At 64.0% G+C, this 57,671-nt stretch carries 50 protein-coding genes and 1 pseudogene (1 of these 51 running past the window's edge); 29 read left to right on the plus strand and 22 right to left on the minus strand.

Translation table 11 applies throughout. The features are described 5' to 3' along the window. The first annotated feature begins 464 nt into the window (after positions 1 to 464). Positions 465 to 1,352 (plus strand): threonine/homoserine exporter RhtA, encoded by an 888-nt coding sequence (gene rhtA / locus P5705_RS15755; RefSeq protein WP_277461779.1) that lies wholly within the window; start codon positions 465 to 467, stop codon positions 1,350 to 1,352. Positions 1,353 to 1,537: 185 nt separating this feature from the next. Beyond that, positions 1,538 to 1,819 carry a hypothetical protein gene (locus P5705_RS15760; protein WP_277461780.1) on the plus strand — a complete coding sequence of 94 codons (282 nt, stop codon included), beginning with the start codon at positions 1,538 to 1,540 and terminating at the stop codon, positions 1,817 to 1,819. A gap of 48 nt (positions 1,820 to 1,867) precedes the next feature. Here P5705_RS15760 and P5705_RS15765 read toward each other — a convergent pair whose 3' ends face one another. Next, on the minus strand, positions 1,868 to 3,670 hold the full coding sequence (locus tag P5705_RS15765) for an aminopeptidase P family protein (RefSeq protein WP_277461781.1): 1,803 nt from the start codon (positions 3,668 to 3,670) through the stop codon (positions 1,868 to 1,870). 195 nt (positions 3,671 to 3,865) lie between these two features. On the opposite strand from P5705_RS15765, the gene P5705_RS15770 reads away from it, so the two are divergent. After that, positions 3,866 to 4,978: a DUF3182 family protein gene (locus P5705_RS15770; protein WP_277461782.1), complete on the plus strand. Its 1,113-nt coding sequence runs from the start codon at positions 3,866 to 3,868 to the stop codon at positions 4,976 to 4,978. Beyond that, positions 4,962 to 5,732, plus strand: coding sequence for an alpha/beta hydrolase family protein (locus P5705_RS15775; RefSeq protein ID WP_277461783.1), 771 nt, complete (start codon positions 4,962 to 4,964; stop codon positions 5,730 to 5,732). Before P5705_RS15770 ends, P5705_RS15775 begins: the two co-directional genes overlap by 17 nt. On the opposite strand, the gene P5705_RS15780 is transcribed toward P5705_RS15775, so the two are convergent. Then, complete coding sequence (locus tag P5705_RS15780) at positions 5,711 to 6,091, minus strand: antibiotic biosynthesis monooxygenase (RefSeq protein WP_277461784.1); 381 nt, start codon at positions 6,089 to 6,091, stop codon at positions 5,711 to 5,713. The two genes, P5705_RS15775 and P5705_RS15780, sit on opposite strands and share 22 nt — an antisense overlap. A gap of 87 nt (positions 6,092 to 6,178) precedes the next feature. On the opposite strand from P5705_RS15780, the gene soxR reads away from it, so the two are divergent. Then, on the plus strand, positions 6,179 to 6,667 hold the full coding sequence (gene soxR / locus P5705_RS15785; protein WP_277461785.1) for a redox-sensitive transcriptional activator SoxR: 489 nt from the start codon (positions 6,179 to 6,181) through the stop codon (positions 6,665 to 6,667). Positions 6,668 to 6,744: 77 nt separating this feature from the next. Here the strand turns inward: soxR and P5705_RS15790 are convergent, their stop codons facing one another. Next, a complete protein-coding gene (locus P5705_RS15790) occupies positions 6,745 to 7,308 on the minus strand; it encodes a helix-turn-helix domain-containing protein (protein ID WP_277461786.1) in 564 nt (187 codons plus the stop codon). An 84-nt stretch (positions 7,309 to 7,392) separates the two neighbouring features. On the opposite strand from P5705_RS15790, the gene P5705_RS15795 reads away from it, so the two are divergent. The 7 genes from P5705_RS15795 to P5705_RS15825 all read left to right on the plus strand — a co-directional run bounded on the left by P5705_RS15795 (position 7,393) and on the right by P5705_RS15825 (position 14,616). Next, entirely contained in the window at positions 7,393 to 8,337 is a 945-nt protein-coding gene (locus tag P5705_RS15795) for a DMT family transporter (protein WP_277461787.1), read from the plus strand. Positions 8,338 to 8,567: 230 nt separating this feature from the next. Further along, on the plus strand, positions 8,568 to 11,474 hold the full coding sequence (locus tag P5705_RS15800) for a monovalent cation/H+ antiporter subunit A (RefSeq protein ID WP_277461788.1): 2,907 nt from the start codon (positions 8,568 to 8,570) through the stop codon (positions 11,472 to 11,474). Continuing rightward, positions 11,474 to 11,818: a Na+/H+ antiporter subunit C gene (locus tag P5705_RS15805; RefSeq protein WP_028690551.1), complete on the plus strand. Its 345-nt coding sequence runs from the start codon at positions 11,474 to 11,476 to the stop codon at positions 11,816 to 11,818. The genes P5705_RS15800 and P5705_RS15805 overlap by 1 nt, the downstream gene beginning before the upstream one ends. Continuing rightward, positions 11,815 to 13,494 carry a monovalent cation/H+ antiporter subunit D gene (locus tag P5705_RS15810; protein ID WP_277461789.1) on the plus strand — a complete coding sequence of 560 codons (1,680 nt, stop codon included), beginning with the start codon at positions 11,815 to 11,817 and terminating at the stop codon, positions 13,492 to 13,494. Before P5705_RS15805 ends, P5705_RS15810 begins: the two co-directional genes overlap by 4 nt. Next, positions 13,491 to 13,979, plus strand: coding sequence for a Na+/H+ antiporter subunit E (locus tag P5705_RS15815; protein ID WP_277461790.1), 489 nt, complete (start codon positions 13,491 to 13,493; stop codon positions 13,977 to 13,979). The genes P5705_RS15810 and P5705_RS15815 overlap by 4 nt, the downstream gene beginning before the upstream one ends. Then, a complete protein-coding gene (locus P5705_RS15820; protein ID WP_011534656.1) occupies positions 13,976 to 14,254 on the plus strand; it encodes a K+/H+ antiporter subunit F in 279 nt (92 codons plus the stop codon). Before P5705_RS15815 ends, P5705_RS15820 begins: the two co-directional genes overlap by 4 nt. Beyond that, the gene (locus tag P5705_RS15825) at positions 14,251 to 14,616 is read left to right on the plus strand and encodes a Na+/H+ antiporter subunit G (protein WP_277461792.1); all 366 of its coding nucleotides are present in this window, start codon (positions 14,251 to 14,253) and stop codon (positions 14,614 to 14,616) included. Before P5705_RS15820 ends, P5705_RS15825 begins: the two co-directional genes overlap by 4 nt. A gap of 76 nt (positions 14,617 to 14,692) precedes the next feature. On the opposite strand, the gene P5705_RS15830 is transcribed toward P5705_RS15825, so the two are convergent. From P5705_RS15830 to P5705_RS15850, 5 genes are all read right to left on the minus strand, one after another. Next, positions 14,693 to 14,902: a hypothetical protein gene (locus P5705_RS15830; protein ID WP_277461794.1), complete on the minus strand. Its 210-nt coding sequence runs from the start codon at positions 14,900 to 14,902 to the stop codon at positions 14,693 to 14,695. Beyond that, entirely contained in the window at positions 14,899 to 15,369 is a 471-nt protein-coding gene (locus P5705_RS15835; protein WP_277461795.1) for a hypothetical protein, read from the minus strand. Before P5705_RS15835 ends, P5705_RS15830 begins: the two co-directional genes overlap by 4 nt. Before the next feature lie 506 nt (positions 15,370 to 15,875). Further along, a complete protein-coding gene (locus P5705_RS15840) occupies positions 15,876 to 16,070 on the minus strand; it encodes a hypothetical protein (RefSeq protein WP_277461796.1) in 195 nt (64 codons plus the stop codon). Between the two features lie 116 nt (positions 16,071 to 16,186). After that, on the minus strand, positions 16,187 to 17,785 hold the full coding sequence (locus tag P5705_RS15845; protein ID WP_431196953.1) for a methyl-accepting chemotaxis protein: 1,599 nt from the start codon (positions 17,783 to 17,785) through the stop codon (positions 16,187 to 16,189). 161 nt (positions 17,786 to 17,946) lie between these two features. After that, on the minus strand, positions 17,947 to 18,351 hold the full coding sequence (locus P5705_RS15850) for a TraR/DksA family transcriptional regulator (RefSeq protein WP_277461798.1): 405 nt from the start codon (positions 18,349 to 18,351) through the stop codon (positions 17,947 to 17,949). Between the two features lie 364 nt (positions 18,352 to 18,715). Between P5705_RS15850 and P5705_RS15855 the strand changes: the two genes are divergently transcribed. Beyond that, positions 18,716 to 23,254 (plus strand): hypothetical protein, encoded by a 4,539-nt coding sequence (locus tag P5705_RS15855; protein ID WP_277461800.1) that lies wholly within the window; start codon positions 18,716 to 18,718, stop codon positions 23,252 to 23,254. 38 nt (positions 23,255 to 23,292) lie between these two features. Here P5705_RS15855 and P5705_RS15860 read toward each other — a convergent pair whose 3' ends face one another. From P5705_RS15860 to P5705_RS15895, 8 genes are all read right to left on the minus strand, one after another. Next, entirely contained in the window at positions 23,293 to 24,066 is a 774-nt protein-coding gene (locus tag P5705_RS15860) for an enoyl-CoA hydratase (RefSeq protein ID WP_277461801.1), read from the minus strand. A gap of 13 nt (positions 24,067 to 24,079) precedes the next feature. Further along, positions 24,080 to 25,207: an acyl-CoA dehydrogenase gene (locus tag P5705_RS15865; RefSeq protein ID WP_277461803.1), complete on the minus strand. Its 1,128-nt coding sequence runs from the start codon at positions 25,205 to 25,207 to the stop codon at positions 24,080 to 24,082. An 8-nt stretch (positions 25,208 to 25,215) separates the two neighbouring features. Then, on the minus strand, positions 25,216 to 26,409 hold the full coding sequence (locus P5705_RS15870) for an acetyl-CoA C-acyltransferase (protein ID WP_277461804.1): 1,194 nt from the start codon (positions 26,407 to 26,409) through the stop codon (positions 25,216 to 25,218). A gap of 12 nt (positions 26,410 to 26,421) precedes the next feature. Next, positions 26,422 to 27,189 carry an SDR family NAD(P)-dependent oxidoreductase gene (locus P5705_RS15875; protein WP_277461805.1) on the minus strand — a complete coding sequence of 256 codons (768 nt, stop codon included), beginning with the start codon at positions 27,187 to 27,189 and terminating at the stop codon, positions 26,422 to 26,424. A gap of 12 nt (positions 27,190 to 27,201) precedes the next feature. Next, positions 27,202 to 28,845 carry an AMP-binding protein gene (locus P5705_RS15880; RefSeq protein WP_277461806.1) on the minus strand — a complete coding sequence of 548 codons (1,644 nt, stop codon included), beginning with the start codon at positions 28,843 to 28,845 and terminating at the stop codon, positions 27,202 to 27,204. Positions 28,846 to 28,934: 89 nt separating this feature from the next. Beyond that, on the minus strand, positions 28,935 to 33,485 hold the full coding sequence (locus P5705_RS15885) for an NEL-type E3 ubiquitin ligase domain-containing protein (RefSeq protein ID WP_277461807.1): 4,551 nt from the start codon (positions 33,483 to 33,485) through the stop codon (positions 28,935 to 28,937). 77 nt (positions 33,486 to 33,562) lie between these two features. Next, the gene (locus P5705_RS15890; RefSeq protein ID WP_277461808.1) at positions 33,563 to 34,585 is read right to left on the minus strand and encodes an AraC family transcriptional regulator; all 1,023 of its coding nucleotides are present in this window, start codon (positions 34,583 to 34,585) and stop codon (positions 33,563 to 33,565) included. A gap of 64 nt (positions 34,586 to 34,649) precedes the next feature. Beyond that, positions 34,650 to 35,513, minus strand: a complete 864-nt coding sequence (locus P5705_RS15895) for a LysR substrate-binding domain-containing protein (RefSeq protein ID WP_277461809.1) — start codon at positions 35,511 to 35,513, stop codon at positions 34,650 to 34,652. Positions 35,514 to 35,626: 113 nt separating this feature from the next. Here P5705_RS15895 and P5705_RS15900 point away from each other — a divergent pair, with 113 nt between their 5' ends. After that, entirely contained in the window at positions 35,627 to 36,733 is a 1,107-nt protein-coding gene (locus P5705_RS15900; RefSeq protein ID WP_277461810.1) for a 2-aminoethylphosphonate--pyruvate transaminase, read from the plus strand. 34 nt (positions 36,734 to 36,767) lie between these two features. After that, positions 36,768 to 37,595, plus strand: a complete 828-nt coding sequence (phnX, locus tag P5705_RS15905) for a phosphonoacetaldehyde hydrolase (RefSeq protein WP_277461812.1) — start codon at positions 36,768 to 36,770, stop codon at positions 37,593 to 37,595. An 82-nt stretch (positions 37,596 to 37,677) separates the two neighbouring features. On the opposite strand, the gene P5705_RS15910 is transcribed toward phnX, so the two are convergent. Next, entirely contained in the window at positions 37,678 to 38,235 is a 558-nt protein-coding gene (locus P5705_RS15910; protein ID WP_277461813.1) for an NADPH-dependent FMN reductase, read from the minus strand. A 158-nt stretch (positions 38,236 to 38,393) separates the two neighbouring features. Here P5705_RS15910 and P5705_RS15915 point away from each other — a divergent pair, with 158 nt between their 5' ends. After that, positions 38,394 to 38,612, plus strand: coding sequence for a hypothetical protein (locus tag P5705_RS15915; RefSeq protein WP_277461815.1), 219 nt, complete (start codon positions 38,394 to 38,396; stop codon positions 38,610 to 38,612). On the opposite strand, the gene P5705_RS15920 is transcribed toward P5705_RS15915, so the two are convergent. The 4 genes from P5705_RS15920 to P5705_RS15935 form a co-directional block, all read right to left on the minus strand. Next, positions 38,596 to 40,845 (minus strand): Orn/Lys/Arg decarboxylase N-terminal domain-containing protein, encoded by a 2,250-nt coding sequence (locus P5705_RS15920; RefSeq protein ID WP_277461816.1) that lies wholly within the window; start codon positions 40,843 to 40,845, stop codon positions 38,596 to 38,598. The two genes, P5705_RS15915 and P5705_RS15920, sit on opposite strands and share 17 nt — an antisense overlap. A gap of 155 nt (positions 40,846 to 41,000) precedes the next feature. Further along, the gene (dnaQ, locus tag P5705_RS15925) at positions 41,001 to 41,756 is read right to left on the minus strand and encodes a DNA polymerase III subunit epsilon (protein ID WP_277461817.1); all 756 of its coding nucleotides are present in this window, start codon (positions 41,754 to 41,756) and stop codon (positions 41,001 to 41,003) included. A 160-nt stretch (positions 41,757 to 41,916) separates the two neighbouring features. Beyond that, complete coding sequence (gene rnhA, locus P5705_RS15930; protein ID WP_277461818.1) at positions 41,917 to 42,363, minus strand: ribonuclease HI; 447 nt, start codon at positions 42,361 to 42,363, stop codon at positions 41,917 to 41,919. A gap of 13 nt (positions 42,364 to 42,376) precedes the next feature. After that, positions 42,377 to 43,150: a class I SAM-dependent methyltransferase gene (locus tag P5705_RS15935; RefSeq protein WP_213657543.1), complete on the minus strand. Its 774-nt coding sequence runs from the start codon at positions 43,148 to 43,150 to the stop codon at positions 42,377 to 42,379. Between the two features lie 80 nt (positions 43,151 to 43,230). Between P5705_RS15935 and gloB the strand changes: the two genes are divergently transcribed. The 12 genes from gloB (at position 43,231) to P5705_RS15995 (ending at position 55,763) form a co-directional block, all read left to right on the plus strand. Next, a complete protein-coding gene (gene gloB, locus P5705_RS15940; RefSeq protein ID WP_277461820.1) occupies positions 43,231 to 44,010 on the plus strand; it encodes a hydroxyacylglutathione hydrolase in 780 nt (259 codons plus the stop codon). A 100-nt stretch (positions 44,011 to 44,110) separates the two neighbouring features. Further along, positions 44,111 to 45,541, plus strand: a complete 1,431-nt coding sequence (locus P5705_RS15945; protein WP_277461821.1) for a lytic transglycosylase domain-containing protein — start codon at positions 44,111 to 44,113, stop codon at positions 45,539 to 45,541. A 236-nt stretch (positions 45,542 to 45,777) separates the two neighbouring features. Then, entirely contained in the window at positions 45,778 to 47,610 is a 1,833-nt protein-coding gene (locus P5705_RS15950; protein ID WP_277461822.1) for an extracellular solute-binding protein, read from the plus strand. Continuing rightward, a complete protein-coding gene (locus P5705_RS15955) occupies positions 47,607 to 49,439 on the plus strand; it encodes an extracellular solute-binding protein (RefSeq protein ID WP_277461823.1) in 1,833 nt (610 codons plus the stop codon). The genes P5705_RS15950 and P5705_RS15955 overlap by 4 nt, the downstream gene beginning before the upstream one ends. 1 nt (position 49,440) lies before the next feature. After that, complete coding sequence (locus tag P5705_RS15960; RefSeq protein WP_011534684.1) at positions 49,441 to 50,514, plus strand: microcin C ABC transporter permease YejB; 1,074 nt, start codon at positions 49,441 to 49,443, stop codon at positions 50,512 to 50,514. 1 nt (position 50,515) lies between these two features. Beyond that, positions 50,516 to 51,535 (plus strand): ABC transporter permease, encoded by a 1,020-nt coding sequence (locus P5705_RS15965; RefSeq protein ID WP_277461827.1) that lies wholly within the window; start codon positions 50,516 to 50,518, stop codon positions 51,533 to 51,535. Between the two features lies 1 nt (position 51,536). Continuing rightward, positions 51,537 to 53,156, plus strand: coding sequence for an ABC transporter ATP-binding protein (locus P5705_RS15970; RefSeq protein ID WP_277461828.1), 1,620 nt, complete (start codon positions 51,537 to 51,539; stop codon positions 53,154 to 53,156). Then, positions 53,156 to 53,794, plus strand: a complete 639-nt coding sequence (locus P5705_RS15975; RefSeq protein WP_277461829.1) for a hypothetical protein — start codon at positions 53,156 to 53,158, stop codon at positions 53,792 to 53,794. Before P5705_RS15970 ends, P5705_RS15975 begins: the two co-directional genes overlap by 1 nt. 346 nt (positions 53,795 to 54,140) lie before the next feature. Next, positions 54,141 to 54,386, plus strand: a complete 246-nt coding sequence (locus tag P5705_RS15980) for a hypothetical protein (protein ID WP_102683700.1) — start codon at positions 54,141 to 54,143, stop codon at positions 54,384 to 54,386. A gap of 141 nt (positions 54,387 to 54,527) precedes the next feature. After that, the gene (locus tag P5705_RS15985; protein ID WP_277461830.1) at positions 54,528 to 54,797 is read left to right on the plus strand and encodes a DUF3077 domain-containing protein; all 270 of its coding nucleotides are present in this window, start codon (positions 54,528 to 54,530) and stop codon (positions 54,795 to 54,797) included. Between the two features lie 333 nt (positions 54,798 to 55,130). Next, entirely contained in the window at positions 55,131 to 55,352 is a 222-nt protein-coding gene (locus tag P5705_RS15990) for a hypothetical protein (protein WP_277461852.1), read from the plus strand. A gap of 141 nt (positions 55,353 to 55,493) precedes the next feature. Next, on the plus strand, positions 55,494 to 55,763 hold the full coding sequence (locus P5705_RS15995; RefSeq protein WP_277461831.1) for a DUF3077 domain-containing protein: 270 nt from the start codon (positions 55,494 to 55,496) through the stop codon (positions 55,761 to 55,763). 73 nt (positions 55,764 to 55,836) lie between these two features. On the opposite strand, the pseudogene P5705_RS16000 reads toward P5705_RS15995, so the two are convergent. Next, positions 55,837 to 56,436, minus strand: a pseudogene (locus tag P5705_RS16000) (transposase); the annotation flags it as partial. A 494-nt stretch (positions 56,437 to 56,930) separates the two neighbouring features. Here P5705_RS16000 and P5705_RS16005 point away from each other — a divergent pair. Then, on the plus strand, positions 56,931 to 57,671 hold the 5' portion of the coding sequence (locus tag P5705_RS16005) for a hypothetical protein (RefSeq protein ID WP_277461832.1). The gene runs 378 nt beyond the window's last position; 741 of the gene's 1,119 nt are visible here — the first part of the coding sequence; the start codon lies at positions 56,931 to 56,933; its stop codon lies beyond the right edge, outside the window.

Raw genomic sequence — 57,671 nt, forward strand, 5'->3', positions numbered from 1 at the left:
AAGTGGGGCGCATTATAAGGGGATCTGAAAGCGCGTCAACCTTTAATTTCAATAATTTCAAATAATTAGCGAGAAGACTGCATCACGGCCGCCAGGCGTGCGCTCAGCACCTGCACCGCCCTGCAGATCGAGCGCCGCCGTGCGGCGCATCGCGGATGAATCCGCTCCTACACAGGTTTGTTCCAAGCCATTGTGCCTGGACGGGCCGACCATGGCCTCACGGGTGCGGCACATTGCATATATAGATGCAGGAGCGGATTCATCCGCGATGCGCCGCGCGGGCGGCGCTAGATCTCATAGGCGCTGCAAGACCCATAGCGAACACCTCGCACACACAACACAATCCCAAGACAACCGCCTGGCAGCCCTCACACCATCTACAACCCCATCCCAACCTTGCCAACCCGCCCGCCACTGCGCACTATATTGCGCACCCTTGCGCGTACAATAAAACGGAAACCTCCATGAACACCCCAAACCGTAGCCTGGCCGCCACGCTGTTCCCCATCGGCCTGCTGCTGATCGCCATGGCCTCCATCCAGTCAGGGGCCTCGTTGGCCAAGAGCATGTTCCCCGTGGTCGGCGCCCAGGGCACCACCGCCCTGCGCCTCATCTTCGCCAGCGTCATCATGCTCCTGCTGCTGCGCCCCTGGCGCGCACGCCTGAACGCCAGCACCCTGCGCAGCGTGATTATCTACGGCATGGCCCTGGGCGGCATGAACTTCCTCTTCTATATGTCACTGCGCAGCGTGCCGCTGGGCATCGCCGTCGCCCTCGAGTTCACCGGGCCGCTGGCCGTGGCGCTATGGGCCTCGCGGCGGGCGCTGGACTTCCTGTGGATCGCCCTGGCGGTCGTCGGCCTGCTGCTGCTGATCCCCGTCGGCCAGACCGGCGGCGGCCTCGATCCGGTTGGTGCCGCCTATGCTCTGGGGGCCGGGGTGTGCTGGGCGCTGTACATCCTCTATGGGCAGAAAGCCGGGGCCGAGAACGGTATCCAGACCGCGGCCCTGGGCGTGGTGATCGCCGCCCTGTTCGTCGCCCCCATCGGCATCGCCCACGCAGGCAGCGCTCTGCTGACTCCCGCGCTGCTCCCCGTGGCCTTGGGCGTGGCCATCCTGTCGACGGCCCTCCCCTACAGCCTGGAAATGGTCGCCCTGACCCGCATGCCCGCCCGCACATTCGGCACGCTGATGAGCATCGAGCCGGCCTTTGGCGCGTTGTCGGGGTTACTTTTCCTAGGTGAGAAACTCACCCTTTGGCAATGGCTGGCGATCCTCGCCATCATCACCGCCTCGGTGGGCGCGACCCTTACCATGAAACGAGATGCGGCACCGCCCGTGGCCGCAGACTGATTTGAGAAATATTTGCATTTGGCTACCCGTAGCCTTGTACCGTCCGCCGTGGCTGATTAAGCTGTCACCCAAATACAATCTTGACGCTATCTACTGAGCGGTACATGGAAGCAGGGGACCATCAGGGAAGAGACAAGGCGCAAACCACAGGCCCGTAAATGCAGTCGGGCCGAATAAGGACAGGAATGAAACGTATTTTGCTCATCCTGGCCATCCTGGCCATCGCTGGATGCGCCGCGACAGCCAATACCGAGGTGAAGCGGGGGAAGAAGGGCCTGCACATCAACTGCTCCGGCCTCTCCTCGTCGTGGGACAAGTGCTACAGCAAGGCCGCCAGTTCCTGCAGCGCCAAGGGCTACAAAGTCATCGCTCGCTCCGGCGACTCCGATGAGGAGCCTGGCGACTATGTATTCGGCATCAACCCCGCCGGTTATACCAGTCGAAGCATGATCGTGATCTGCAAGTAGCCGATACACAAAGGGCAGCCAACGGCTGCCCTTTTCAGTTCCGCATTTTCAGAGCGCTGCGGTGCGCCGCTCCAGCCAGGCCAGCGTCTCGCCTTCCAACAGCGGTGCCAACCGCTCCCGCACCGTCTGGTGGTAGCGGTTCAACCAGGCAATATCCTCACTGCCCAGCGCCTCGACCAACAGGCAACGCGTGTCGATTGGGCACAGGGTCAATGTCTCGAACGCGAGGAACTCACCGAACTCGCTGGTACCGGCCTCGCGGTTGACCACCAGATTCTCGATCCGCACTCCCCACTGCCCCGGGCGATAGGTCCCAGGCTCGATGGAACTGATCATGCCGGGCTGCATTGCCGTCTGCGGTGTGGTCGCGGCCTGGTAGGCGATCACCTGAGGGCCTTCGTGCACATTCATGAAGTAACCGACACCATGACCGGTGCCATGGCCGTACTCGACCTGATCGGCCCAGATCGGGGCCCGGGCAATAGCATCGAGCAGCGGCGAGAGTATCCCGCGTGGGAAGCTGGCCCGCGACAGGGCAATCATGCCCTTGAGCACCCGGGAGCAATCGGCCTTCTGCTCATGGCTCGGCTCGCCGATCGGCACCATACGGGTGATATCGGTGGTCCCGCCCAGGTACTGGCCGCCCGAGTCGATCAACAGTAGGCCATTGCCTTCGATCACGGCGTGGGACTCTTCGGTGGCGCGGTAATGCGGCATCGCGCCGTTGGCGTTGTAGGCCGCGATGGTAGAAAAGCTCAGCGACACAAAGCCAGGGCGACGGGCACGGGCCGCGCTCAACTGGTCGTCGATGGTCAGCTCAGTGATCGGTTGCGCGCCGAGGGCCGCTTCGAACCAGGCAAAAAACTCACACAGCGCCGCGCCATCCTGCTCCATAGCCTTGCGGATATGGACGAGGTCTCCCTCACCCTTGCGCGACTTGCTCAGGGTAGTCGGGTTGATGCTCTCGACCAGCCGCACCTGCTCGCGCAGGTTGTCCAGCAGGCCACGGGTGACCCGCGCCGGGTCCACCAGCAGGCTCGCCGCGGTCGGAATCGCCGTCAGCGCGTCATTGACCTCGGCGTAGTCGCGCACTTCGATGCCATCGGCCGCCAGCACCTCACGCAGGTGGCCATCGACCTTGTCTCGGCCGACAAACAGGAACGCCTTGTCCTGGCTGACCAGCGCGAAGGAAACGAACACGGGGTTGTAGGAGACATCGCTGCCGCGCAGGTTGAACAGCCAGGCGATGTCGTCGAGGGTGGCGATGAAATGCCAGTCGGCGCCCTTTTCCCGCAGCGTGCTGCGCAATTCGTCGAGCTTCTGCGCACGGTTGACCGTGGCATGGGGTGGCAGGTGCTGGTACACCGGATTGCCCGGCAACGAGGGACGGTCAGCCCATACCCGATCCAGCAGGTCGAGATCGGTGCGCAATGTCGCGCCACGCGCCTGCAGGCGCTCATCCAGTTGGCGCGCCGAGGCCAGGGCCATGACCGCGCCGTCCACCGCGACGGTGCCGCTCACTTCCGCCCCCAGCCATTCCAGCGCCCCGGGCTGCCCCGGGCGCAGCTTCATCAGCTCAATGCCGCTGCCGGCCAGCTCTTTGTTCGCCTGCTCCCAGTAGCGGCTGTCGGCCCACAACCCGGCAAAGTCCGCCGTCACCACCAGCGTCCCCACCGAACCGAGGAACCCGGACAGCCACTGTCGCCCCTGCCAATAGCCCGGCAGGTACTCGGACAGGTGCGGGTCCGCCGAAGGCACCAGCAGGGCATCCACGCCCTCCCGGGCCATGACCTCGCGCACACGGGCAAGGCGCGCCGGGACGGATTCGTGAAGGGGAGACTGACTGTTCATGCGCACTCCTGCGGATAGGTGACGACGGGTCCAGGACGCTGATAATGGAACAGCCTGCAGGCGCCCGCAATCACCACGACCGTAACAAGGCATGCATTGCCCCAACTGCCCTGCCGACCGTCGATCCATCCTCCTGAACTAAACCGGCCACGGGCCTTCACAATCCTTGAATAGCGTACCTACGCGAGGTCGGCCATGCCCCACTCACGCGAACCGAAAAATGCTGTCGTGCTGCTCGACACCCGCGAGCACACGCCGGAGCACGAACAGACGACCCATCTCAAAATCGCCGAGCACCTGGCACGCCTGCAAGGCATCGAGCGGATCGAACCCGCTCCGCCGCCCTGCGCCGACACGCACTACTATTATGTGCCGACCGAGACCCTGGTCGATCCGACGCGTCAAGCGCTGTTGGGCATTCAGGGCGAGCAGGACCTGTTTGGCGGCATGGTCAGCCATCCGCACATGGCCACCAAGGCCATTTCCCACCCGCTACCGGCCGAGGCCAGCTTCCCAACCGGCTGGACCGACGCCTTCGCCCTGCATGCCAGCGATGCCCTGCTGCGTGGCTATACCGTATTCTCCAAGGCCGACGCCCGCCGCGCCGCCGAACTGCTACTGCGCGAAGGGCCGGTGCGCATCAAGCCGGTACAGGCCTGCGCCGGCCGAGGCCAGCAGGTGATCATCGATGGCCAGGCCCTGGAGCCGCTGCTGTCGGCGATGGATGAACAGCAATTGGGCCTGTGGGGCCTGGTGCTGGAAGAAGACCTCGACGCGGTCGAGACCTTCAGCGTCGGCCAGGTGCGCGTGGCCGGGCTGACCCTGAGCTATCACGGCACCCAGCACCTCACCCGCGATCATGCGGGCGCCGAGGTGTATGGCGGTTCCGACCTGGTGATCGTGCGCGGCGACTACCAGCAGTTGCTGCAGTTGCCGCTCGAGGACCACCTGCGCCTGGCCATCAACCAGGCCATGACCTATGAAGAGGCCGCCGAGCGTTACATCCCGGGCTTCATCGCCTCACGTCGCAACTACGACATCGCCCGTGGCCAGGACCACCATGGCCACCTGCGCAGCGGCGTGCTCGAGCAATCCTGGCGCCTGGGCGGCGCCAGCCCCGCCGAAGTCCTCGCGCTGGAGGCTTTCGCCGCCGATCCGCTCCTGGGCCGACTATGCGCGTCGACCCACGAGGTCTTCGGTGATGCACGGTTGCCCGCCGACGCCACCCTGTTCTACCAGGGCCACGACAGTGAACTCGGACAACTCAGCAAATATGCACGGATACGCGACCATGACCATCGAGAGTGAAACCGTGGAAGTGCGCGTCGAGGGCGACAGCATCGTCGGCACCCTGGTCAGCCCAGGCAGCCGCATGCCAGGGATCCTCTTCGTCCATGGCTGGGGCGGCAGCCAGCAGCGCGACCTGGCCCGTGCCCGGCAGATCACCGGGCTCGGCTGCGTGTGCATGACCTTCGACCTGCGCGGCCATGAAAAGACCGAGTGCCAGCGCCTGACCGTCACCCGCGAGCAGAATCTGGCCGACCTGCTGGCCGCCTACGACCGGCTGACCAGACACCCGTCGGTCGATCCCGGCGCCATCGCTGTGATCGGCAGCAGCTATGGCGGCTACCTGGCCACCCTGCTCACCCGCCACCGGCCAGTCAAATGGCTGGCGCTAAGGGTGCCGGCCCTCTACTGGGACGATGAATGGGATGCACCCAAGCAAGCCCTCGATCGCCAGCGGCTCACCGCCTACCGCCTGCGTGACCTGGGCCCAGCCGACAACCGTGCCCTGGCCGCCTGCGCCGAGTTCGCCGGCGACGTGCTGCTGGTGGAGTCCGAACAGGACGACTATGTGCCGCACAGCACGCTGATGAACTACCGCTCGGCCTTCGTTGGCGCCCACTCGATGACCCACCGCCTGGTTGACGGCGCCGACCATGCGCTGTCCAGCGAAGAGAGCCAGAAAGCCTACAGCGCCATACTCACGGCCTGGATAGGCGAGATGGTCATCGGCGCACGCCTGGACCGCTACCCGCACTACGCGCCCTGGTACGCCTGAGTACTGCCCAGCTGGCAATGCAGGCCGCCATCGGCGCCACGCACCAGGTTGCGCAGCGTCTGGAACGCGGCGAAGTTCACGCCACGGGCCTGGTGCTTGCCCAGCAGATCGAGGAACGGCTCCTCGCTAAAGCAGCCCGCGGCAGCGGCCCAGGCCTGGCGTGATTGCCAGCGCAGATGCTGGAGCACCCGGCGACCGTCGTCGCTGACCTGGATGCTGACGCTCAGCAAACCGTCGCAACGTTGCGCCAGGTGCTCGCAGCGCACCACCAGGGCCTCGGCCAGGGCGTCCTGGCGCAAAGGTGGCACGTCGTACTCGATCATCTGGGTGAACCACAGGGAATGGGTGTTGGCCGCCATGACGCATCTCCTCGTTTCGGGCTCTTGCAGCAGATGGTCGTGGAGGGTAAAACCTCCAGCTAACTCAAGGTCAAGGATTTTTTGCCGATGAAGCCCCCTTCCGCCCAGGAGCGCCTGCTCAGCGTCGGCCAGCTCGCCGCGCGCAGCGGTGTGGCCGTGACCGCCCTGCACTTCTACGAGACCAAGGGCCTGATCCACAGTACCCGCAACGCCGGCAACCAGCGCCGCTACCCACGGGCCATGCTGCGCCGGGTCGCGGTGATCAAGATGGCCCAGCGCCTGGGCATCGCCCTGGCCGACATCGCCGGCGCCCTGGAGACCCTGCCGTGTGATCACACTCCTACCGCCGCCGACTGGCAGCGTCTGTCGGCGCGCTGGCGCGACGACCTGAGCCGGCGCATCGACGAGCTGGTGATGCTGCGCGACCAGCTCGACGGCTGCATCGGCTGTGGCTGCATGTCGCTGAAGGAATGCCCGCTGCGCAACCACCACGACCGCCTCGCCGATGAAGGCCCGGGGCCGCACCCGACCAGCAGCGAAGTTCAGCCGCTGATGACTGCGAAGCGCCGCCGGTAGTCGTGGCCGGCGATAGCCGCGCTGGCGTTCGCCTATGCCAAGGTGGCCAGTACCGACGAATATTGGCCGGTTGAGATTTAGATCACCACGTTGCGCACGAAACGCACCGGCTCCTGGCCATCATTGCGGTAGGCATAGCGGCAGTCGCTGGGGAAGACGAAGAACTCACCTTTGTCCAGTTGCCGCTCCCCCTCTTCGATGATCAGGGTCAGGCGGCCTTCGGCCACATAGATCTGCTCGCGCCAGCCGGCGGCGTCGGCTTCGCTGGCGTAGCACTCGCCGGGGGCCAGGGTCCACTCCCACAACTCGACTTCCCGCCGCGCCGGGCTGCTGCCGAGCAGCACGGCGCGGCTGGCGGGATGCACACCGGCCCAGGCCAGCTCTTCGATGCGACTGGGGTCACGCCGGTCCGGTGCCTGGATCAGGGTGCTGAACGCCACCCCGAGCGCTTCGGCGATCAGGTCCAAAGTGGTGAGGCTGACATTCTTCTCGCCCGCCTCGATGGCCACCAGCATCCGCCGGCTGACCCCAGAACGCTCGGCCAGGGCGGCCTGGCTCAGGCCGGCGTCGCCACGCAGGCGACGAACGTTCTGGCTGACATGCTGCAGCACCGATGCCCGGTGCTCGGAATCTTTGTGCACTATATTGCTCACTGGTAGGGGATGCGCAGTATACTGCCCACTTTGCGGCGAATTGTGCGCCGCCCCTTCCGAGTGTGCAAGACCATGAACCAGGCCCCCGCCCGCAAACCCACTGTCACCTTGCGCCTGAGCAAGGCCGAACTGGTGCTGGTGTTCATCACCATGCTCTGGGGCGGTACCTTCCTGATCGTGCACAATGTCATGACCGTCAGCGGGCCGATGTTCTTCGTTGGCTTGCGCTTTGCCGCCGCCGCCCTGTTCGTCGGCCTGGTATCGGCCCGCTCGCTGTCGGGGCTGACCTTCACCGAACTCAAGGCCGGCGTGCTCATCGGCGTGTCGATCATGCTCGGCTACGGCTTGCAGACCATGGGCCTGCAGACCATCAGCAGCAGCCAGTCGGCGTTCATTACCGCGCTCTACGTGCCCTTCGTGCCGCTGCTGCAATGGCTGGTGCTGGGCCGCCGCCCAGGCCTGATGCCAAGCCTGGGCATCGGCCTGGCCTTCGTCGGCCTGATGCTGCTGGCCGGCCCCGAGGGCGGTGCGCTGCACTTCAGCGAAGGCGAACTGGTGACGCTGGTCAGCGCCGTGGCGATCGCCGGCGAGATCATCCTGATCAGCCGTTACGCCGGCAAGGTTGATGTACGCCGGGTCACCGTGGTGCAACTGGCCACCGCTTCGGCACTGTCGTTCCTGATGATCGTGCCGACCCAGGAACAGCTCCCCGGCTTCTCCTGGCTACTGTTGGCCAGCGCGGTGGGCCTGGGGGCCATGAGCGCGGTGATCCAGGTGGCGATGAACTGGGCACAGAAATCGGTCTCGCCCACCCGCGCCACCCTGATCTACGCCGGCGAGCCGGTGTGGGCCGGCATCGTCGGGCGCATCGCCGGTGAGCGCTTGCCCGGCGTGGCGTTGATCGGCGGGCTGCTGATCGTGCTGGCAGTGGCGGTGAGCGAGTTGAAGTTCCGTCGCCAGGACGAGGCCGACACCTTGCAGGACGATGAACCGCGCCAGCGCGAGCCGGGGCTATAGCCGTCTGCGGCCCATCGCCCTGTGCAGGAGCGGCCTTCCGCGTCGCAAGGCCGTTCGTATGGAGAACGCATAACCCCACGGGCACACGATCAGCCGCTATGCTCTGAAAGAAACTGTTATAAAAAAACAGCTTGTCACAGCACATTTGTAGGATCCTGCAACCGCTTGCGTGTTGGTGATCAACCGCCCGGCACGTATGATCCTTGGCAAACTTCTCAGAACAGAACGCTATGTCATTGATTGTGCTATTGCTTCTGCCCTTCCTGGGCAGTTGCCTGGCGGCTGTCCTGCCGCACAACGCACGCAACGCCGAGTCCATTCTTGCCGGGCTCGTGGCCCTGGTCGGCACCGTCCAGGTGGCGTTGCTGTACCCCCAGATCGCCGATGGCGGGGTGATCCGCGAGGAATTCCTCTGGCTGCCGAGCCTGGGCCTGAACCTGGTCCTGCGCATGGACGGCTTCGCCTGGCTGTTCAGCCTGCTGGTGCTGGGCATAGGCACCCTGGTCTCGCTGTACGCCCGCTACTACATGTCGCCCCAGGACCCGGTGCCACGCTTCTTCGCCTTCTTCCTGGCGTTCATGGGCGCCATGCTCGGCCTGGTGATCTCAGGCAACCTGATCCAGCTGGTGTTCTTCTGGGAGCTGACAAGCCTGTTCTCCTTCCTGCTGATCGGCTACTGGCACCACCGTGCCGACGCCCGGCGCGGCGCCTACATGGCGTTGATGGTCACGGGGGCCGGCGGCTTGTGCCTGCTGGTCGGGGCCCTGCTGCTCGGCCATGTGGTCGGCAGCTATGACCTGGACAAGGTCCTGGCTGCCGGCGACACCATCCGCCAGCATGCGCTGTACCCGGTGCTGCTGCCCCTCATCCTGATCGGCGCCCTGAGCAAGAGCGCGCAGTTTCCCTTCCAGTTCTGGCTGCCCCATGCCATGGCGGCGCCCACCCCCGTCTCGGCTTACCTGCACTCGGCGACCATGGTCAAGGCCGGGGTGTTCCTGCTGGCCCGGCTGTGGCCGGCGCTGTCGGGCAGCGAGGAATGGTTCTGGATCGTCGGCGGCGCCGGCGCCACCACCCTGCTGCTCGGCGCCTTCGCCGCGATGTTCCAGAACGATCTCAAGGGCCTGCTGGCCTATTCGACCATCAGCCACCTGGGCCTGATCACCCTGCTGCTGGGCCTGAACAGCCCACTGGCGGCGGTCGCCGCGGTTTTCCACATCCTCAATCACGCCACCTTCAAGGCCTCGCTGTTCATGGCCGCGGGGATCATCGACCACGAAAGCGGCACCCGTGACATCCGCCGCCTGAGCGGCCTGTTCCGCCTGGTGCCATTCACCGCGACCCTGGCCATGGTCGCCAGCGCCTCGATGGCCGGCGTGCCGTTGATGAACGGCTTCCTATCGAAGGAGATGTTCTTCGCCGAGACCGTGTTCATCACCTCCAGCGCCTGGGTCGAAGCAACCCTGCCGGTGATCGCCACCCTGGCCGGGACCTTCAGCGTGGCCTACGCATTACGCTTCACCGTCGACGTGTTCTTCGGCCCGCCCGCCCAGGACCTGCCGCACACACCCCACGAGCCGCCACGCTGGATGCGCGCGCCGGTCGAGCTGCTGGTGCTCACCTGCCTGGTGGTCGGCATCTTCCCGGCACAATCGGTCGGCCCGCTGCTGGCCGCCGCCGCCACACCGGTGGTGGGCGGCGCCCTGCCGGAATACAGCCTGGCCATCTGGCACGGCTGGAACGCGCCGCTGATGATGAGCCTGATCGCCATGAGCGGTGGCATCGCCCTCTACCTGCTGCTGCGCAAGCAGCTGCAGCGCGGTCGCTTCCCCTACCCGCCGCTGATCGAGCGCTTCAACGGCAAGCGCCTGTTCGAGCACGGCCTGGTGCGCCTGATGCTCCTGGCCCGGCGCGTCGAGCGCCTGCTGACCACCCGACGCCTGCAGACCCAGCTGTTCATGCTGGTGCTGGCGGCATTCGTCGCCGGCCTGGTACCGCTGCTGTACAGCGGCCTGAGCTGGGGCGACCGACCGAAGATCCCGGGCTCCGGAGTCTTCGTCGCACTCTGGCTGATCGCCATTGCCTGTGCCATCGGCGCCGCCTACCAAGCCAAATACCACCGCCTGGCGGCCTTGATCATGGTCGGCGTCTGCGGCCTGATGACCTGCATCACCTTCGTCTGGTTCTCCGCGCCTGACCTGGCACTGACCCAACTGGCGGTCGAAGTGGTCACCACCGTGTTGATCCTGCTTGGCCTGCGCTGGCTGCCACGACGTATCGAGGGCGTGTCGCCGCTGCCCGGCAGCCAGGACCGCGCGCGCCTGCGGCGCCTGCGTGACCTGGTGCTGGCGGTGCTGGTCGGCGGTGGCATGGCGCTGCTGTCATACGCCATGCTGACCCGCCCGACGCCCAACGACATCTCATCGTTCTACCTCAGCCGCGCCCTGCCCCAGGGCGGCGGCAGCAACGTGGTCAACGTGATGCTGGTGGACTTCCGCGGCTTCGACACCCTCGGCGAAGTCACCGTGCTGGTGGCCGTGGCACTGACCGTGTTCGCCCTGCTGCGTCGCTTCCGCCCACCAAAGGAGAGCATGCAGTTGCCCGCCCAGCAGCGTCAGTTGGCGCCGGACGTGGTCACCGACCTGGTCAACCCGCGCCAGGCCACCGACACCGCGCTCGGTTTCATGATGGTGCCTGCCGCCCTGGTGCGCCTGCTGCTGCCGATTGCCCTGCTGGTATCGATGTACCTGTTCATGCGCGGCCACAACCAGCCGGGTGGCGGCTTCGTCGCCGGCCTGGTGATGTCGGTGGCGTTCATCCTGCAGTACATGGTCGCCGGCACCCAGTGGGTGGAGGCGCAGATGAGCCTGCGTCCGCTGCGCTGGATGGGCACCGGCCTGCTCTGCGCCACCCTCACCGGCGCCGGGGCGATGCTGCTGGGCTACCCGTTCCTGACCACCCATACCGCGCACCTGCACCTGCCGCTGCTGGGTGACGTGCACGTGGCCAGCGCACTGTTCTTCGACATCGGCGTGTACACCGTGGTGGTCGGCTCGACCCTGCTCATCCTCACCGCCCTGGCCCACCAGTCGGTGCGTGCCTACCGCCCCGCCAAGTCCAGCCAAGCAGGAGCCGCCTGATGGAAGAAGTCATTGCAGTCGCCATCGGCGTCCTGGCCGCCTCCGGGGTCTGGCTGGTCCTGCGCCCACGGACCTACCAGGTGATCATGGGCCTGTGCCTGCTGTCCTACGGGGTCAACCTGTTCATCTTCAGCATGGGTAGCCTGTTCATCGGCAAGGAGCCGATCATCAAGGACGGCGTGCCCCACGACCTGCTGCACTACACCGACCCGCTGCCCCAGGCGCTGGTGCTCACCGCGATCGTCATCAGCTTCGCCATGACCGCGCTGTTCCTGGTGGTGTTGCTGGCCTCCCGCGGGCTGACCGGGACCGACCACGTCGATGGCCGGGAGCGTGAAGAATGAGCGGGATGAACCAACTGATCATCGCGCCGATCCTGCTGCCGCTGATCACCGCATCGTTGATGCTGCTGATCGGCGAGAAACACCGCTGGCTCAAGGCGCGCCTGAACCTGCTGTCCACCGCCCTCGGCCTGGGCATCGCCGTCACCTTGCTGATGTGGGTGCGCACCCAGGGCCAGGCCGAGTCCATCGGCGTCTATCTGCCGGGCAACTGGCCGGCGCCATTCGGCATCGCCCTGGTGGTCGATCACCTGTCGGCGCTGCTGCTGACCCTGACCGGCATCGTCGGCTTGAGTGCCCTGCTGTTCGCCCGAGCACGCTGGGACGGCGCCGGGGCCAGCTTCCACGCGCTGTTCCAGATCCAGCTGATGGGCCTGTACGGTGCCTTCCTCACCGCCGACCTGTTCAACCTGTTCGTGTTCTTCGAAGTGCTGCTGGCGGCTTCCTACGGCCTGCTGCTGCATGGCTCGGGGCGGGCGCGGGTCAAGGCCGGGCTGCACTACATCGCCATCAACCTGTTCGCTTCGTCGCTGTTCCTGGTCGGCGCGGCCATGCTCTATGGCGTGACCGGTACCCTGAACATGGCTGACCTGGCGTTGAAAGTGCCGCTGGTGCCGGAGGCCGACCGCGGACTGCTGCATGCCGGCGCGGCGATCCTGGCCATCGCCTTCCTGGCCAAGGCCGGAATGTGGCCGTTGAACTTCTGGCTGGTGCCGGCCTATTCGTCGGCCAGCGCGCCGGTGGCCGCGCTGTTCGCGATCATGACCAAGGTCGGCCTCTACGCCATCCTGCGTATGTGGACGCTGCTGTTCTCAGGCCAGGCGGGCGCCTCGGCGTTCTTCGGTGGTGACTGGCTGGTGTACGGCGGCCTGGCGACCCTGGCCGTGGCGGCCATGTCGATCCTCGCCGCCCAGCGTCTGGAGCGCCTGGCGGCCCTGAGCATCCTGATGTCCGCCGGCACGCTGCTGGCGGCCATCGGCTTCGGCCAGCCGATCCTGACCGGCGCCGCGCTGTTCTACCTGGCTAGCTCCACCCTGGCCCTGTGCGCATTGTTCCTGCTGGCCGAGCTGGTGGAGCGCTCGCGCTCGGCCAACGAAGCGCCGCTGGACGATGAAGAGGACGCAATGCCCTCGCCACTGGAGTCGCTGCACCCACCCAAGGGCATCAATCTGGACGACGAGCAGCAGGTGGTGATCGGCCAGATCATCCCCTGGACCATGGCCTTCCTCGGCCTGAGCTTCATCGCCTGCGCCCTGCTGATCATCGGCATGCCGCCGCTGTCGGGCTTCATCGGCAAACTCAACCTGATCAGCGCGCTGTTCAACCCGCAAGGCCTGGGCGTCGCCCCGGAACAGCCACTGGGCACCGCGGGCTGGACCTTGGTCACCCTGCTGGTGCTGTCCGGCATGGCCTCGCTGATCGCCTTCGGCCGCGTCGGCATCCAGCGCTTCTGGAAGCCCGAGGAGCGCCCCTCCCCGGTACTGCGCCGCTATGAGTGCGTGCCCATCGTCATCCTCCTGAGCCTGTGCATCTTCCTCAGCCTCAAGGCCGAGCCGCTGCTGCGCTACACCCAGGACACCGCCGCCAGCCTGCGCACGCCGCAGGCCTACATCAAGGCGGTGATGGCGACGCGGCCAGTGCCCGGCCCGACCACCGCCAGCCTGGAGGTACAGCCATGAACCGACTGTTCCCCGCGCCGCTGCTGTCCGTCGCGCTGTTCGTGCTGTGGCTGCTGCTCAACCTCTCAGTCAGCCCGGGCAACCTGCTGCTGGGAGCCTTGCTGGGCATCCTCGCACCGATCCTGATGGCTCCGCTGCGCCCGCAACACGCCCACGTGCGTCGGCCCTGGGTGATCGCCAAGCTCATCTGCCGGGTCGGCCTCGACGTGATTCATTCCAACCTGCAGGTCGCCCGTGGCGTGCTGCGCGCCAGCGGCACGCCACCGCGCTCGGCATTCGTGCACATCCCGCTGGACCTGCGCGACGCCCATGGCCTGGCGGCGCTGTCGATGATCACCACCGTGGTCCCAGGCACCATCTGGTCGGAGCTGGCCCTGGACCGCAGCGTGCTGCTGCTGCACGTGTTCGATCTGGACGATGAACCGGCGTTCATCGAGCATTTCAAACACACTTATGAACGCCCGCTGATGGAGATCTTCGAATGAGCGGCCTGCTCGCCAACGCCGTCCTCGCCAGCCTGTTCATCTTCGCCCTGGCCATGGGCCTGACGCTGATCCGGCTGTTCCGCGGCCCGTCCGCCCAGGACCGAGTGCTGGCCCTGGACTACCTGTACATCCTCGGCATGCTGATGATGCTGGTGCTGGGGATCCGCTATGCCAGCGATACCTACTTCGAAGGCGCCCTGCTGATCGCTCTGTTCGGCTTCGTCGGCTCCTTCGCCCTGGCCAAGTTCCTCCTGCGTGGCGAGGTGATCGAATGAACGAAACCATGGTATTGCCGTTCTGGCTGGAACTGATCACGGCAGCCCTGCTGCTCATCGGCAGCCTGTTCGCCCTGATCGGCGCCATCGGCCTGGTGCGTCTGAAAGAGTACTTCCAGCGCATGCACCCGCCCGCGCTGGCCTCGACCATCGGCGCCTGGTGCGTGGCGCTGGCCTCGATCCTGTACTTCTCGGCGCTCAAGCAGAGCCCGGTGCTGCACGCCTGGCTGATCCCGATCCTGTTGTCGATCACCGTGCCGGTGACCACCCTGCTGCTGGCCAGGGCCGCGCTGTTTCGCAAGCGTACCTCGGGCGAGGACGTGCCGGAAGAAGTCAGCAGCGGGCGCGATCGCGGTAACTGAAGCCGCTTCAAGCCGCGCACGCCCCCTGTAGGAGCGGCCTTGCGCCGCTCCTACAGGGGGCGTGCAAGCCCGATCGTCAGGCCTGGCTCAGGCGCTGCAACTCGCGTCGCACCATGGCGACGAAAGGCGACGGGCTCATCTGGAAGAGCTCGCTGGCCACCCAGGCCAGCCAGGCTCCCTGCAATTCATTACGGCGCGCCAGCAGGCGTTCGGCCTGCTCGACCGCACGGGCCTGATGCTGACGATGGAAGTCGGCTCGCGAGGCGGGCGTGTCCTCGTCGCTCACTCGCTGGCCTTGAAGGTGGTCAGCTCGCCCTTGCGCCATTTGGCAACCTTGCCGGTCACCGCCTTGAGCAGTTTGCCCAGGCCTTCCTGGACTTGCTGCTGTGCCGCGAACACCAGCATCACGCCCTGCCCTTCACGGAACACGATGGCCTCGCCTTCCGGTACGGAAACAAAGGCATAGTCGCCCTGCCCATACACATTGAACTTGATCTCGCGAAAGCGCAGTTCGAGTTTGCCGCCTTCGCGGCTGGGCAGCACGGCGGCGCGGAAGTGGTCACCCACTTTCAGCTCCAGGCGCTGTTTGTCATCGACCACCAGGGCGTCGTCGGTATCGATCTCGGCCATGTACAGGCCTTCCGGGTTCTGCTCGGAGACATACACGAAGCGCCCCTGGAACAACTTGACCAGTTTGGCGCGCAAATCGCCCAGGGCAAACAACGCATGGGTATCCAGAGTACTGACTGCCAATGAAAAGCTCCTCACATCAATTACAGCAGGCCGCACCGCGCACGCCGCTGGGCGTGGGGTGGCGACCACTCAAAGTCGAAGTCCGATGGACCATGGATTCGGTAAGCGAAGATCCACGCACACGAACGATACGCCAAGCAGGGAACATTTCCCCCTGGAACATCCGGCGTGTTTCGGCAAACTATCCGCAAATAGGGTACGTAATACCTGACAGCTAAAGGGTCAGGAAAGATGCGACTACTGAGGGCGACACTTCAGCTCAAGTGTGCCCCAACCCTTCATCGCGCATTACAGGTACACGAATATGCACGAAAACACCGAATTCCGTCGAGAGGCACGTAGCATTTCTTGTCGCACGACCGTGCCCGGAATATCCCGATATAGCGTCGTGGCCGCCGGTATCGGTTTCTTCCACATCACCGAAACCCACTCGGGCAAAGTCCATGGATTCCGCCAACGCTACCAGGACGCCTGGGAGCTCGCACGCCACCTGGAGGGCTGAAGCTTCACGCCGCATGGTTCCTGTCCAGTTGCTGTTGCCACGCAGCCTGGCATTCCAGCGCCTCGCCACGGCTGGCGAAGGCCGTGCCACGGCGTTCGCCGTCAACCAGCACCACCCAGCACGCCCTTTTGCCCAGGGTCTGCAAGGACCGTGGCACACCACTGCCGATCATCACGGCTACATCGACTCGGCTAGTCATCATTCCCTCCGGAATTTAATTAGCAACCTAACGATGTGCGCATGATACGACCTGACCCTGTCGCAAATAAAGTGCAACGCGGTACAGCAGTGTTGCGTTGCAGGCAACAAACCGCCTCAGTCGAGCCCGGGCTCTGGCCGATATCCCAGGCGCAGGCCGCCCCAGTGGCGCCCAGCGACGAAGATCGGCACCGAAAGGTCGTGCATCAGTTCACCGGTGTCCCGCGTGTAGGTCTGCAGCAGCACCCGCTGCTGGTGGCTGCCGCAGCGAGCGCCCGTACGGTCGTCGAACATGCGCTTGCTGCGGTTGTGCGCCGTGTCGTGGGCGATGTCGCCGGTCAGTGGCTGGGTGAAGGCATTGTTGTGGGTCGGCACATAGCCCTGCTGGGTGCAGGCGATGGCATACACCAGCCCATCGTGCTGCAGCAACGGCTCCTGGAGCGGTGGCAGCACGCTATCGGTGTAGTGGTCGAAGCGCGTGGTGAAACGCGCTGGTTGCATACCGGCAATCGGCCGGTACTGGCGGTCGAACAGATCGTCCAGGCCGATACGCCCCTGGGCGATGTCAGCCTCGAAACGCTCGCCAATCTGCCGCGCGCCCGCCTGCGCCAGTTCGAACACCCGCTGATGGTAGGCATCCAGGCCGACCTCGGCCAGCCGTTCGCTGAGGCTTTCCACCTGGCCCTCCATCTGCACCGCTGCCTTGGCCAGGCGCCGGGTCTGCTGGTCGCTGACTTCCAGGTCGCCGCGTACCTGGGCCACGGCCTGGAACAGGGTATCGAGCTGGGCTTGGTTGACCTGGGTTCCTCCGGCGATCTCGCTCACCTGGCCCTCGACACTGGCCGCCAGGCTAGCGATCTGCGCCAGTTGCCCACCAGCCTGCTCGACCTGGCCAACACCCTTGCCCAGGTCATCGGCCAGCGTCCGAATCTGCGCCACCACCTGGGCGGTGCGCGCCTGAATGTCCGCGACCATCTGGCCGACCTCTTCGGTGGCGCTGGAGGTACGGCCGGCCAGGCCGCGCACCTCGTCGGCCACCACCGCGAAACCACGGCCATGCTCGCCGGCCCGCGCCGCTTCGATGGCGGCGTTGAGCGCCAGCAGGTTGGTCTGGCTGGCAATGCCCTGGATCACCAGGGTGACCCGGGCGATATCTTCACTGCGCTGATGCAGCGCCTCGATCAGCTCACGGCTGGCCGAAGCGCGCACACTCAGCTCGCGCATGCACTGGATGGACTCGGCCAGCACCTCACTGCCGACCACGCTGCTGCCGTGGGCGGAGCGCGCGGCTTCCAGCGCCTGCTGGCTGAGCTGGGCAGTCTGCTCCTCGGTGGTGATCATGATCTCGGCGCTGCCGACGATCTCTTGGGCGGCGCCCAGTTGCGACTGCACCCGAGCCGCCAATTGCTGCACCGAGTGGGCCACCGCCGCCGCCGACAGGGCGTTATGGCTGGTACCGCGCGCCAGCTCCTGTAGCAGGTCACTGCTCTTCCCATCCGCAGGTGTCGCCTGCGCTGGTACCGGGCGCCGCCCATGGGGCAGCCACAGGACCAGCAACCCCAGAGGCATGGCCAGGTACAAGGCCAGCCCAGCGTAGGCCATGGCTATCAGCAACGCGCACAAAGCCACACCCTGCATCAGGGCGATGCCGGTCAGGGTTCGCGCAGACACTGGCTGCACGGGTTCTACGGTCGACAGAGATCCTTCTCGCATCATCTTCGTGGTCCATCCGCATGTCGTTTTTGTGACGTCATTAAACGCCACTATAACGCCATTATCCAAGCGCCCTCAGGCGCAAGGCGGTCACACTTGATGCAAGACAAGAAAACACGAAGGCCCCAGGGATCACTCCGTGGGGCCTTGCACAAGGCGTCGAATCAGATCTGCCGCTGGTGGCGGTCGAGCTGTTCGTGACGCTCCTGGGCTTCGATGCAGTACTTGGTGGTGGGGCTGATCAGCAGGCGCTTCAGGCCGATCGGCTCGCCGCTGTCGTCACACCAGCCAAAGCTTTCGTCACCGATACGGTCCAGGGCCATCTCCAACTGCGGCAGCAGGCGCTGGTCGCGGTCGATGGCGTTGACCAGCCAGGTGCGCTCCTCTTCCACCGAGGCTACGTCGGCAGGGTCCGACGGGCTGTCCAGGCTTTCGATGGAAGTGCGGCTAAGTTCGATGCGCTCGTGGGTTTCGACTTTCATCGACTGCAGCAGCGCGGTGAAGAACGCGAGCTGTTCGGCGTTCATGTAGTCATCGGCCGACATGGCCAGCAACTGTTCCTTGGTCATCGATTTCTCTATGAAAAAATGTGCATATGGGCGATTCGGGTGCCGCCGACGCTGCTGCATCAACGGCGGAATTCTTCAAGCGCCAAGTGGCACTCTTTTACAGGGGGCGGAAGTCTAAGGTGCCAAGCGGCAGTGGGCAACAGAAATGACGGCCAATTTGACCGAAATCAGCAGGAATCCGCCCGCTGGTGTCGTATTTCTCCGGTGCTGCGCGCCTGGTAGGCGCGAGTAGGCAATATGCCGCAACAAATACCGCCTTGTCAGGCCTGTAACGGCCACCGTGGCGACGGGGTGGTAGTTGGCTAGCGCACGGCAACGGGCACAACCGGGCTTGATGGGGCTCCTTCACCCACAGGCCTCTGCCATGAACGACAACCTGCAACAACGCCTGGCACAATTCAGCCGTCTCGACTGCAAGGTCGCCAAGCGCTTCAACGATCGCCCGACTTTGCTGGGGACCGCCGAATACCTCCTCTTCGACCAATGGCAGCAACGCCACCTGAGCCGTCAGTACGATCCGCTGGGCCTTTTCCTGAAAACGCGCCACCCGCAAACCGAAAAAACCTACACCAGGCCTCTGGCGCAAGTACTGGTCGAACGTTACTGCCGGCGCCGCACACTTAACCTGACAGTTGGCGCCGACGCCCTGATTGCCCGCCCGGACGACGATGCCACGTTGGCCATCGACCTGCATGAGGTCGAGTTGCTCATCAACGAGACAGGGCCTCTGCTACTCACCGTTCACCAACAGCAACTGACCGGGTATTGGAGCCTGTTCGACAGCAGCGGCGAAACCCCTTGGCAGTGGTACGCCAACGATCTGCGCCAACAACTGCAAACCGCCATCGATGCTCACCAAACAGCCGGCAGCTTGCCCACATTTGCCTTGGCGACCGCCAAGTTGGTGCATGACTACCCCGAGTCGGCTCAACGCAGTAAATGGCCAAATGCCAATGGCCTCGTTGTTTCCGGCCTGCGGGTCGATTATGCGAACAACAGCAACCTCGACGTGGATCTCGCCAGCGCGGTACTGATCGAGCACGCCGATGGCGAACCGGGGCGTGATCTGACCCTGCTCTATACCCTGAGCGGCAAACTGCTCGGCTTCGCTTCACGCCAGGCCTTGCTCGAGACCATCGCGCGTTACCACGCCAGTACTACCCCGCAAACCCCGCTGCGAATTGATATCACACCCGCCGCCTCTTCAGTGTTCGAGGACCAGGCGCTGGGCCTGCTGAACCAGCAGTTGCGCGTTATCGAAACCCTCGCCGGTGGCTACCACAGCGCACTCGATGCGATCACCCTGAGCCTGGATATAGACCGTTTCACCTCCATGGTCGACTTGTGCAGCGATATCGAAGAGGCCCAGCGCCGCTCGCTCTCGGCGCACCTGCCCGACTGGTTGCGCAATGCGCCCAGCCGCCCCCTGATGCACTACAGCACCCTGCTGATCGATGTCGCGCAACGCTATCAAGAAGCCAAGGGACGCTTCTGGCTGGACGGTGTGCCCACCGCCGAGGCCTACGCCAACCAGCAGTTGGCCGAACGCCTGGCAGCCGATCATCCCGACGACGCCTGCAAGCCGGAGCAGGTGCGTGTCACCAACTACCAGGTCACCGCTACCGCAGCGCCGGTGCAAGGTTCGCTCGTGACCAGTGGCGAGGTAACGCCAGTCGAGTTCACGCTGGCCCAGCTGGCCATCGGCAACCTGGGCCTGCTAAAGCCAGGGCGGGTAACACTCACGTCCACCACTGCCGCGCCTCTGCCCACATGGATGACCGAGCGTTACCTGCACAAGCTGATCAGCGAGCTGGATATCGCCACCGCTTACCCTGCCTCGCTGCGGCGCGAGCTGCTGGATGACATGACCCAGCGCCAGCAGCGACAAAAACTGCTCAAGGCACAACTTGGCGCACAACTGCCGGCGCTGGCCATGGAGCTGCACCTGCAAGGCAAGATCCCCGATCGACAAATCGTCGACCATGTCGGCCAGGTGTTCTCGTCAAACCCCGCAAAGACTGATCCCAGGTGGGTCATGCGCCCATTGGGCTTCGTCAAGTCTCCTGGCGCCACAGTGGATCATCCGCGCAATACCTGGCTTATTGAGACGCAAACCCCCGATGGCGAGGCTTGCCTGCTGTATCGGCCCCTGCATGAAGAGTCGCTGCTGTACTTCAGCGACCGCCTGTCGCTGTTCGTCGCCATCAGCACCCCTGGGGACTTGCAGGACGACCTGCTACAGCGCCTGCCGGCCGAGGATCGGCGCTTCTACGCCCATGGTGGCTTCCTCGAGCCGCACCTGTTCGTGCCACTGGACGACACCAGCGCCGTGCCGTTCGGTACACCCGCGCCCGTCAGCCTGGCGCTGGAGCCTGCCGAGGATGACATTGGCCAGGCGCTCTACCTGGCCTGTGTGAATGAATCCATCGCCCGCTTCGAGGCGCAGGCCGTCAGCACCTCGCAAACCCGCTGGAACAGCTGGAAGCAACTCGGCTGGCTGATGTTCAACACCTTGCTGCCACTGGCCGGCAGTACCCTGGGCAAGATCGCCTGGCTGGCGCAGATGGAAATTGCCCTGGCCCGCTTCATCACATCCGACGGCGAACGTGACCCCACCGAACACCGGCTGGCCATGGTCGACCTGCTGGTAAACATCGCCATGCTGCTGTTTTCCCACTCGCTCTTTCGGTTGCGCCTGGAGCAGGCGCGAGTCCCTTCCCCCCCTGTGCAGCCTCAGTTCCCCATTGCGTCCGAAGTAGCTATACCAGAAGTGAGCACGGGTCACGCCGCCCTCGTCGACTTCAGTTGGTCCCGCCCCAGCCGCACGCTCAGCCCGGCGCAGCACCAAGCGTTAACCCGGCTACAGGCGACAATCCAGGTCGCAGACCTCGGTTCGCCGATTCCGGCTGGCGAGTTCCAAGGACTATACCTGCACGGAACCGTGCTCTACACGGTGCTCGAAGGCAGTGTCTACGAAGTGGTTAAAGACCCAACGCGGCAGAACATGCGCATTGTAGGTGCAGATCAGACCCTCGGCCCCTGGCTCTATGTAAATGAAGTAGGAGCCTGGCAGCTCGACCTCAGGCTGGGTTTCAAGGGGGGCATGCCACTGTCGGAGCAGCTTCGCAGGCTCCAACTGGAGAAGCAGGACGCCCTGCGTGCCGCCAACGACGTGATCAAGGCCGACAAGGAGCTCATCCCAGCCAAGCTCCGGGAAATGACCACCCTCGAAAGCCTGACAAACGCCACGACCGATGACAGCGTACTGAGCACTTGCCAGGAGCGCATCAGCGCGGTTTCCAGCTTCTGGGAACATCACCTCGAACACCTCAAGACCCGTAATGCGCTGCAGGCGGTCAAGGACTTCAGAAAAGTCCATGCCTATGCCGTGTATAACGTCAGTTTCTGCCAACGAGTGCTGCACAAGATCCTGTACCAACGCTATCAGCCCAACCGTACCCAGTTGCTGCAGATTGCCCGGCAGCAACAGCAAGGCCAGCCACTCGCCGCGGCCGACGTGCGCAGCGTCACCCAGCGCCTGGACAACCTGGCCCCCCTGCTCGAACGCATGACCGAAAACAACAAGCTCCTGCGCCAATGCCAGGATGAACTGGGCAAACTGGCTGGCCCGCGCTTTCCTGAGATAAGCCAATGGCGAGACCTGGCCGCAACGGTGACAGCCAATGCCGAGCGGGCGCTGGTCCTGCGTTTTCTGCGCCTGGAGGGGCTGCTCAATCGCATGACCCTGGTCCACCGCCTGCAAGGCGATGCACCCTACTGGCGCGACCGATTCTGGGACAACATAGAGTTGGGGATCGCCCAGCGCGCCAAACTGTTCAAGTTGGCGCAACCGGACCCCGAAGTCAGCACGCGCCTGCTGCACAGTATCCAGGGGCACTTCGAGGTCGCCAACCGCCAACTGGGCAACCTGATCGACCTGACCGAAGGCGATGCCGCGCGGCAAACCGCCCAGCAGTTGCAAGGCGAGCTGGATGAAATCCTCGCCGACGTCACCCGAGACCTGAAGGAGCTGCCGGACTATCCACCCGTGCGTACCTTGGCGCAACTGCGCCGCAAGGTGCCTGGGTTGATCGAAACGGCCGAACACGGGGTGCTGCTGGCAGAACCCCGCGCGGAAGATGTCAATACCGTCGACCTGCCAGGTCCGGACAGCAAGACCCCGACGCGAACCTATCACCTCAAGCAGGGTAATTGGGTGGAACTCAAGCCCGCCAAGGTCACGCAGCCTAACAGCGAGCGCAGCCTCAAACGCCTGTTGAAAGACAGCTCAGGGTTGATGAACACGGCGCGCAAGGAGCTGGCGAACATCCAGCACGCGGGCAACCGCTACCTGCCGGTGGAGATCGAAGAATCCATCCTCCATCAACAGGCTCGTTTGCTCGGACAGGTCGACGCCATCGAGGCACGCCTGACCCAGGACAATGCCACCGACGAAGGCGTCAAGGGGCTGGACGCCGAGGGCACCGCCAAAGCCTTGCGTGCCTTGGCCGAGGAACTGCAAAACAAGGCCAGCCAGCTACGGATAGAGGCAGCCCTGGCGCAGCGGCCGCGCATGAGAGAGGTGCAATTCTTGATCGAGCAAGGCCAGGTGCAACTGGCGAAGGTCGGGCCCCGGGTACGCCTGGCCAGGGTCAAAGGGCGCCCTGCCGACTTCCTTGACGAATACAGCATCAGCCATGATGGCAAGGCGCTGTGGTATGCCCACTTCCACTACCCGACCCAGGAAGCCGCCAAGCTCGACTTCATCGCGGGGCACCTGAAGACCCTGGCTCAACGCCATGCCGCAGGCCAGCAGGTGACCGAAGCCAACGGCACGACCACCGAGGTCTACCGCGCGCCGATTACCACGGCAGCCGCCAGCGCATATTTCTTCAACTTGTGATACCCGAGGGGCGCTGGCCTGCCAGCGCCCCGCCGGGCTCAACGGTCCTTGAACTGCGCCTCGCGCTTGGCGATGAACGCCGCCATGCCTTCCTTCTGGTCTTCGGTGGCGAACGCGGCATGGAACACCCGACGTTCGAAGCGCACGCCTTCGCTCAAGGTCACTTCGAAGGCACGGTTGACGCTTTCCTTGACCATCATGCTCACCGGGATCGACTTGCCGGCGATGGTCGCGGCGACCTTCAGCGCCTCTTCCACCAGCTCGGCCTGCGGCACGATGCGCGCCACCAGGCCTGCGCGTTCCGCCTCCTCAGCGCCCATCAGGCGGCCGGTCAGGCACAGCTCCATGGCCTTGGCCTTGCCCACCGCGCGGGTCAGGCGCTGGGTGCCGCCCATGCCCGGCAGCACGCCGAGGTTGATTTCCGGCTGGCCGAACTTGGCGTTGTCGGCGGCCAGGATGAAGTCGCACATCATCGCCAGCTCGCAGCCTCCGCCGAGCGCGAAGCCCGATACCGCGGCGATGATCGGCTTGCGCCGGTTGGCGATGCGGTCAGAATCGCTGAACAGGTCGTCGACGTAGATCTGCGGGTACTGCAGCTCGGCCATTTCCTTGATGTCGGCACCGGCGGCAAAGGCCTTGGCGGAGCCGGTCAGCACCACGCAACCGATGTTCGGGTCACGCTCCAGCTGGTCCAGGGCCTGGTTGATCTCGCCGACGATCTGCGCGTTCAGCGCATTGAGCGCCTGGGGACGGTTGAGGGTGATCAGGCCGACCTTGCCGTGGATGTCCAACAGGATGGTTTCGAATGCCATGCAGACTGCTCCTTCAAAGATTGCGCGCAATGACCATGCGCTGAATGTCGCTGGTGCCTTCGTAGATCTGGCAGACCCGCACGTCGCGGTAGATCCGCTCCAGCGGGAAGTCGCTCAGATAGCCATAACCGCCCAGGGTCTGCAAGGCATCCGAACAGACCTTTTCGGCCATTTCCGAGGCGAAAAGCTTGGCCATCGACGCCTCCACCAGCGCCGGGCGCCCAGCGTCGCGCAACGCGGCGGCGTGCAGCACCATCTGCCGGGCCACGGCAATCTTGGTTGCCATGTCGGCCAGGCGGAAGGCCACGGCCTGGTGCTCGATCAAGGGCTTGCCAAAGGTCTGCCGCTCGTTGGCGTAGTCGCGGGCCGCCTCGAAGGCGGCGCGGGCCATGCCCACCGATTGCGAGGCGATGCCGATGCGCCCGCCTTCGAGGTTGGCCAGGGCAATCTTGTAGCCCTGCCCTTCCTCGCCCAAGCGATTGGCTACCGGCACCCGCACATTGTCGAAGACGATCTGGCAGGTGTCGGACGCGTGCTGGCCCAGCTTGTCCTCGACCCGCGCCACCTGATAACCCGGTGCATCGGTGGGCACGATGAACGCTGTGATGCCACGCTTGCCGGCCTCAGGGTCGGTGACGGCGAAGACGATCACCACCCCGGCGTTCTGCCCGGAGGTGATGAACTGCTTGCTGCCGTTGAGCACGTAGTGGTCGCCGTCCAGGCGGGCGCGGGTCTTCAGGCTGCTGGCGTCGGAGCCGGCCTGGGGCTCGGTCAGGGCGAACGCACCGAGCATCGCGCCGCTGGCCAGTGGCGCCAGGAACTGCTGTTTCTGCGCCTCGCTGCCGAACTTGAGAATCGGCACGCAGCCCACCGAGTTGTGCACACTCATGATGGTCGAACAGGCGCCGTCGCCGGCGGCGATCTCTTCCAGGGCCATGGCATAGGCCACGTAGCCGGTGTCGCTGCCACCGTATTGCTCGGGTACCAGCATGCCGAACAGGCCGAGGTCGGCCATCTGCGCGATCGCCTCCTTGGGGAAGCGGTGCTCCTTGTCCCATTGCTCGGCGAATGGCTTCAGCCGTTCCTGGGCGAACGCCCGCACGGCATCGGCGATCTGTTGTTGCTCTTCAGTTACCAGCATGGTTCACCTCAGTACAGGCACTCGACCGCCATGGCCGTCGCTTCGCCACCGCCAATGCAGATGGCCGCCACGCCACGGCGCAGCTTGTTCTGGCGCAGGGCCGACAGCAGGGTCACCAGAATGCGCGCGCCGGAAGCGCCGATCGGGTGGCCCAGCGCGCAGGCACCGCCATGGATGTTGACCTTGTCGTGGGGCAGGTCGAGCTGCTTCATCGCCGCCAGGGTGACCACGGCGAACGCCTCGTTGATCTCGAACAGGTCCACCTCGGCCAAGTTCCAGCCGGTGCGCTTGAGCAGCTTGTCGATGGCGCCGATCGGGGCGGTGGGGAACAGCGCCGGGGTGTCGGCGAAGGCCGCGTGGCCATGAATCACCGCCAGCGGCTTCAGGCCGCGCTTCTCGGCTTCCGAGCGGCGCATCAGCACCAGTGCGGCAGCGCCGTCGGAGATCGAGCTGGCGTTGGCCGCAGTGACGGTACCGCCCTCGCGGAAGGCCGGCTTGAGCTGCGGGATCTTGTCCAGGCGCGCCTTGGGCGGCTGCTCGTCATCTTTGATGACGCGCTTTTCCTTGCCCTCGGTGACTTCCACCGGGACGATTTCGGCGGCGAAGCGGCCGCTCTTGATCGCTTCCTGGGCACGGGTCAGCGAAGCGATGGCAAAAGCGTCCTGGGCTTCGCGGCTGAAGTCGCCCTTCTGCGCGCAATCCTCGGCGAAGGTGCCCATCAGGCGGCCCTTGTCGTAGGCGTCTTCCAGGCCGTCCATGAACATGTGGTCGATGATCTTGCCGTGGCCCATGCGGTAGCCGCCGCGGGCTTTGTCCAGCAGGTACGGGGCGTTGGTCATGCTTTCCATGCCACCGGCGACGATCACATCGACGCTACCGGCCAGCAACTGGTCGTGGGCCATGATCGCGGCCTGCATGCCCGAGCCGCACATCTTGTTCAGGGTGGTGCAGGTGGTGTGCTTGTCCAGGCCGGCGCCCAGCGCGGCCTGGCGCGCCGGTGCCTGGCCCTGCCCGGCCGGCAGCACGCAGCCGAACAGCACCTGCTCGACACTGGCCGCATCGATACCAGCGCGCTCGACGGCAGCGCGGATCGCCGCGCTGCCCAGTTGCGCCGCGGTGAGGCTTTTGAGGTCGCCCTGCAGGCCGCCCATGGGCGTGCGCACGGCGCTGACGATGACAACAGGATCGTGGTTCAGGCTCATGTTCGGTTCTCCTTACTTGGCAGCCATGCGCAGCGCGCCGTCGAGGCGGATCACTTCGCCGTTGAGCATGCTGTTCTCGATGATGTGGCGGGCGAGCGCCGCGTATTCCTGCGGGCGGCCCAGGCGTGGCGGGAATGGCACGCCAGCGGACAGCGAGGCACGGACCTCCTCGGTCATGCCGGCCATCATGGGGGTTTCGAAAATGCCGGGGGCGATGGTCATCACCCGAATGCCGAAGCGCGCCAGTTCACGGGCGGCCGGCAGGGTGAGGCTGGCGATGGCCCCCTTGGAAGCGGCATAGGCCGCCTGGCCGATCTGGCCATCGTAGGCGGCGATGGAGGCGGTATTGATGATCACGCCACGCTCGCCGCCCTCGTCAGCCTGGCCTTCGGCCATGGCCGCGGCAGCCAGGCGCAGCAGGTTGAAGCTGCCGACCAGGTTGACGTTGATGACCTTGGCGAAGCTGTCCAGGGCGTGCGGGCCGTGCTTGCCCAGGACCTTCTCGGCACCGACGATGCCGGCGCAGTTGACCAGCCCATGCAGGCTGCCGAAGGCGCTGACGGCGGCATCGACCGCCGCCTTGGCGGCCTGTTCGTCGCTGATGTCGGCCACCGCGAAGCGGGCGTTGGCGCCCAGTTCAGCGGCCTTGGCCTCGACGGCGGCGGCATTGAGGTCGACCAGCATGACCTTGGCGCCGGCCTCGATGAGCATCTGCGCGGTGGCCGCGCCCAGGCCCGAGGCCGCGCCGCTGACGATGAAGTTCTTTTGGGTGATGTGCATATCGGTCTTCCTTCAGGCGCCCGCAGCGATCGGCTGCATGGCTTGTTGTCGGGCGATTTCCTGGTTGCGCAGGATGAAGCGTTGCAGCTTGCCGCTCGGGGTCTTGGGCAGCTCGCCGACGAATTCGATTTCACGCGGGTAGGCGTGGGCGTACAGGCGCTGGCGTACGTGCTGGCGCAGCACATCCTCCAGCTCGGGGCTGCCCTCGTAGCCGAGGCCCAGTACCACGAACGCCTTGATCAGTTCGGTGCGTTCCAGGTCGGGCTTGCCGATAACCGCGGCCTCGACCACCGCCGGGTGCTCGACCAGCGCGCTTTCCACGTCGAACGGACCGACCCGGTAGCCGGAGGTGGTGATCACATCGTCGCTGCGGCCGACGAAACTGATGCTGCCATCCTGGTTGAGCTCGACGGTGTCGCCGGATAGGTAGTACCGACCAACGAAAGCCTTGGTCGGCTGCCCGTGATAACCGGCGAACCAGCACAGCGGCGACTGCTCGCGGTCCACCGCGAGGATGCCGGGCTGCCCGGCGGGCAGTTCGCTGCCCTGTTCGTCCACCACCACGATGCGGTGGCCGGGGATGGCAAAACCCGCCGAGCCCAGGTGCACCGGGTGCAACAGCGCATGGTGGTTGCACAGCACCATGCCCAGTTCGGTCTGGCCGTAGTGGTCGTGGATGGTCACGCCCAGCTCGTCGGCGAACCAGCGGATCACCTCCGGATTGAGCGGTTCCCCGGCACTGCTGACGACCCGCAGCCGTCCTTTGATCGGCGCCGAAAACGCCTCGCCCGCCGCGATCAGCAGGCGAAAGGCCGTCGGTGAACCCGCCAGGTTGGTGATGCCCAACTTGTCGATGACCCGCGCGCAACTTTCGACACTGAACGGGCCGTCGTAGAAGGTGGTGGCATGCCCCAGGGATAGCGGCCCGGTGACCGCGTAGTAGAGGCCATAGGCCCAGCCCGGGTCGGCCAGGTTCCAGAAGCTGTCCTCCGGGCGCAGGTCGATGGCGTCACGCATGTAGCCCTGGAATGCAACGATGGCGCGCAGCGGCACCTCCAACGGTTTGGCCGGCCCGGTGGTGCCGGAGGTGAACATCAACAAGAACGGATCGTCGCCACGGCGCATGACCGGCTCGCAGACACTGTCCGCGGCATTCAATGCCTGGTGGAAGTCGAGCCCTTCGGCGGCGTCGACGGTCACGATGGGCGGACAGCCCAGCACCTCGTCGAGCTTGGGTCGGTTCATGCGGTCGGTGACCACCACCTTGGCATGGGACTGTTCGAGGCGGTGCTCGATGGCCTTCGGCCCGAACGCGGTGAACAGCGGCAGGTAGACCGCGCCCAGGCGCCAGGTGGCAAGGATTGTCACCAGCAGTTCGGGGGTACGCGGCATCAGCCCGGCGACCCGGTCGCCGGCCTCGACGCCCTGGGCCTTGAGCACGTTGGCAAAACGTGCGGCCATGGCTTGCAACTGGTCGAATGTGTAGCGCCCGTTACGGCCATCGCGGCCTTCCCAGACCAGGGCCGGCTTGCCGCTGCCGGCGTGGCGGTCGCAGCACTCGACACAGGCATTGAGGGCCTCGAAGTTGCCATGCAGCGCCGCGGCGGCGGCCCGGGCATGATCGAACGAACGGGCGGCCTCGGCGTAATCGCGCATCGTCAGACTCCTGGTTTCTTATTGTTGGAGTGCACCATCGGTCTGACGATGTTCGCGCCGGCCGTGTCATCCGGCAATGGCCAAAGCTGTCAATCAGCCTGAGCGGATTCGCCCGGGTCAAGCCGCTCGCCGGCCCCCACCCGGCCCAGAGCATCCTGGGTGAGCCGCAAGGCCAACGCGTCCTCGGCGGCTTCTCGCTCGGTCCGCAGCGCGTTCCAACGCTGCGCGTAATCCTCGCTGGTCAGTACATCGACCTGCTCGTCGAGCTCCGTGCCCAGGTTGGCGTAATTCTCGGCAACCACGGCGAACGCGGCGCCGTGCCGCTGCTCGAGGTAGGCACGCCAGAAATCGCGGCGGCTGATACTGCGCGCCAGCGCGTCGGTCGCCTCGGCGGCCCGCACCACCGCAAGGGCCGCCTGCTCGCGCGCCTGGGTTATGTCCGCCAGGCCATCGAACCTCAGGTACCTGGGCTGGTGAGGCAGGTCCAGGGCCGCGGCCAGCGCCGAGCGATAACCCAGCACGACCTCCAGCACATCGATTTCAGGGTCACCCGCCAGCCTGTCACGCGCCCTCTGGGCAGCATCCTGGGCGGCATGCTCATCCAGCCGGTCCAGGCGGAACAACTGGCGGCCCAGTGTCAGCAAGCGCTCCCCGGCCATGCCCTGCGAGCCCTGGCTTCGGGCCCTGGCCGTCAGCAGGTGTATCTGCAGGCGGCTGAACCGCTCCGCATGGCTGTCATGACAACCCCGCACCTCATCGGCGTGAAGGAATATCTCCTCACGCAATACTTCATCCTCATCGATCGCTTCGAGCAAGGGCCAAAGCTGTGCGGACATGTGGTCAGGCGCCCTTGTGAAATCCGGGATATGCGTGACATCTTCCAGCAGCCGGAAAAGCCCACTACTGCCTGGCAATGCCTCGAGTCGCCTCCACAGCAGCGAATGGGTCTGCTCATCCTCGCCACTGATCGCCAGCCATCGCGCAATGGCCGTTACCCCCTGGCTGCCCTCGTCACCTTGCCCCGCATCCTCGATCCTCACCGCCGGGTGCGCATCGACCCGATACAAACGCTCCATCGACTGGAGCCCCAACGGGTTGCCGATCAGGTTCAACCGGCGCCTGAACGACCATGGCATGAGCGCCACGGCCTCCGGCACGTTCTGAATGTCGTTGTGGCTCAAGTCGGCAATGTTCAATAGCCCGCAATATTCGATGCCAGCGGGCATGTCCAGCAAACCGCACCGGCTCATTCTCAACTCTGACAGCTGGGGCAACTGGTCGAAGCGCATGTTGATCCTCCTGATCGGGTTGAACCCCAGATCCAACGTACTCAGCCCCGACAGCGAGGCCAGGATGCGCTGGTCCGTCGCAGTCATGCGAATTCGGTTCGACATCAGCAGCAAGGTACGCAGGCTGGCCAGTTGCGTGACACCAGGAGGCAGGGTGTCGAGCCGATTGCGATTGAGGTTCAGAACACGCAAGGACTCGAAGCAGCGCAGGAAATTGCCCCGCACCTCAGTCAATTCCATGTTGACCATCACCAGCTCGGTGACATGGCTGAAATCAATCTCCACCGGTAGATCCGGCAAGCGACCAATCCGCCAACCGCTTACATCCAGTCGCATTCCGTCGGCCCGCACTTGCCCGCCATCGGCCACATCACCTTCATAACGCCAGATAGCGCGCAGACGGTTGGCAAACTGGGCTCGCCGCCCCCTGATTTGCGCTTCTGAACCCTGGCTTTCCCACTGCTGCAGGATCTCGTCAAGTTGCACATAGTTCTGTTCCTGCTCGAGCAAGGCGCCAATAGGCCAGGCGTGATCACGCTGCAAGCGTTGAACATACCGCTCGACTTCTTCATCGCTGAAACCGGGGTACAGCGCCCGAATCCGACCTCTCAGTGTACTGCTGGAACTCCGGGAAACCTGTCCCCCAAGCGGATAGCCGACCCGACCGTCAGGCAACCGTCGGCCCGGGTTGAACCAGGGGGTGGAAGCCCTCCTCCAGCCGAGCCTTGCCAACACCGCGCTGCGTCGTGCCGGCAGCAGCGCTTGCAGGGCCGTGCGCAGTTGCTCCGCCAGATCACCGTCATCGAACCGCAGCGCCGCCCTGTCGGTTTCGCTCAGCAGCGCGGCAAGCGCCTGGAAGATCCCGCCCGGTTCGGCCACTTCCTCTTCCCGTTCAAGCCCCCGGCTGTCGTGAAGACGGTACTGCCCATCACGCGCAGACAGCACAACCCTGGTACTGCTCGGCCCTTGCGGGTCAAGGATCGCCAGTAATCGGCCATTTTCCGAACCTTCGCGCAGCTCCAGGTTGAGCGCCGAGGGCCAGCCTGGCAGGCGCCTCAGCAGGGCCATGACCAGTTCACCGGTACCCTGCGAGTGCCCCGTGCGCAGGTACAAGCCTTCTATAGCGCGGTTCGCGCGGGACAACTCCAGCAGGGCTCGGGCCTTTTGCCCAAGCGAGAATGGCAGGCGCGACTCCAGCAACGCCTGTGCCCTGACCTCAGGCTCGACATCACGCAGCAGCTCTTGGGCGTACACCAGCACCAGCCCGGGGAAGTCCCGCCGGACCAAGGCCAGCAATCCGTCGTCGGGCGCAACGGTACTCGACAAATGATCGAGCAAAGCCCCCTGTAGCCGGGCCTGCTGTTCGACCAGCCGCTCGCCGACTGCCGCCTCGTCCAGTCCCTGCATGTCCGCCCTGCTTCTGCACCACTGAAGCACCTCGGCATCCTCGAGCACCGCCCCCGGCAGGCGCAGGCCTTGGAACAGCGTCGAGAGCCGGGCATCGGCTTCGAAGCGACGCAGCGTGTCCCGTAGATTGACCGGAGCAGGTCGGTTCTCGACCAGCACGCCCCGCAGCTCTTCCTTGTCCACGCCCGCCACCTTGAGAATCCGATCAGCCTGTTCCGCTGTCAGAGGAGGGTCATGGGGCCAGAGCCTGGCAAGCATCTCGCGGCTGTCATCCCATTCCAGCGGGTGCTCCAGGCGCAGGCGCCAGAAGCGCTCACCGTTGTGCTCGACCAGCGGCTCGAAGGCGCCCTCGCCGCGTGGATGGCGCAAGCGCCAGGCCAGGTTCGGTGCCGGACGATGCACTTCATAGTAGTGCTCGCCAACACGCATCCAGCGCCGTTCCCCCACCGCGTACAGGCCGTTGTCCTGCAGCCGTGGCCGGTCCGGCGTCGACTCATAGACACGCAGGTCATCGCTCCACAAGCGCGCTCCATGCTCCGGCACGGTCACCGGCTGCAACGCATCGACGAAAGCACTTCCCTTGAAGCTACGCGCCACCGCGCCGATGCCGACTACCGTCGCTGCCGTGACCGCCACGGTCTCGGCCACATGCAGCATATGCGCCATGGCCTCATGCTGGTGCCCTGCGGACCAGTCCACCGCCCCTTCGTAGACCTCGCCGAGCGTGTCCAGGACCGTCTTCCCGAACAGCACCACACCGACAGTGGGTACCGCCAGCCCGACCAGGCCCAGCAAGCCCCAGCCGATTTGCTGCCAGCGCTTCAAGCGTTGCTCGGTGGCTCGGTGATCGGCCTGTGCATTGGGCACCAGCATCAGCTGGCCGTCATCCTTGTAGCGTTGCACCTGCGCGCGCGCCAGTGCTGTGAATACATCGCCATCGGCCACCGCCCCCTCCAGTTCGAGGTCTGGCTCATCGTCCTTCAGCCGCAGGTCCAGGGTATTGATGAACCGCGGACGGTCAGCCAGGCTGACCAGCTCGCGAAAGTGCCGATGCACATCGGCCTTGAGCAGCTCACCGACCAGGTACGTGTTCATCTGCGTCAGCGAATCGAACCGCTGCAAGGGCGCTGTCTGCAGGCTCGGCAGGTAGAGCACAACGCCCTGTTCCTCCCCCGAGGGGCCACGCAGCTGGACCTTCAGGCCATTGGCCACCGTGCAGCCCAGCATGCGCAGTTCGCCAGCGTAGGCCTGCAAGTGGTCTTGCGCGGCATTGTGGCCAGGGTCCAGCAGTTCGTTCAGTGCCACCCGCTCGTCAGCACTGATCCGGCCATTGACCAGGCCCAGTTCACACGCCAGGGCAAACCCGGTTCGCTGGTGCGAGGCCAGCAGCGCCTCGGCCTGTGGAGTAAACAGCCGCCCCAGGTACGCTTGATACTGCTCGCCTGCGTCCAGTGCGCGAACATCCGCGACCAGCCTGTCCACATCGGCATGCAACAATTGTGTGCCAGCCACGGTGGTCACGCCGCTGCCTACGTAGAAGGTGGCATCCGACGAGAAACCCTGCATCAGGCGCAGCAAGGCCGGGAACCGCACGTAGTCAATTTCGTCCCTGGGCAAACCAATGCCTTGCGGCACGCCGAAGCGGCGCCGTACTTCCAGCCATTCCAGTGACGCCAACGCAGGACAATCCGGGATCAGTTCGCTCAACAGGGGGCCGAACTGCTGCTCGGCGAAGCCGTGCGCCGACACCAATTGGCCGCTGAGGGTCGCCAGTGCCTGGCCGCTCGCCGCATGGGCCTTGAAACACTCGGCCAGTACCCGGATCCGGCCAGGCGCAGCGGCGCGCAACCAGCCGGGTAGTTGCTTGGCAATAAAGGTATCGATCATGGCTTCGGGCGTCATGACCGGCACAGGTGGGGTAGATGGGTTGGATGGGGTTTGCACGGTGTAGGCACCTTGTCATGTGGGGAGCCCCACACTGCCCGCGCCTTGCGCCCTGCCCCAACAGGAAATGCTGCCCGCTAAGCGGGCGCGGCCCCCTGCATGGCCAGGCTGCGGTAATGCCCGGGATTGCAACCGAACCACTTGCGAAACGCCTTGTAGAACGAGCTGCTGTCGGCGAAACCCAGGCGCTCGGCGATATCCCCCAGGCCCAGCTGCGCCTCGGCCAGCCAGGCAATGGCCAACTCACGGCGCACGCCATCCTTGATGCCCTGGTAATGCTGGCCTTCTTCCGACAAACGCCGGCGCAAGGTCGACACCGACATGTGCAGGGTTCCCGCCACCTGTTCGGCATCCGGCCACGCGCCGGGCGGCATGCCCAGCAGCACATGACGGATGTGCCGGGCCAGGCTCGCGGGGTCACGGTACTTGACCAAAATATTGCCGGGGGCCTCGGCCAGGAAACGCTGCAACTCTTCGTCCGTGCGCCGCACCGGCAACTCCAGGCATTCGGCGGCGATGATCATCCGCGTGCGCGGGCGCTCGAACTGCAGGTTCTCGGAAAACATCACCCGGTAGTCGTCGCAGAAGGGTGGCTCGGCGCAGCGCAGGTCGATGGCCAGGATCGGGATGCGTCGCCCGGCCAGCCAGCAGGCCACGCCGTGGACGATCATCCAGAAGGTGAAGTAAGTGAATGCCCGCCGCGGTGGGTCGCAGGGTTCGTGGATCACGATCTCGGCCAAGCTCTGCTGACGCACCAGGCCCGGTTGCAGGTCCTCGAGCATCAGCGACAGGAAACTCAACATGCTGTCGAGGGCGGCCCCCAGCGTGGGCTGTGCCATGGCGGTGCGGGCAATGAATGCCAGGCTGCCACTGCGCAAGCCTCGCCGGTCCATGGCGAAGAATTCGTCGTTGCAGCGCCGTGCCAACAGGCGCCACAGCCGGGCGTAGGATTCGGCGGTCACCCGTGCCTCGGGCCGTTCGAGTTGGTCGCTGTCGATCCCCGCGCGCCCCAGCAGCGCGGCATCGGGCTCGCCCGCCGGGCAAGTCTGCAACAGGGCTTCGCGCACCAGCTGCATGGAAATGGTGTCCTTCTCGCTCATCGACGATCCAGTCTATGTGGTGGCGGCCATCTTAGGCCGCGACGGAGAAAACGTCAGCCGCCAATCACTGGCCGGCAGCCAGCCCCAGGAACGCCTGGATCAGCCGCAGCTCGCGACGGCGCTCCAGGCAACCGACCATGTGCTGGTTGACCAGCCCACGGCCTGCCAAGGGTCGAGCCACCACCCGCGGATCATGGGCCACCTCGGTCGACGACACCACGCCGATACCCAGTTCCGCCGCCACCGCTTCGGTGACGGCCTCACGGCTGTCCAGCTCCAGTAGTACCCGGGGCTGCACACCCGCTTCGCTACAGGCCTTGTCGAAAGTGCGGCGTGTCGTCGAGCTGGGTTCGCGCAACACCATGATCTGTTTGTCCAGTTCGGCCAGCGACAGGTCGCCCTCGGCCACCGCCCAGGCATGCCCCACCGGCAGCAACGCGCACAGCCGCGACTCGCACAGGCTCTGTAGATGCAGGCCCTTGCGCGGCTCGATCTCGGTTAGCACGGCAACATCGGCATGCTCCGACAATAAAGCGCCCAAGGTTTCCTGGGCGTTACCCAGGCGCAAGTTGACCGTGATGCCGGGGTAGCGCTCGCGCAACTGCGCCAGCATCGGCATGACCCGATGCGGGCCATCGGCGGCGACCTCCAGGCGCCCGGTCAGCAACTGCCGATTGGCCTCGAGCATGGCCTGGGCTTCCTCGGCCAAGCCGAACATGGCCCGGGTGATGGCCGCCAGGCGCGTGCCCTCTTCGGTCAGCTCGACCCGCCGCGCGGTACGGCGCAGCAAAGTGATCTGGTAGTGCTCTTCCAACGCCTTGACGTGCCCGGTGACCGCCGGCTGGCTGATGAACAGCCGCTCGGCGGCCCGGGTGAAGCTGCCCTCACGGGCGACGGCATCGAAGGCGCGGAGCTGGAACAAGTTCATATCTATCGGCCCTGCTGATGGCTGGCATATCTACAAACAATTTGATTGATGAGTCGGTGAATTGCAACCTAGCCCCATTAGTTTCCAGCCCACCGCAAGTGAGGAACCACGGAATGAGCAACGCCCCGATCCTGCTGACCCCCGGCCCATTGACCACCTCCACCCGCACCCGCCAGGCCATGCTCGTGGACTGGGGCTCCTGGGACCGCGACTTCAACCAGTTGACCGCCAGCGTGTGCGAACAACTGCTGGCCATCATCTTGGGCAGCGCCAGCCACCACTGCGTGCCCCTGCAGGGCAGCGGCACCTTCGCCGTCGAGGCTGCCATCGGCACCTTGGTACCACGTGATGGCAAGGTGCTGGTGCTGATCAACGGCGCCTACGGCCAACGCCTGGCCAAGATCTGCAAGGTACTCGGCCGCAACTTCAGCACCTTCGAAACCGCCGAGGACCAACCGACCACCGCCGATGACGTCGACCGCCTGCTGGCCGCCGACCCCACCGTGACCCACGTGGCGCTGATCCACTGCGAGACCAGTACCGGCATCCTCAACCCGCTGCCCGAGATCGCCCAAGTGATCAAGCGCCACGGCAAACGCCTGATCATCGATGCCATGAGCTCGTTCGGCGCACTGCCGATCGATGCCCGCGAGGTCCCCTTCGAAGCGTTGATCGCCGCCTCCGGCAAATGCCTGGAAGGCGTACCTGGCATGGGCTTCGTGTTCGCCGAGAAATCCGCCCTGGCCGCCGCCGAAGGCAATGCCCACTCCCTGGCCATGGACCTGCAGGATCAACATGCCTACATGGCCAAGACCGGCCAGTGGCGCTTCACCCCGCCGACCCATGTGGTCGCTGCCCTGCACGAAGCGCTGCTGCAGTACAACGAGGAAGGCGGCCTGCCCGCCCGCCACCAGCGTTACCAAGACAACTGCCAGACCCTGCTCGACGGCATGGCGAAGCTCGGCCTGCACAGTTTCCTGCCCGCCGAGATCCAGGCGCCGATCATCGTCACCTTCCACGCGCCGAACGACCCGCGCTATCAGTTCAAGGACTTCTACGAGCGGGTCAAGGCCAAGGGCTTCATCCTCTACCCCGGCAAGCTGACCCAGGTCGAGACTTTCCGCGTCGGTTGCATCGGCGTGGTCGGCGCGGCCGGCATGCAGGCCGCCGTGAATGCCGTGGCCGAGGTGCTGCGGGAAATGGAAGTGCTGGACATCTGACCCTCTGCCCACCGAACTCAAGGAAAACGCGCACATGAACTACAGCAACCCCATCCAGCTGCAAGCCGCCATCCTCGACTGGGCCGGTACCGTGGTCGATTTCGGCTCCTTCGCCCCCACGCAGATTTTCGTCGAAGCCTTCGCCGAGTTCGACGTGCAGGTGTCCATCGAAGAGGCCCGAGGCCCGATGGGCATGGGCAAGTGGGACCATATCCGCACCTTGTGCAACGTGCCGGATATTGCCGAGCGCTATCGCAAGGTGTTCGGCCGTACCCCGACCGACGACGACGTCACCGCCATCTACGAACGCTTCATGCCGCTGCAGATCGAGAAGATCGCCGTGCACTCGGCGCTGATTCCTGGCGCCCTGGACACCCTGACCGGGCTGCGCAAGGACGGCCTGAAGATCGGCTCCTGCTCGGGTTACCCGAAGGTGGTGATGGACAAGGTGGTCGAGCTGGCCGCGCAAAACGGCTATGTGGCCGACCACGTGGTGGCCACCGACGAAACCCCGAACGGCCGCCCATGGCCGGCCCAGGCCCTGGCCAACGTGATCGCCCTGGGCATCGACGATGTGGCGGCATGCGTGAAGGTCGACGACACCGTGCCGGGCATTCTCGAGGGGCGTCGCGCCGGCATGTGGACCGTGGCGCTGGTGTGCTCGGGCAACGCCCTGGGGCTGACCTGGGAAGGATACCGGGCGCTGAGCGCGGAAAAACTGGAGAGCGAGCGCAAGCGCATTCACACGATGTTTGCAGGATCGCGACCGCACTACCTGATCGACACCATCAACGAACTGCCCGAAGTGATCGCCGATATCAACCGGCGCCTGGCCAAGGGCGAGATGCCGCAAGCTGTTTGATCGGGGTACATGAGTGGTTCGCCGGCAAGCCGGCCCCTACACCCAACCCATAGGAGCCGGCTTGCCGGCGAACTGCTCCTGATCAGACCGCCCGGTTCAGCTTCACCCACGACGCAAACTTGTCGATGAACGCCTGCAGGAACGGCCGGGTCTTGTCATTGAGCTTGCCGCTGTCGTCGAACAGTGTCGCCGCCCCACCGATATACGCTTCGGGCATCTGCATGCACGGCATGTCGAGAAACACCAGCGACTGACGCAGCGCATGGTTGGCGCCAAAGCCACCGATAGCCCCCGGCGAAACACTGGCCACCGCCGCCGGCTTGCCACTCCAGGCGCTCTGACCATAGGGCCGCGACCCCACGTCGATGGCGTTCTTCAGCCCTCCCGGCACCGAACGGTTGTATTCCGGCGTCACGAACAACACCGCATCGCTGCGGCGGATCTCGTCGCGAAAGTGCTTCCACGCTTCCGGTGCCTCGGGCTCGACATCCTCGTTGTACAACGGCAGGTCGCCGATCTCGACGATCCGCAGGGCAAGGCTGGACGGCGCCAGCTCGGACAGCGCGCGGGCCACCTTGCGGTTGTAGGAGTCCTTGCGCAAGCTGCCGACGACGACCGCTACCGAATAGACCTGGCTCATGGCGATAAACTTCCTGTGCTGGAAAAGGGACGTAACTAGTTATAGATGACCGTTCCTCGGCCCTAAGAATTTTTTCCATCCGACTGAAAACTTCCCACGCCTTTTGCTGGTCTATGGGTACAGACATTTCCTACACGTTTCCGAGGTTTCCACCCAAAATGGCAGCAGTAATGGTCGGCCAGTTCCACGCCCGCGACGCCGAAGGCCGTATCTACCCCGTTCACGAGTTCCAGGAGTCCACCCTCCAGGCCGACGGCAGCACCTTGGGCGCGCCCGTCACCACCTACCGCCTGGCCATCGGCGACCGCGTCAACCACTTGGGTCAGGACCGCTTCGAGCTGGCCCAGACCGGCGTCGAGATCATCCGCATTCCCTGACACAGTCGACCGTGTACAGCAGCCCGTCCTGCTGCAGGCCGTGCACATCGGCGACGAAGCCCGGGAAGCCCTGGTCGAAGGCCCGGGCGAACGCCAGGTAATCGAGGATCGAGCGGGTCGCCTCGGTGAAGCGCTCGCCCGGCATGATCAGCGGGATCCCCGGCGGATAGGGCACCAGCATTACCGCCGACACCCGACCGAGCAGCTGCTCGATCGGCACCGCTTCCACCTCCCCCTTCACCATCCGGTCATAGGCCTGGGCCGGGCTCATGGCCACCTCAGGTAACCGCGTGAACAACCGTTTGAGTTGCTTGGCGGTAGCATTGGTGCGGTAGCAAGCGTGCAACTGCTCGCACAGGTCGCGCAGGCCCAGCCCCCGGTAGCGCGTCGGCTGCGCCGCAGCCACACTGGCCAGGCACTGGTCAAGTGGCGTGTTGCCATCGTAATGGCGCTTGAACTCCAGCAACTCGGTCAGCAAGGTGCTCCATTTGCCCTTGGTGATGCCCATCGAGAACAGCACCAGAAAGCTGTAAAGGCCGGTCTTTTCCACCACCAGGCCCCGTTCCCACAGGAACTTGCTGACCACCGCGGCTGGAATGCCCTGCTCGCCCAGCTTGCCTCCGGCATCGAGCCCCGGCATCACCAGGGTTACCTTGAGCGGGTCGAGCAGCACGTAATCGTCGGCCACCTCGCCAAAGCCATGCCAGTCCGCCCCCGGCTGCAACACCCAGTCCGCCGCCGCCAGGCGTTCGATGCCCTCGGTGGCCGGCGGCTGCCAGATGCTGAACCACCAGTCCTGCGCCGCGATGTGCTGGCGCAGGTTGGCGAGGGCGCGGCGAAAGCTCAGGGCCTCGTCGAACATCTCTTGCAACAACGAACGCCCGGCCGGTCCTTCCATCATGCTCGAGGCCACGTCCAGCGAGGCGAGGATGCTGTACTGCGGTGAGGTGGAGATATGCATCATGAACGCTTCGTTGAAACGGTCGCGGTCCAACTGGCGGGTCGCGCCGTCCTGCACATGGATCATCGACGCCTGGCTGAACGCGGCCAGCAGCTTGTGGGTGGAGTGGGTGCTGAACAGTAGTGGATCGTCCGCCGCTCGCGGCGTACCCATTGCGTAACGGCCTTCGAAGAAATCGTGGAAGGCGGCGTAAGCGAACCAGGCCTCGTCGAAATGCAGCACTTCGACGCTGGCGCCCAAGGTCTGCTTGATCAGCCCGGCGTGATAGCACAGGCCGTCGTAGGTGGAGTTGGTGACCACCGCCAGCTTGATCCTCGGCGTGCGCCCCTGGGCCAGCGGGTGCGCCTGGATCTTCTCCTGGATCGACGCCGGACTGAATTCGCTGAGCGGGATCGGCCCGATGATCCCCAGTTCGTTGCGCTCCGGGCACAGGTAGATCGGGATCGCCCCGGTCATGATGATCGCGTGCACCACCGACTTGTGGCAGTTGCGGTCCACCAATACCAGGTCGTCGCGCCCGACCATCGCGTGCCAGACGATCTTGTTGGCGGTGGAGGTGCCGTTGATGACGAAGAACGTGTGGTCGGCGCCGAAGTTGCGCGCGGCGCGGGCCTCGGCTTCGGCCAGGGGGCCGGTGTGGTCGAGCAGCGAGCCCAGCTCCGGCACCGAGACTGACAGGTCGGAGCGCAGGGTGTTCTCGCCGAAGAACTGGTGGAACGCCTGCCCCACCGGGCTCTTGCGGTAGGCCACCCCGCCGCCGTGGCCTGGTGTGTGCCAGGAATAGTTGGATTGCGCCGTGTGCTGCACCAACGCCTTGAAGAACGGCGGCAACAGCCCGTCGAGATAATTGTGCGCGGCCCGCGCCACCTGGCGGGCGAGAAACGGCACGGTGTCTTCGAACAAATAGAGGATGCCGCGCAACTGGTTGAGCTCGCCCATGGCCTCGGCCGGGGCGTTTTCCAGGGTGACCTGTTCGCCCAGGGCAAAGATCGGCAGGTTGGGCGCACGTAGCCGGGCCAGGCGGATCAGCTCGGCCATGTTCTGCAGCAGGTGGGAGTTGTCGCCGGCGCCTTCGGCGGCGATCAGCATGCAGGCCAGGCCGTGGTGGGTGGCGGCGACCAGGCGGGCTTCGGCCTGGTCAGCGGCGGCGAGGATGGCGAAGCCGTCCTGGGCCAGCTCATCGGCGATGCCCCGCACCCGCTCGCCGGCGACGCTGTCGGCCTTGATCGCACGATGGACGATCAGTATGGGGAACTTGAGGTCCTTGTACATCGGGCGGCTACCTCTGCGGGGGCTTTTCCCCACAGGGTAGTTGAGGCTGTGGTGCCTGAGCGGGCCCTTTCGCCGGCAAAGCCGGCTCCTACAGGTGGTGCATGGCCCCTGTAGGAGCCGGCTTTGCCGGCGAAAGGGCCGGTACTGCCGTCAAATCAACTGGCGGCCGGCTCGGTCAACACCTGCCACATCGCCGGCCCACCCGCCGACTTGGCGATGGCCGCCAAGCGCTCGGCGTGAGCGTCCAGCTCTTCCTCATTGGCCATGATCACCCGCCCGGCCGCACGCCCCGTGATCCGACGGATCTCACTGCCCGTGCCACCCTGCCCGTCCTCGCTCTGCGCGCCATCACCCGCCAGCGACAGGCTGGTCTGCCCCCCGGTCATCGCCAGGTAGACGTCGGCCAGCAGTTCCGAGTCGAGCAATGCGCCGTGCAGGTCACGGCCGGAGTTGTCGATACCGTAGCGTTTGCACAACGCGTCGAGGCTGTTGCGCTGCCCCGGGTGGCGCGAGCGCGCCATCATCAGGGTGTCGAGGATGCTGCAGTGCTGCGAGATGTCGGCGCGGTCGTGCTGACCCAGCAGGGCGAACTCGTTGTTGATGAAGCCAACGTCGAACGCCGCGTTGTGGATGACCAGGGTGGCACCTTCGATGAACTCGAAGAACTCCTGAGCCACATCACCGAAGCGCGGCTTGCCGACCAGGAAGGCGTCGGTGATGCCGTGGACGCCGATGGCGCCCTCGTCGCTCTCGCGGTCCGGTTGCAGGTAGACGTGGAAGTGCCGCCCGGTCAGGCGCCGGCCCATGACCTCGACGCAACCGATCTCGATGATGCGGTGGCCATCGCCCACCGGCATACCGGTGGTTTCGGTATCGAGAATGATCAGCCGTTGATCTTGCTGCTGCTCCACGGGGTGACTCCAACTTGCGCTGCTTGAATTCGGGGCGGGAGTATAGCGGAATCGGGGCCGCTTTGCGGCCCATCGCGGCTGAAGCCGCTCCTACAGAGACCGCGCGGATCCGGGTAGGAGCGGCTTCAGCCGCGATGGGCTGCGCAGCAGCCCCAATGAATCAACGCTGGCCCCGAACCTCGTCGACCCCACGATTGGCCAACTGGTCGGCCCGCTCGTTGCCCGGGTGGCCGATATGCCCACGCACCCACTTCCAGGTCACCTTGTGCCGGTTGACCTGCTCATCGAGGGCCATCCACAGGTCGGCGTTCTTCACGGGCTCCTTCGCAGCGGTCTTCCAGCCACGCTTCTTCCAGTTGACCATCCACTCGTTGATGCCCTTCATCACGTACTGCGAGTCGGTGGTCAGCACCACTTCGCACTCGCGCTTGAGCGCTTTCAGGCCTTCGATCGCGGCCATCAGCTCCATGCGGTTGTTGGTGGTCTCGCGCTCGCCGCCCCACAACTCCTTCTCGACGCCCTTGAAAACCATCAGCACACCCCAGCCGCCCGGGCCAGGGTTGCCCTTGCAGGCACCATCGGTGTAGATCTCGACGCTATCGCTCATGTACCACTCATGTTCAGTGCTTGTCAGTATCGGGGTTGCTGGCCGTGCGGTTGACCTTGGCCAGCGGCAGCGGCAGCAGCTTGCCCATGGGCTCGCGGCGCTCCAGGCGCAGGGGCCGCAGGCCGACCACCATCTTGCGCGCCACCAGCAGGTAGACACCGCCACCGGCGCTCTGCCAACCCCCGGCCACCCGTTCCCAACCGGCCAGGCGCTGCTGCCAGGCGGGCGAGGCAAGCGGCGGACGATAACACCCGAAACGGCGTTTCTCCAGCGCGAAGCCCAGCAGGTTGAGCCAGTCGCCAACCCGCGACGGCGAGATGCACCGGGCCTTGCGCAAGGCACCATGGCTGAAGAGGTGGCGAATGCCCCAGCCACTCCAGGGGTTGATCCCGACGATCAGCAGGTGGCCGCCAGGACGCACCGCGCTGGCTGCCTCGCGCAGCAGCCCGTGGGGTGAAAGGCTGAAGTCCAGGCCATGTTGCAGCACCACCACGTCGGCGGCGTGCTCCGAGAGCGGCCAGGCCTGCTCCTCGCAGACGATCTCCACCCCCGGCAGCGGCGCCCCCAGGCGTACGTTGCGCTGCACCTGCGGTGCGCTGGGCGGGGGTTCGGCGCAAGGGCCGTAGTGCACGAGGTAACCGCCGAAGAAACGCCGCAGCTCTTCTTCGAGCAACTTTTCCTCTTCCTTGAGCATCAACTGCCCAAGAGGGCCCTCGAACCAGTCGCGGGCCAGGCTGATCAGTTCGACCCAGTCGGGGTCGGCCTGGGCGAAGGCTTGGTCGGTCATTGCGTTCTCCCTCGAAGGTTCTCCGGCCGCGCCATCGCGGCTAAGATGCCCTCAATGTCCAGGCTTGGCGAATCCGCACCATGATACAGATCGACGCCCTACCCGCTTTCTCCGACAACTACATCTGGTTGTTACAGGATACTGCCAATCGCCGCTGCGCGGTGGTCGACCCTGGCGACGCCGCCCCGGTGCTCGCCTGGCTGGGCGAGCATCCCGGCTGGGTGCTGGAAGCGATTCTCGTCACCCACCATCACCACGACCACGTCGGTGGCGTCGAGGCGCTGAAGCAAGCCACCGGCGCCCAGGTATTCGGCCCGGCCAACGAGCGCATCCCGGCACGCGATGTCGCCCTCGACGACGGTGCCCAGGCGCACGTGCTGGGCCTGGCCTTCGAAGTCCTGGCCATGCCCGGCCACACCCTCGGGCACATCGCCTATTACACTGCGCAATCGCCCACGCCGCTACTGTTCAGTGGCGACACCCTGTTCGCCGCCGGCTGCGGGCGCCTGTTCGAGGGCACCCCGGAGCAGATGCACCAGTCGCTGCAGCGCCTGGCCGCCCTGCCCGAGCAGACCCAGGTGTACTGCGCCCACGAGTACACCCTGAGCAACCTGCGCTTCGCCAAGGCCGTGGAACCGCACAGCGAACCCGTGCATCAACGCTTCGAAGCGGTCACCCGACTGCGTGCCGACAACCGCATCAGCCTGCCGTCGACCATCGGTATCGAGCGCCTGACGAATCCATTTCTTCGCACAGCTGAAACATCCGTTAAACAAAAAGCAGACGAATGGAAGGGGCATTCCAACCCCACCCAAGCCTCTGTTTTTGCTGCCTTGAGGTCTTGGAAAGATGTCTTTTGATAACCTCAAGATATATCGCGCCATAAGCGCAAAGGTTGACCAGGCCGGGGCCGGTTTTTAGAATCGCCGAACTTTTTTGCCCGGATACCCGTCCCAGCCGATGTCTTCCCGTAGCCGCAGAACCTCTCATTCGGTCGCTTTGACGCGACTGGCCCAGATCAGTGCACTGGCGCTGGCCGCCACCCTGGTCGGCTGCCAGAGCACCCGTCAGCTCGACGAAGCAGACAGCGTTCGCGCGCACAACTACCAGGCGCGGATCAAGCACAAACCCGCGCCGCTGGTGGTCAAACCGAAGGAGCAGGCCCCACCCCAGGACGTCTGGGAACGCATGCGCCAGGGCTTCGCCCTGCAGGACGGCATCGACGTCAACCCACGCATCGAGCAGCAGCGCCTGTGGTTCGCCAGCAACCCGTCGTTCCTCGAGAACGCCGGCGAACGCGGCAGCCTCTACCTGCACTACATCGTCGAGCGCCTCGAAGAACGCGACATGCCGCTGGAACTCGCGCTGCTGCCGGCCATCGAGAGCGCCTACAACCCGATGGCATACTCGCGCGCCCATGCCGCCGGCATGTGGCAGTTCATCCCGTCCACCGGGCGCCACTTCAACCTGCGCCAGACGAACTTCTACGACGGCCGCCGCGACATCACCGCGTCCACGAACGCCGCGCTGGACTACCTGAACCGCCTGCACGACATGTTCAACGGCGACTGGCTGCTGGCCCTGGCCGCGTACAACGCCGGCGAAGGCACCGTCAGCCGCGCCATCGAGCGCAACGAGCGCCTGGGCCTGCCCACCGACTACTGGAACCTGCCGCTGCCGCAGGAAACCCGCGACTACGTGCCCAAGCTGCTGGCCCTGTCGCAGGTGGTCAGCACACCGGACGCCTACGGCGTCAACCTCAACCCGATCGCCAACGAGCCCTACTTCGAAGCCGTCGCCATCAACGACCGCCTCGACCTGTCCCGCGTGGCAGCCTTCGCCGACATCGACGAAGACGAGCTGATCCAGCTCAACCCCGCCTTCAAGAAGCGCATGACCGTGGATGGCCCGCAGCAACTGCTGGTGCCCACCGCCAAGGCGCAACTGCTGACCGACCGCATGTCCAACCTCAAGCCCGAGGAGCTGGTCAGCCTGCAACCGAACAAGGCCGTGTTCCAGGCCGCGCTGGCTGAGAACAAGGCACCGGCTTCGCGCAGCTACCGGGTCAAGCGTGGCGACAACCTGGGCAGCATCGCCAAGGCCAACCGCGTGGCGGTCAAGGATATCCAGCGCTGGAACCGCCTGTCCGGCAAGGGCGTGAAGGTCGGCCAGGTGCTGGCCCTGCGTGGCGGCAATGCCCCCAGCCCATCGGCCAACCGCAGCGCCGATTCGAAGCAGCGCGCCACCCAGTACAAGGTGCGCCAGGGCGATTCGTACTATCTGGTCGCCAAACGTTTCAATGTCGAAATGAAGCACCTCAAGCGCTGGAACCCGCGCAGTGGGCACGCCCTCAAGCCAGGCCAGACCCTGACCGTCTACCTGTCGCATTGATGTGAGTCCGGGGGGCGCTTTGCGCCCCTTTCGCGGCACAAGGCCGCTCCTACAGGGATTGCGCCATCAGGACGGTTTGCGCGGACTCTGTAGGAGCGGCCTTGTGCCGCGAAAGGGCTGCGAAGCAGCCCCAATTTCTACGACCTCCATCTGACCAGCTCGCACCCTTTTTCCATTCCAGACAAGCTGTTACTGTACCCCGACCAAGCCCAACGCCCTCTGGATCGGATGCCGACGTGATACGTCCCCTCCTGCTGTCCCTCAGCCTGGCCTTGAGCTTCCCCGCCGTCGCGATGGTGAGCGAAAGCCACGGATACGCGCAGTTCGGCACGCTCAAGTACCCGGCCACCTTCACCCACTTCGACTGGGTCAACCCGCAAGCCCCCAAAGGCGGCACCTTGCGGGCCATGGCATTCGGCACCTTCGACACGCTCAACCCCTACACCTTCAAGGGTTCGAGCCCGGTCACCACGCCCAACTTCCTGCAGTACGGCATCAGCGAGCTGAACGAGACGCTGATGGTCGGCACCGGCATGTACGACCCCTCCGGCGACGAACCCACCTCCAGCTACGGCCTGATCGCCCGCTCCGTCGAGTACAGCGAGGACCGCAGCTGGGTGGTGTTCAACCTGCGCCCCGAGGCACGCTTCCACGACGGCACGCCGATCACCTCGGCCGACGTCGCCTTCAGCTACCGCACCCTGCTCAAGGACGGCCACCCGATCTACCGCACCAACCTGCAGGAAGTGGCCCGCGTCGATATCCTCGGGCCCCTGCGCATCCGCTTCGTGTTCAAGCGCGCCGGCAACCCACTGCTGATCCTGCGCCTGGGCGAGATGCCGGTGCTGCCCAAGCACTACTGGGCAAAGCGCGACTTCAAGGCCACCACCTTCGAACCGCCACTGGGCAGCGGCCCCTACCGCATCACCGAGGTGCAACCCGGCCGCAGCCTGGTGTTCGAGCGGGTGAAGGACTACTGGGGCAAGGACCTGGCCGTGAACCGCGGCAAATACAACTTCAACCGCGTCGAATACGAGTTCTACCGCGATGCCACCGTGGCCTTCGAAGCCTTCAAGGCCGGCGAGTTCGACATCTACATCGAACACCAGGCCAAGAACTGGGCCAACGGCTACCACTTCCCTGCCGTGCGCCGGGGCGAGGTGATCAAGGCGCAGATCCCGCACCAGATCCCCACGCAAACCCAAGGCCTGTTCATGAACAGCCGCCGCGCCGCCTTCAGCGACCCGCGGGTACGCCAGGCGCTGGGCCTGATGCTCGACTTCGAGTGGACCAACCGCGCCCTGTTCAACGGTGCGTACCGGCGCGCCACCAGCTACTACCCCAACAGCGAATTCACCGCCAGCGGCCTGCCCACCGGCAAGGAATGGCTGCTGCTCAAGCCGTTCCGCGACCAGCTGCCGGAGAAGCTGTTCACCCAGCCTTACCAGGTCAGCCACACCGACGGCAGTGGCATCAGCCGCCCGGCCCTGCGCCAGGCCCTCGGCCTGTTCGCCCAGGCCGGCTGGAAGCTCAACGGCCAGCGCCTGGTAGACAGCAAAGGCCAGCAGTTCCGTATGGAGCTGCTGCTGGTGAACCCCAACCTCGAACGCATCCTGCAACCTTATGTCGAAAATCTGGCCAGCATCGGCATCGATGCGCGCTTGCGCACCGTCGACCGCGCCCAGTACAAACAACGGCTCGACCAGTTCGACTTCGACATGATCCTGATGACCCTGAACCAGACCCTGAGCCCCGGCCTCGAGCAATGGTTGTATTTCCACTCCAGCCAAGCCGCCACCAAAGGCAGCAAGAACTATGCTGGCGTGAAGGACCCGGTGGTCGACCACCTGCTCGACACCCTGCTCGCCGCCCGCAGCCGCGATGACCAGATCGCCGCCGCCCGCGCCCTGGACCGCGTGCTCTCATGGCAGTACTACATGATCCCCAACTGGTACCTCGACAATCACCGCCTGGCCTACCGCAACCGGTTCGCCTTCGTCACCACGCCGCCCTACACCCTCGGGCTGAACAGCTGGTGGATCAAGAAGACTTCGGAGAAAGCCAAATGACGCCCACCCTGCGCCGCCTGGCCGCCAGCCTGCTGCTGGCCTGCCTCACGCTCCCGGCCGTGGCCGCCCCGCAACACGCCCTGACGCTGTACGGCGAAGCGCCGAAATACCCGGCCAACTTCCAGCACTTCGACTTCGTCAACCCCGACGCGCCCAAGGGCGGCACCTTCCGCCAGTCCAGCTTCGGCGGCTTCGACAGCCTCAACCCGTTCATCAACAAGGGCGTGCCCGCCGACAACGTCGGCAGCATCTACGACACCCTGATGCGCCAGAGCCTCGACGAGCCCTTCACCGAGTACGGCCTGGTGGCCGGCAAGATCGAAAAGGCCCCCGACAACAGCTGGGTGCGCTTCTACCTGCGCCCCGAAGCGCGTTTCCACGACGGCCACCCGATGCGCGCCGAAGACGTGGTGTTCACCTTCAACGCCCTGATCAAGGACGGCGCGCCGCTGTACCGCCAGTACTACGCCGACGTCGCCGAAGTGGTCGCCGAAGACCCGCTCAAGGTGCTGTTCAAGTTCAAGCACACCAACAACCGCGAGCTGCCGCTGATCCTCGGCCAACTGCCGGTGCTGCCCAAGCACTGGTATGCAAACCGCGACTTCAACCGCGGCAACCTTGAGATCCCGCTGGGCAGCGGCCCGTACAAGGTCGCCGAGGTGAAGGCCGGCCGCTCGATCCGCTACGAGCGCGTGAAGGACTACTGGGCCAAGGACCTGCCGATCAACCGCGGCTTCTACAACTTCGACGTGATGACCTTCGACTCGTACCGCGACAACACCGTCGCCCTCGAAGCGCTCAAGGCCGGCCAGTTCGACTACGCCCTGGAAGTCAGCGCGAAGAACTGGGCCACCGCCTACGACGTGCCCGCCGTGCGCGACGGCCGGCTGATCAAGGAAGAGATCCCCAACGGCAACCCGGTGGGCATGCAGGGCTTCATCTTCAACCTGCGCAAACCCATGTTCCAGGACGCCCGCGTGCGCCACGCCATCAGCCTGCTGATGGACTTCGAGTGGACCAACAAGCAACTGTTCAACGGCGCCTACACCCGCACCGGCAGCTACTTCGAAAACTCCGAGATGGCCGCCAGCGGCCTGCCCACGCCCGCCGAACTGAAGATCCTCGAACCGCTGCGCGGCAAGGTGCCCGACGCGGTGTTCAACGACGCCTTCCACAACCCCGTCACCGACGGCAGCGGCATGATCCGCGACCAGCAGCGCCAAGCCTACAAACTGCTGCAGGAAGCCGGCTGGAAGATCGTCGACGACAAGATGGTCGACAAGGACGGCAAGCCGCTGACCATCGAGTTCCTGCTGGCCCAGACCCAGTTCGAACGGGTGCTGCTGCCGTTCAAGCGCAACCTCGCGGACCTGGGCATCAACCTCGAGATCCGCCGCGTGGACGTGTCGCAGTACATCACCCGCCTGCGCTCGCGGGACTACGACATGATCGTCGGCGGCTTCTCGCAATCGAACTCGCCCGGCAACGAGCAGCGCGAGTACTGGAACAGCGCCGCCGCCGACAACCCCGGCAGCCGCAACTTCATCGGCCTGCGCGACCCTGCCATCGACCAACTGGTGGAAGAGCTGATCAACGCCGACTCGCGCCAGAGCCTGGTCGAGCACTGCCGCGCCCTGGACCGGGTGCTGCTGTGGGGCTACTACGTGATCCCCAACTGGCACATCAAGACCTCCCGCGTGGCCTACTGGAACCATATCGGCCACCCGGACAAGTCGCCCAAGTACGACATCGGCATCGACACCTGGTGGATCAAGCCCAACGTGACGCCCGCCGTGACCGCAGCCCCCGCCGTGGAAGAGGCCAACTGACATGCTGGCCTATATCCTGCGGCGCCTGCTGCTGATCATCCCGACCCTGTTCGGCATCCTCATCATCAACTTCATCATCGTCCAGGCCGCCCCCGGCGGCCCGGTCGAGCAGATGATCGCCAAGCTCGAAGGCTTCGACGGCGCCACCAGCCGCATTGCCGGTGGCGGCGCCGAAGTGTCGGTGGCGGGCTCCAACTACCGGGGCGCGCAAGGCCTGGACCCAGCGCTGATCGCCGAGATCGAGCGCATGTACGGCTTCGACAAGTCGGCGCCCGAGCGGCTGTGGATCATGGTCAAGAACTACGCCCAGCTGGACTTCGGCAACAGCTTCTTCCGCGACGCCAAGGTCATCGACCTGATCGCCGAGAAGATGCCCGTGTCCATTTCGCTCGGGCTGTGGAGCACGCTGATCATGTACCTGGTGTCGATCCCCCTGGGGATCGCCAAGGCCGTGCGCCACGGCAGCCATTTCGACGTATGGACCAGCTCGGCGATCATCGTCGGCTACGCCATCCCCGCGTTCCTGTTCGCCATCCTGCTGATCGTGCTGTTCGCCGGCGGCAGCTACTTCGACTGGTTCCCGCTGCGCGGGCTCACCTCCAACAACTTCGATGAGCTCTCCACCACCGGCAAGGTGCTCGACTACTTCTGGCACCTGGTGCTGCCGATCACCGCGCTGGTGATCGGCAACTTCGCCACCATGACCCTGCTGACCAAGAACAGCTTCCTCGACGAGATCAACAAGCAATACGTGGTCACCGCCAAGGCCAAGGGCCTGAGCCGTTCGCGGGTGCTGTACGGCCACGTGTTCCGCAACGCCATGCTGCTGGTGATCGCCGGCTTCCCCTCGGCGTTCATCGGCATCTTCTTCACCGGCTCGCTACTGATCGAGGTGATCTTCAGCCTCGACGGCCTGGGCCTGATGAGTTTCGAAGCGGCGATCAACCGCGACTACCCGGTGGTGTTCGGCACCTTGTTCATCTTCACCCTGCTCGGTTTGGTGGTGAAGCTGATCGGCGACCTCACCTACACCCTGGTCGATCCACGCATCGACTTCGCCAGCCGGGAGCACTGACATGGCCCTGTCCCCCCTCAATCGCCGGCGCTTCGAGCGCTTCAAGGCCAACCGCCGTGGCTGGTGGTCGCTGTGGATCTTCCTGGTGCTGTTTGTGCTGAGCCTGGGCGCCGAGTTCATCGCCAACGACAAGCCGATTGTCGTGCGCTACGACGGCGAGTGGTACTTCCCTGCGTTCAAGCGCTACCCCGAGACAACGTTCGGCGGCGAGTTCCCGCTGGAGGCCAACTACAAGAGCCCGTACATCCGCGAGTTGCTGGAGAAGAAAGACGCCTTCGTGCTGTGGGCGCCGATCCCCTACAGCTACCAGAGCATCAACTACGACCTGAAGGTGCCCGCCCCCGCGCCGCCCTCCACCGACAACCTGCTGGGCACCGACGACCAGGGCCGCGATGTGCTGGCCCGGGTGATCTACGGTTTCCGCATCTCGGTGCTGTTCGCCCTCACGCTGACCATCGCCAGCTCCATCGTCGGCGTGATCGCCGGCGCCTTGCAGGGCTTCTACGGCGGCTGGGTGGACCTGGCCGGCCAGCGCTTTTTGGAGATCTGGTCCGGCCTGCCGGTGCTGTACCTGCTGATCATCCTCGCCAGCTTCGTGCAGCCCAACTTCTGGTGGTTGCTGGGCATCATGCTGCTGTTCTCGTGGATGAGCCTGGTGGACGTGGTGCGCGCCGAGTTCCTGCGCGGGCGCAACCTCGAATACGTGCGCGCCGCCCGCGCGCTGGGCATGCGCAACGGCCCGATCATGTTCCGCCATATCCTGCCCAACGCCATGATCTCGACCATGACCTTCATGCCGTTCATCCTCACCGGCGCCATCGGCACCCTCACTGCCCTGGACTTCCTCGGCTTCGGCCTGCCCGCCGGGTCCCCTTCGCTGGGCGAGCTGGTCGCCCAGGGCAAGTCCAACCTGCAAGCCCCGTGGCTGGGCATCAGCGCGTTCGCCGTGCTGGCGGTGATGTTGAGCCTGCTGGTATTCATCGGCGAGTCCGCCCGCGACGCCTTCGACCCGAGGAAATGACATGAGCCAAGACACCCTGATCGAAGTCCGCGACCTGGCGGTGGAGTTCGTCACTGGCGAGCAAGTCAACCGCGTGGTCGACGGCATCAGCTTCGACATCCGCAAGGGCGAGACCCTGGCCCTGGTCGGCGAAAGCGGCTCGGGCAAGTCGGTAACCGCCCACTCGATTTTGCGCCTGCTGCCCTACCCGCTGGCGCGGCATCCCAGCGGCAGCATCCAGTACGGCGGCAAGGACCTGCTGCACCTGGGCGAAAAGCCCATGCAGCGGATTCGCGGCAATCGCATTGCGATGATCTTCCAGGAGCCGATGACCTCGCTGAACCCGCTGCACAGCATCGAGAAGCAGATCAACGAGATCCTGTTGCTGCACAAGGGCCTGACCGGAAAGGAAGCCACCGCACGCACACTGGAGCTGCTGGAGCTGGTCGGCATTCCCGAGCCACACAAGCGCCTGAAAGCCCTGCCCCACGAGCTGTCCGGTGGCCAGCGCCAGCGGGTGATGATCGCCATGGCCCTGGCCAACGAGCCCGAACTGCTGATCGCCGACGAGCCCACCACGGCGCTCGACGTGACCGTGCAGTTGAAGATTCTCGACCTGCTCAAGGAGCTTCAAGCACGTCTCGGCATGGCCCTGCTGCTGATCAGCCACGACCTCAACCTGGTGCGCCGCATCGCCCACCGCGTGTGCGTGATGCAGTGCGGCAAGATCGTCGAGCAGGCCGACTGCGCCACGCTGTTCAGCAAGCCGCAGCATCCGTATACGCAGATGCTGATCAATGCCGAACCCAGCGGCGCGCCCGCTGCGAACGCCGAAGGTGCGCCGTTGCTGGAGGTCAAAGATCTGAAGGTGTGGTTCCCGATCAAGAAGGGGCTGCTGCGCCGGACCGTGGACCATGTGAAGGCGGTGGATGGGGTGAACTTCAGCCTGCCTCAGGGGCAGACGCTCGGCATCGTTGGCGAGAGCGGGTCGGGCAAGTCCACCTTGGGGCTGGCGATCTTGCGGTTGATTTCCAGCCAGGGTGGCATTCGCTTCCATGGGCAGGATCTTGAAGGGCTGAACCAGAAGGCCGTGCGGCCGCTGCGGCGGGAGATGCAGGTGGTGTTTCAGGATCCCTTTGGCAGCCTGAGCCCGCGTATGTGCGTGGCGGATATCGTTGGCGAGGGGTTACGGATTCACAAGATCGGCACGCCGGCTGAGCAGGAAGCGGCGATTATTGCGGCGTTGGAGGAAGTGGGGCTGGATCCACGCACCCGCCATCGCTACCCGCATGAGTTTTCCGGTGGCCAGCGGCAGCGCATCGCCATTGCCCGGGCGTTGGTGTTGAAGCCGGCGCTGATATTGCTGGATGAGCCGACCTCGGCGCTGGATCGGACGGTGCAGCGGCAGGTGGTTGAGCTTTTGCGGAATTTGCAGGTTAAGTACAACCTCACCTACCTGTTCATTAGTCATGACCTGGCAGTGGTCAAGGCGTTGAGTCATCAATTGATGGTGATCAAGCATGGGCAGGTGGTGGAACAGGGGGATGCTGGGGCTATTTTTCATGAGCCGAAGCATGGGTATACGAGGCAGTTGTTGGAGGCGGCGTTTTTGGGAGTGAATGCGACCGCCAAGGGGGCATGATGAGCAAGAAAGACACCGCACGTGGCTCAACCATCGTCGACACCATACGATCGGACTCTTTGAAAAGCATAGGCAAAGACTATGCAGAAATCGGGTTAGACTCCGCACTTGAGTCGGGTATCCTTCGAGACATCCCGGTTGTGAACACCGTTGTCGGCTTGTTCAGCTTTGCGGGCACGATAAGAGACTCCCTACTTACTTCAAAAATAATTAGATTTATCAATCAGCTATCCGAGCTTTCAACCAAGGAACGGATAGCAATGACAGACAAACTTAATGATGATGACAAATTCGCAGGGAAAGCTGGCTCCGTCATCATTGAAATTCTGGACAGAATGGAAAGCGCAAAAAAACCGGAAATTGCCGCCAAAGCATTTGGAGCTTTTGCGAAAGATGAGATTTCATTTGAAGAGCTTCGACGCATCCTGTTTGCCCTCGAGCGGCTCCCATCATTCGATTTTGACAAGCTAGCACCATTTTCCAAAGCAACAATTCAAGAATCAGTAAAAATGGATGAATCCCTCTTACTTACATTCGTAAACGCCGGACTAGGAAAAAATAACGGTGGTTTCGATGGAGGCGCAATACTTCCAACCAACCTTTGCAAACTCTTGGCAAAGCTGAATATTTTTACTTGAACAATACAAAGCTCAGATAGACTGCAAATCTACGTAAAAACAACATAAATCAGACTTACCCTCTTCCTTGTAGTCCATTTCCCAAATATCCTCTCAACGCCTTTTTTTCGTTGCGGCCGCACTGGCATCCGCCTAGTCTCGGCAAGTCGCTGAAACCAGCGATCGGCTTTGACAGGCCGCGATGGTACTAGGATATGCAGCACCTTCAATGGTAGCTGTACGTGCGGGCACGCTTGCGTGCGCCGGAACTTCCTATGTCCGCCGGTCTGTCAACCCACGTACAGCTGCCACCCTTCTGTTTGACAGCGGGCCGGTGGTGGCTCCTTTAGGGATATAGGAGCTCAACATGTTAAAGATCGTCCCCGATCCACCCCACAACCACCACTCCCTCGAAGACACCATCATCCAGGCCACCGAATACGCCCTCTGCGCGCAGACCGTGGCGCATCAGGCTGTTCTGCTGCATCCCAAGTCGCCCGTGTCGATTCTGGTCCTGGCCGCGATGCATGAAATGGAGGCGCTGCGGGTGCTGCTCGAGTCGGCGTTGATTCAGGTGCAGATGCCGCAGGTGGAGCCTCGGACGTTGCATTAAGCCGGTATGTCATGAGTTGCCTGGGCGGGCCCTGTTCGCCGGCAAGGCCGGCTCCTACCTGGGGCGCGATTTGCCTGTAGGAGCCGGCGTTGCCGGCGAATGGGCCAGGCCTGGCACCGAAGATTTCAGGGAGATTGAGCCATGAGCACAGACGACACCACGCCCCACACCACTGTGGGCAAGACCAAGTTCTACCAAGGTGCAAAGCACACCGACCCGCTGTTCTGCATCGAACCCGGCATCCCTTGCCAGCACGCACGGGAACAGGCTTCGGAGTTGATGGGCTGCGTGTGCGACCTGACCATCACCGGGATCATGGAGGACAAGCCTCAGCTGATCTGGGCGTCGTATTACCTGAGCGCGCTGGCCAAGGCGTTGATGGACGATGCGGAGTTGGGGATGAAGCATTAAGGGGTTGTTCTTTCGAGGTGTTTGACGAAAGAGTTGCAGCGCCTGGGAGATCGAGCGCCGCCCGCGCGGCGCATCGCGGATGAATCCGCTCCTACATTTGTTGCAACGTGGCCATGCCTGATAGGCCATGGTTGTACGCCTTGTTTGCACGACGCGGTATTTCGGCTGGCGCTGCTGCCGCCCCGCCTGACTCAAGCCATGCGCCAAGGCTGGCAACCATGGCCTCACAGGTGCGGCACGTTGCAACAGATGTAGGAGCGGATTCATCCGCGATGCGCCGCGCGGGCGGCGCTCGATCTGATGGGCGCAGCAAAGCTATTGCCAAACATCTAGCTGCCAACACACCGCTCCCTCGAAGACACCATCATCCAAGCCACCGAGTACGCCCTCTGCGCGCAGACCGTGGCGCATCAGGCTGTTCTGCTGCACCCCAAGTCGCCCGTGTCGATTCTGGTCATGGCCGCGATGCATGAAATGGAGGCGCTGCGGGTGCTGCTCGAATCGGCGTTGATTCAGGTGCAGATGCCGCAGGTGGAGCCTCGGACGTTGCATTAAGCCGGTATGTCATGAGTTGCCTGGGCGGGCCCTGTTCGCCGGCAAGGCCGGCTCCTACCTGGGGCGCGATTTGCCTGTAGGAGCCGGCGTTGCCGGCGAATGGGCCAGGCCTGGCACCGAAGATTTCAGGGAGATTGAGCCATGAGCACAGACGACACCACGCCCCACACCACTGTGGGCAAGACCAAGTTCTACCAGGGTGCAAAGCATACCGACCCGTTGTTCTGCATCGAACCCGGCATCCCTTGCCAGCACGCACGAGAACAGGCTTCGGAGTTGATGGGCTGCGTGTGCGACCTGATCATCACCGGGATCATGGAGGACAAGCCTCAGCTGATCTGGGCGTCGTATTACCTGAGCGCGCTGGCCAAGGCGCTGATGGATGATGCGGAGTTGGGGATGAAGCACTGAAGGCTATGTAAGTAGGGAGGGCTGGCCTCATCGCAGGCGAGCCTGCTCCTGAAGGGCTGCATCGCGCAGTGTCCAAGTAGATCGCCTTGTTACGAACCAAGCGTCTTCGCGGATTTTGACCCGCAGCGCATCAAAGAACATGACGGGATACTTCGGCTCCAGAGGTCGCTGTTGCCACGCATCGATTTCCTCCATGACCTCGTCTGTCACGGAACTGATGAAGTCTGGCGAAACGTCTGTTCCATACTGTTCGGAAGGGAATGCACGGATCTCTCTGACGGTCATTCCACGGGCGTACATGGCAATGATCTTGTCGTCGAAACCTGTGTAGCGGCGCTCATACTTGGGAATCAAGATCGGCGAAAAACTGCCATCCCGATCACGCGGGATGTCCAATCGTAGCGGGCCATCACCGGTTAGTACGGTCTTACCGCTCTTGCTATTGCGCTGATTGGTTTCATCCTCCGGGCGCTGCGCGCCCGGAGGATAGCCCAGGTGATGGCCAAGCTCGGCATTCAGGGCTCGTTCAATCAGCGCCTTCTGGAACGCCGCAGATGCCTCTTCGATGGCTTCTGCGGACATAAGCGTGTCGGGGGAGCTGGTCAAGCAGCTATTTCGGGATCTTCGGAAGCTCTCGTGGCGGTTGGCGAGCAGATTTCTTTTTGGTTGGCATACATGCACCTCTTACTCATGTTATGCCCGAACACAAAATTTCTGACACCCTCAATTTCTGACACCCTCGATTACTCACCCGTTCCAAGCTCCCCGTCCGCTGAAGGTCGACCATTCGCCAATTACTACTCGACAGGGCTCAAATCAATTAGCATTAACTAACACGCAGAATACATTCAACGGAAAACCTTACATCAAGATCACAGCAACCCAATCAAGTAATTACGCAGCCGACGGTGGAATGCGACGCTGAACTGCAAAGATGCCCCTATAGAAAAATGCTACGGCAGGTGGGTTATTAATTACCCACCTACTTCACCACCGACCTACATTCCTCCTGATCACGACAGACCAACCTATTTTGCCGCTGACTTTTTGCCAGAGCAAAAAAAAAGCACCTAATATTGATAGACCCGATGGGTAACACCCGTCATTGTGGCTTATCACCCATATTGCATTCCTGCTAAAAATCACACAACATACCCGGAGCAGAAAATGATTAGATCAAGTTTATCCCTACAAAATAGAATCCACTCATCCAACCAATCAACAGAAGCCAGCCATGACGACAAAAACAAATACAACAACACAACAACAATCTTCCATTACAATAAAAACAACGAATCAAAGGATGACGTGAAAATCGTAATAAACGCAAAATCACACAAGAGTCGCAACGAAGACATACAGGTTTTAGTTGGAGATACACCTAGAACTTTCAAAAGCGATAAAGCTCGACACCTGCTGAACATGGGTAACTGCTTCAAAGACTTTCCCAAGATCGCGATGACACATCTGGAGCGCATTTGTTCAAAACATAGTGGAGGCGAAAGCATCATCATGCCTTTTGTCGAATCGCGCCCTCCGCTAAATGAAAGCAATAAATTATTGAACAAAATTGGATTCGAAAAACTATCACTAGACATCAAATCCGCATTAGACACCAACCCAGACCTAACCAAAATATTAATTCCTGTCGTGGAACAGGGACACTGGCGACTCTGCATCTTAACCAAACCAGACAGCAAAGATTTGTGGCAGCTAATTATAACCGAAACTATTAGTCGCGCCAAAACCACTTCCCTGCAAAATCTTAAGCAATACTATAGCGACTTGCAAAATAACATTTTATCGAGCGCAGAAAAAGCCCTGCCAGGCAAGACAACAGACACATTCAACTATAAAGAGTTTAAACAGTACGGAGAGCGAGGATGCGGTATTACGACCAGCATCATA

The organism is Pseudomonas entomophila (assembly GCF_029478665.1).
Taxonomy (GTDB): domain Bacteria; phylum Pseudomonadota; class Gammaproteobacteria; order Pseudomonadales; family Pseudomonadaceae; genus Aquipseudomonas; species Aquipseudomonas entomophila_F.

Coding starts and splice junctions, on each gene's coding strand:
- rhtA (WP_277461779.1), top strand. CDS start 465: ATGAACACCCCAAACCGTAGCCTGGCCGCCACGCTGTTCCCCATCGGC.
- P5705_RS15760 (WP_277461780.1), top strand. CDS start 1,538: ATGAAACGTATTTTGCTCATCCTGGCCATCCTGGCCATCGCTGGATGC.
- P5705_RS15765 (WP_277461781.1), bottom strand. CDS start 3,670: ATGAACAGTCAGTCTCCCCTTCACGAATCCGTCCCGGCGCGCCTTGCC.
- P5705_RS15770 (WP_277461782.1), top strand. CDS start 3,866: ATGCCCCACTCACGCGAACCGAAAAATGCTGTCGTGCTGCTCGACACC.
- P5705_RS15775 (WP_277461783.1), top strand. CDS start 4,962: ATGACCATCGAGAGTGAAACCGTGGAAGTGCGCGTCGAGGGCGACAGC.
- P5705_RS15780 (WP_277461784.1), bottom strand. CDS start 6,091: ATGGCGGCCAACACCCATTCCCTGTGGTTCACCCAGATGATCGAGTAC.
- soxR (WP_277461785.1), top strand. CDS start 6,179: ATGAAGCCCCCTTCCGCCCAGGAGCGCCTGCTCAGCGTCGGCCAGCTC.
- P5705_RS15795 (WP_277461787.1), top strand. CDS start 7,393: ATGAACCAGGCCCCCGCCCGCAAACCCACTGTCACCTTGCGCCTGAGC.
- P5705_RS15800 (WP_277461788.1), top strand. CDS start 8,568: ATGTCATTGATTGTGCTATTGCTTCTGCCCTTCCTGGGCAGTTGCCTG.
- P5705_RS15805 (WP_028690551.1), top strand. CDS start 11,474: ATGGAAGAAGTCATTGCAGTCGCCATCGGCGTCCTGGCCGCCTCCGGG.
- P5705_RS15810 (WP_277461789.1), top strand. CDS start 11,815: ATGAGCGGGATGAACCAACTGATCATCGCGCCGATCCTGCTGCCGCTG.
- P5705_RS15815 (WP_277461790.1), top strand. CDS start 13,491: ATGAACCGACTGTTCCCCGCGCCGCTGCTGTCCGTCGCGCTGTTCGTG.
- P5705_RS15820 (WP_011534656.1), top strand. CDS start 13,976: ATGAGCGGCCTGCTCGCCAACGCCGTCCTCGCCAGCCTGTTCATCTTC.
- P5705_RS15825 (WP_277461792.1), top strand. CDS start 14,251: ATGAACGAAACCATGGTATTGCCGTTCTGGCTGGAACTGATCACGGCA.
- P5705_RS15840 (WP_277461796.1), bottom strand. CDS start 16,070: ATGACTAGCCGAGTCGATGTAGCCGTGATGATCGGCAGTGGTGTGCCA.
- P5705_RS15845 (WP_431196953.1), bottom strand. CDS start 17,785: ATGATGCGAGAAGGATCTCTGTCGACCGTAGAACCCGTGCAGCCAGTG.
- P5705_RS15850 (WP_277461798.1), bottom strand. CDS start 18,351: ATGACCAAGGAACAGTTGCTGGCCATGTCGGCCGATGACTACATGAAC.
- P5705_RS15855 (WP_277461800.1), top strand. CDS start 18,716: ATGAACGACAACCTGCAACAACGCCTGGCACAATTCAGCCGTCTCGAC.
- P5705_RS15860 (WP_277461801.1), bottom strand. CDS start 24,066: ATGGCATTCGAAACCATCCTGTTGGACATCCACGGCAAGGTCGGCCTG.
- P5705_RS15865 (WP_277461803.1), bottom strand. CDS start 25,207: ATGCTGGTAACTGAAGAGCAACAACAGATCGCCGATGCCGTGCGGGCG.
- P5705_RS15870 (WP_277461804.1), bottom strand. CDS start 26,409: ATGAGCCTGAACCACGATCCTGTTGTCATCGTCAGCGCCGTGCGCACG.
- P5705_RS15875 (WP_277461805.1), bottom strand. CDS start 27,189: ATGCACATCACCCAAAAGAACTTCATCGTCAGCGGCGCGGCCTCGGGC.
- P5705_RS15880 (WP_277461806.1), bottom strand. CDS start 28,845: ATGCGCGATTACGCCGAGGCCGCCCGTTCGTTCGATCATGCCCGGGCC.
- P5705_RS15890 (WP_277461808.1), bottom strand. CDS start 34,585: ATGAGCGAGAAGGACACCATTTCCATGCAGCTGGTGCGCGAAGCCCTG.
- P5705_RS15895 (WP_277461809.1), bottom strand. CDS start 35,513: ATGAACTTGTTCCAGCTCCGCGCCTTCGATGCCGTCGCCCGTGAGGGC.
- P5705_RS15900 (WP_277461810.1), top strand. CDS start 35,627: ATGAGCAACGCCCCGATCCTGCTGACCCCCGGCCCATTGACCACCTCC.
- phnX (WP_277461812.1), top strand. CDS start 36,768: ATGAACTACAGCAACCCCATCCAGCTGCAAGCCGCCATCCTCGACTGG.
- P5705_RS15910 (WP_277461813.1), bottom strand. CDS start 38,235: ATGAGCCAGGTCTATTCGGTAGCGGTCGTCGTCGGCAGCTTGCGCAAG.
- P5705_RS15915 (WP_277461815.1), top strand. CDS start 38,394: ATGGCAGCAGTAATGGTCGGCCAGTTCCACGCCCGCGACGCCGAAGGC.
- P5705_RS15920 (WP_277461816.1), bottom strand. CDS start 40,845: ATGTACAAGGACCTCAAGTTCCCCATACTGATCGTCCATCGTGCGATC.
- rnhA (WP_277461818.1), bottom strand. CDS start 42,363: ATGAGCGATAGCGTCGAGATCTACACCGATGGTGCCTGCAAGGGCAAC.
- P5705_RS15935 (WP_213657543.1), bottom strand. CDS start 43,150: ATGACCGACCAAGCCTTCGCCCAGGCCGACCCCGACTGGGTCGAACTG.
- gloB (WP_277461820.1), top strand. CDS start 43,231: ATGATACAGATCGACGCCCTACCCGCTTTCTCCGACAACTACATCTGG.
- P5705_RS15945 (WP_277461821.1), top strand. CDS start 44,111: ATGTCTTCCCGTAGCCGCAGAACCTCTCATTCGGTCGCTTTGACGCGA.
- P5705_RS15955 (WP_277461823.1), top strand. CDS start 47,607: ATGACGCCCACCCTGCGCCGCCTGGCCGCCAGCCTGCTGCTGGCCTGC.
- P5705_RS15960 (WP_011534684.1), top strand. CDS start 49,441: ATGCTGGCCTATATCCTGCGGCGCCTGCTGCTGATCATCCCGACCCTG.
- P5705_RS15965 (WP_277461827.1), top strand. CDS start 50,516: ATGGCCCTGTCCCCCCTCAATCGCCGGCGCTTCGAGCGCTTCAAGGCC.
- P5705_RS15970 (WP_277461828.1), top strand. CDS start 51,537: ATGAGCCAAGACACCCTGATCGAAGTCCGCGACCTGGCGGTGGAGTTC.
- P5705_RS15975 (WP_277461829.1), top strand. CDS start 53,156: ATGAGCAAGAAAGACACCGCACGTGGCTCAACCATCGTCGACACCATA.
- P5705_RS15980 (WP_102683700.1), top strand. CDS start 54,141: ATGTTAAAGATCGTCCCCGATCCACCCCACAACCACCACTCCCTCGAA.
- P5705_RS15985 (WP_277461830.1), top strand. CDS start 54,528: ATGAGCACAGACGACACCACGCCCCACACCACTGTGGGCAAGACCAAG.
- P5705_RS15995 (WP_277461831.1), top strand. CDS start 55,494: ATGAGCACAGACGACACCACGCCCCACACCACTGTGGGCAAGACCAAG.